The organism is Actinoallomurus sp. NPDC050550, from assembly GCF_040655075.1.
In the GTDB taxonomy this organism is placed as follows: Bacteria; Actinomycetota; Actinomycetes; order Streptosporangiales; family Streptosporangiaceae; genus Actinoallomurus.
On record NZ_JBFAJC010000004.1, the window covers coordinates 1 to 57,671 of the forward strand.

53 protein-coding genes and 1 pseudogene (1 of these 54 running past the window's edge) are annotated in these 57,671 nt (G+C 69.6%); 35 read left to right on the forward strand and 19 right to left on the reverse strand.

Features of this window, described 5'->3' with window-relative positions; genetic code table 11:
* Positions 1-209: 209 nt before the first annotated feature.
* The 14 genes from AB0I04_RS06430 to AB0I04_RS06495 all read left to right on the forward strand — a co-directional run bounded on the left by AB0I04_RS06430 (position 210) and on the right by AB0I04_RS06495 (position 13,034).
* A complete protein-coding gene (locus AB0I04_RS06430) occupies positions 210-1,097 on the forward strand; it encodes a 4-(cytidine 5'-diphospho)-2-C-methyl-D-erythritol kinase (protein ID WP_360880027.1) in 888 nt (295 codons plus the stop codon).
* 279 nt (positions 1,098-1,376) lie between these two features.
* Positions 1,377-1,820 (forward strand): hypothetical protein, encoded by a 444-nt coding sequence (locus AB0I04_RS06435; protein WP_360880030.1) that lies wholly within the window; start codon positions 1,377-1,379, stop codon positions 1,818-1,820.
* An 859-nt stretch (positions 1,821-2,679) separates the two neighbouring features.
* Complete coding sequence (locus AB0I04_RS06440; RefSeq protein ID WP_360880033.1) at positions 2,680-3,147, forward strand: hypothetical protein; 468 nt, start codon at positions 2,680-2,682, stop codon at positions 3,145-3,147.
* On the forward strand, positions 3,144-4,433 hold the full coding sequence (locus tag AB0I04_RS06445; protein ID WP_360880035.1) for a S8 family serine peptidase: 1,290 nt from the start codon (positions 3,144-3,146) through the stop codon (positions 4,431-4,433). Before AB0I04_RS06440 ends, AB0I04_RS06445 begins: the two co-directional genes overlap by 4 nt.
* A complete protein-coding gene (locus tag AB0I04_RS06450) occupies positions 4,423-5,127 on the forward strand; it encodes a YbaB/EbfC family nucleoid-associated protein (protein ID WP_360880038.1) in 705 nt (234 codons plus the stop codon). Before AB0I04_RS06445 ends, AB0I04_RS06450 begins: the two co-directional genes overlap by 11 nt.
* 4 nt (positions 5,128-5,131) lie before the next feature.
* Entirely contained in the window at positions 5,132-5,503 is a 372-nt protein-coding gene (locus AB0I04_RS06455) for a hypothetical protein (RefSeq protein WP_360880041.1), read from the forward strand.
* 7 nt (positions 5,504-5,510) lie between these two features.
* Positions 5,511-6,203 (forward strand): WXG100 family type VII secretion target, encoded by a 693-nt coding sequence (locus tag AB0I04_RS06460; RefSeq protein ID WP_360880044.1) that lies wholly within the window; start codon positions 5,511-5,513, stop codon positions 6,201-6,203.
* A 14-nt stretch (positions 6,204-6,217) separates the two neighbouring features.
* Positions 6,218-6,655: a hypothetical protein gene (locus AB0I04_RS06465; RefSeq protein ID WP_360880047.1), complete on the forward strand. Its 438-nt coding sequence runs from the start codon at positions 6,218-6,220 to the stop codon at positions 6,653-6,655.
* Between the two features lie 37 nt (positions 6,656-6,692).
* A complete protein-coding gene (locus AB0I04_RS06470; RefSeq protein ID WP_360880050.1) occupies positions 6,693-7,424 on the forward strand; it encodes an ATP-binding protein in 732 nt (243 codons plus the stop codon).
* A 264-nt stretch (positions 7,425-7,688) separates the two neighbouring features.
* The gene (locus AB0I04_RS06475) at positions 7,689-8,147 is read left to right on the forward strand and encodes a GNAT family N-acetyltransferase (RefSeq protein ID WP_360881026.1); all 459 of its coding nucleotides are present in this window, start codon (positions 7,689-7,691) and stop codon (positions 8,145-8,147) included.
* A 134-nt stretch (positions 8,148-8,281) separates the two neighbouring features.
* Positions 8,282-10,015: an ABC-F family ATP-binding cassette domain-containing protein gene (locus AB0I04_RS06480; RefSeq protein ID WP_360880053.1), complete on the forward strand. Its 1,734-nt coding sequence runs from the start codon at positions 8,282-8,284 to the stop codon at positions 10,013-10,015.
* 83 nt (positions 10,016-10,098) lie between these two features.
* Positions 10,099-11,211, forward strand: a complete 1,113-nt coding sequence (locus AB0I04_RS06485) for an amidase (RefSeq protein WP_360880056.1) — start codon at positions 10,099-10,101, stop codon at positions 11,209-11,211.
* A gap of 174 nt (positions 11,212-11,385) precedes the next feature.
* Complete coding sequence (locus tag AB0I04_RS06490; RefSeq protein WP_360880059.1) at positions 11,386-12,507, forward strand: amidase; 1,122 nt, start codon at positions 11,386-11,388, stop codon at positions 12,505-12,507.
* Entirely contained in the window at positions 12,504-13,034 is a 531-nt protein-coding gene (locus AB0I04_RS06495; RefSeq protein WP_360880062.1) for a DUF488 domain-containing protein, read from the forward strand. The genes AB0I04_RS06490 and AB0I04_RS06495 overlap by 4 nt, the downstream gene beginning before the upstream one ends.
* A 22-nt stretch (positions 13,035-13,056) precedes the next feature.
* On the opposite strand, the gene AB0I04_RS06500 is transcribed toward AB0I04_RS06495, so the two are convergent.
* Complete coding sequence (locus AB0I04_RS06500; RefSeq protein WP_360880065.1) at positions 13,057-13,557, reverse strand: MarR family transcriptional regulator; 501 nt, start codon at positions 13,555-13,557, stop codon at positions 13,057-13,059.
* 114 nt (positions 13,558-13,671) lie between these two features.
* Between AB0I04_RS06500 and AB0I04_RS06505 the strand changes: the two genes are divergently transcribed.
* Positions 13,672-14,046, forward strand: a complete 375-nt coding sequence (locus AB0I04_RS06505) for a VOC family protein (protein ID WP_360880068.1) — start codon at positions 13,672-13,674, stop codon at positions 14,044-14,046.
* Between the two features lie 368 nt (positions 14,047-14,414).
* On the opposite strand, the pseudogene AB0I04_RS06510 reads toward AB0I04_RS06505, so the two are convergent.
* Positions 14,415-14,486 (reverse strand): annotated as a pseudogene (locus tag AB0I04_RS06510) (MarR family transcriptional regulator); the annotation flags it as partial.
* 78 nt (positions 14,487-14,564) lie between these two features.
* Between AB0I04_RS06510 and AB0I04_RS06515 the strand changes: the two are divergent.
* Positions 14,565-15,386: a trans-aconitate 2-methyltransferase gene (locus AB0I04_RS06515; RefSeq protein ID WP_360880071.1), complete on the forward strand. Its 822-nt coding sequence runs from the start codon at positions 14,565-14,567 to the stop codon at positions 15,384-15,386.
* A gap of 138 nt (positions 15,387-15,524) precedes the next feature.
* On the opposite strand, the gene AB0I04_RS06520 is transcribed toward AB0I04_RS06515, so the two are convergent.
* From AB0I04_RS06520 to AB0I04_RS06530, 3 genes are all read right to left on the reverse strand, one after another.
* Positions 15,525-15,833 (reverse strand): hypothetical protein, encoded by a 309-nt coding sequence (locus AB0I04_RS06520; protein ID WP_360880074.1) that lies wholly within the window; start codon positions 15,831-15,833, stop codon positions 15,525-15,527.
* 159 nt (positions 15,834-15,992) lie between these two features.
* A complete protein-coding gene (locus tag AB0I04_RS06525) occupies positions 15,993-16,715 on the reverse strand; it encodes a TetR/AcrR family transcriptional regulator (protein ID WP_360880077.1) in 723 nt (240 codons plus the stop codon).
* A gap of 148 nt (positions 16,716-16,863) precedes the next feature.
* Positions 16,864-17,805 carry a fatty acid desaturase gene (locus AB0I04_RS06530; RefSeq protein ID WP_360880080.1) on the reverse strand — a complete coding sequence of 314 codons (942 nt, stop codon included), beginning with the start codon at positions 17,803-17,805 and terminating at the stop codon, positions 16,864-16,866.
* 656 nt (positions 17,806-18,461) lie between these two features.
* Here AB0I04_RS06530 and glmU point away from each other — a divergent pair.
* From glmU to cysN, 8 genes are all read left to right on the forward strand, one after another.
* Positions 18,462-19,910, forward strand: a complete 1,449-nt coding sequence (gene glmU, locus AB0I04_RS06535; RefSeq protein WP_360880083.1) for a bifunctional UDP-N-acetylglucosamine diphosphorylase/glucosamine-1-phosphate N-acetyltransferase GlmU — start codon at positions 18,462-18,464, stop codon at positions 19,908-19,910.
* 13 nt (positions 19,911-19,923) lie between these two features.
* The gene (locus AB0I04_RS06540) at positions 19,924-20,904 is read left to right on the forward strand and encodes a ribose-phosphate diphosphokinase (RefSeq protein ID WP_360880086.1); all 981 of its coding nucleotides are present in this window, start codon (positions 19,924-19,926) and stop codon (positions 20,902-20,904) included.
* Between the two features lie 182 nt (positions 20,905-21,086).
* A complete protein-coding gene (locus AB0I04_RS06545; RefSeq protein WP_360880089.1) occupies positions 21,087-21,719 on the forward strand; it encodes a 50S ribosomal protein L25/general stress protein Ctc in 633 nt (210 codons plus the stop codon).
* A 294-nt stretch (positions 21,720-22,013) separates the two neighbouring features.
* Positions 22,014-22,595: an aminoacyl-tRNA hydrolase gene (gene pth, locus AB0I04_RS06550; protein ID WP_360881028.1), complete on the forward strand. Its 582-nt coding sequence runs from the start codon at positions 22,014-22,016 to the stop codon at positions 22,593-22,595.
* A gap of 263 nt (positions 22,596-22,858) precedes the next feature.
* On the forward strand, positions 22,859-24,337 hold the full coding sequence (locus AB0I04_RS06555; RefSeq protein ID WP_360880092.1) for a sugar transferase: 1,479 nt from the start codon (positions 22,859-22,861) through the stop codon (positions 24,335-24,337).
* 20 nt (positions 24,338-24,357) lie between these two features.
* Positions 24,358-25,128: a 3'(2'),5'-bisphosphate nucleotidase CysQ gene (locus AB0I04_RS06560; protein ID WP_360880095.1), complete on the forward strand. Its 771-nt coding sequence runs from the start codon at positions 24,358-24,360 to the stop codon at positions 25,126-25,128.
* A gap of 23 nt (positions 25,129-25,151) precedes the next feature.
* Entirely contained in the window at positions 25,152-26,081 is a 930-nt protein-coding gene (gene cysD, locus AB0I04_RS06565; protein ID WP_360880098.1) for a sulfate adenylyltransferase subunit CysD, read from the forward strand.
* Positions 26,082-27,350 carry a sulfate adenylyltransferase subunit CysN gene (gene cysN, locus AB0I04_RS06570; protein ID WP_360880101.1) on the forward strand — a complete coding sequence of 423 codons (1,269 nt, stop codon included), beginning with the start codon at positions 26,082-26,084 and terminating at the stop codon, positions 27,348-27,350.
* A gap of 144 nt (positions 27,351-27,494) precedes the next feature.
* Here the strand turns inward: cysN and AB0I04_RS06575 are convergent, their stop codons facing one another.
* Positions 27,495-27,959 carry a PPOX class F420-dependent oxidoreductase gene (locus AB0I04_RS06575; RefSeq protein ID WP_360880104.1) on the reverse strand — a complete coding sequence of 155 codons (465 nt, stop codon included), beginning with the start codon at positions 27,957-27,959 and terminating at the stop codon, positions 27,495-27,497.
* Between the two features lie 62 nt (positions 27,960-28,021).
* Between AB0I04_RS06575 and AB0I04_RS06580 the strand changes: the two genes are divergently transcribed.
* The gene (locus tag AB0I04_RS06580) at positions 28,022-28,918 is read left to right on the forward strand and encodes a glycosyltransferase family A protein (protein WP_360880107.1); all 897 of its coding nucleotides are present in this window, start codon (positions 28,022-28,024) and stop codon (positions 28,916-28,918) included.
* 170 nt (positions 28,919-29,088) lie between these two features.
* Here AB0I04_RS06580 and AB0I04_RS06585 read toward each other — a convergent pair whose 3' ends face one another.
* Positions 29,089-31,008, reverse strand: a complete 1,920-nt coding sequence (locus AB0I04_RS06585) for a Wzz/FepE/Etk N-terminal domain-containing protein (RefSeq protein ID WP_360880110.1) — start codon at positions 31,006-31,008, stop codon at positions 29,089-29,091.
* Between the two features lie 238 nt (positions 31,009-31,246).
* Complete coding sequence (locus AB0I04_RS06590) at positions 31,247-32,320, reverse strand: hypothetical protein (RefSeq protein ID WP_360880113.1); 1,074 nt, start codon at positions 32,318-32,320, stop codon at positions 31,247-31,249.
* Between the two features lie 178 nt (positions 32,321-32,498).
* Between AB0I04_RS06590 and AB0I04_RS06595 the strand changes: the two genes are divergently transcribed.
* The 5 genes from AB0I04_RS06595 (at position 32,499) to AB0I04_RS06615 (ending at position 40,004) form a co-directional block, all read left to right on the forward strand.
* Positions 32,499-33,935, forward strand: coding sequence for an O-antigen ligase family protein (locus AB0I04_RS06595; protein WP_360880116.1), 1,437 nt, complete (start codon positions 32,499-32,501; stop codon positions 33,933-33,935).
* Positions 33,936-34,025: 90 nt separating this feature from the next.
* Complete coding sequence (locus tag AB0I04_RS06600) at positions 34,026-35,627, forward strand: polysaccharide biosynthesis C-terminal domain-containing protein (RefSeq protein WP_360880119.1); 1,602 nt, start codon at positions 34,026-34,028, stop codon at positions 35,625-35,627.
* A gap of 1 nt (position 35,628) precedes the next feature.
* Positions 35,629-36,528 carry a sulfotransferase domain-containing protein gene (locus tag AB0I04_RS06605; protein WP_360880122.1) on the forward strand — a complete coding sequence of 300 codons (900 nt, stop codon included), beginning with the start codon at positions 35,629-35,631 and terminating at the stop codon, positions 36,526-36,528.
* A gap of 216 nt (positions 36,529-36,744) precedes the next feature.
* Complete coding sequence (locus AB0I04_RS06610; RefSeq protein WP_360880125.1) at positions 36,745-38,799, forward strand: fibrinogen-like YCDxxxxGGGW domain-containing protein; 2,055 nt, start codon at positions 36,745-36,747, stop codon at positions 38,797-38,799.
* A gap of 113 nt (positions 38,800-38,912) precedes the next feature.
* Positions 38,913-40,004, forward strand: coding sequence for a hypothetical protein (locus tag AB0I04_RS06615; protein WP_360880128.1), 1,092 nt, complete (start codon positions 38,913-38,915; stop codon positions 40,002-40,004).
* Between the two features lie 39 nt (positions 40,005-40,043).
* On the opposite strand, the gene AB0I04_RS06620 is transcribed toward AB0I04_RS06615, so the two are convergent.
* Genes AB0I04_RS06620 through AB0I04_RS06630 form a run of 3 tightly spaced genes read right to left on the reverse strand, consistent with a single transcriptional unit; the run spans position 40,044 to position 42,402 of the window.
* Complete coding sequence (locus tag AB0I04_RS06620) at positions 40,044-40,604, reverse strand: glycosyltransferase (RefSeq protein WP_360880131.1); 561 nt, start codon at positions 40,602-40,604, stop codon at positions 40,044-40,046.
* The gene (gene pssD / locus AB0I04_RS06625) at positions 40,601-41,050 is read right to left on the reverse strand and encodes a PssD/Cps14F family polysaccharide biosynthesis glycosyltransferase (RefSeq protein ID WP_360880135.1); all 450 of its coding nucleotides are present in this window, start codon (positions 41,048-41,050) and stop codon (positions 40,601-40,603) included. The genes AB0I04_RS06620 and pssD overlap by 4 nt, the downstream gene beginning before the upstream one ends.
* Positions 41,047-42,402 carry a hypothetical protein gene (locus tag AB0I04_RS06630; RefSeq protein WP_360880138.1) on the reverse strand — a complete coding sequence of 452 codons (1,356 nt, stop codon included), beginning with the start codon at positions 42,400-42,402 and terminating at the stop codon, positions 41,047-41,049. Before AB0I04_RS06630 ends, pssD begins: the two co-directional genes overlap by 4 nt.
* Positions 42,403-42,577: 175 nt before the next feature.
* Here AB0I04_RS06630 and AB0I04_RS06635 point away from each other — a divergent pair, with 175 nt between their 5' ends.
* Entirely contained in the window at positions 42,578-43,441 is an 864-nt protein-coding gene (locus AB0I04_RS06635; protein ID WP_360880141.1) for a beta-1,6-N-acetylglucosaminyltransferase, read from the forward strand.
* 10 nt (positions 43,442-43,451) lie between these two features.
* On the opposite strand, the gene AB0I04_RS06640 is transcribed toward AB0I04_RS06635, so the two are convergent.
* The 8 genes from AB0I04_RS06640 to AB0I04_RS06675 all read right to left on the reverse strand — a co-directional run bounded on the left by AB0I04_RS06640 (position 43,452) and on the right by AB0I04_RS06675 (position 51,283).
* Entirely contained in the window at positions 43,452-43,775 is a 324-nt protein-coding gene (locus AB0I04_RS06640; protein WP_360880144.1) for a hypothetical protein, read from the reverse strand.
* 141 nt (positions 43,776-43,916) lie between these two features.
* Positions 43,917-44,528, reverse strand: coding sequence for a hypothetical protein (locus AB0I04_RS06645; protein ID WP_360880147.1), 612 nt, complete (start codon positions 44,526-44,528; stop codon positions 43,917-43,919).
* A gap of 114 nt (positions 44,529-44,642) precedes the next feature.
* A complete protein-coding gene (locus AB0I04_RS06650; protein WP_360880150.1) occupies positions 44,643-45,281 on the reverse strand; it encodes a hypothetical protein in 639 nt (212 codons plus the stop codon).
* Positions 45,282-45,401: 120 nt separating this feature from the next.
* A complete protein-coding gene (locus AB0I04_RS06655) occupies positions 45,402-46,079 on the reverse strand; it encodes a response regulator transcription factor (RefSeq protein WP_360880153.1) in 678 nt (225 codons plus the stop codon).
* Between the two features lie 170 nt (positions 46,080-46,249).
* On the reverse strand, positions 46,250-47,650 hold the full coding sequence (locus AB0I04_RS06660; RefSeq protein WP_360880156.1) for a histidine kinase: 1,401 nt from the start codon (positions 47,648-47,650) through the stop codon (positions 46,250-46,252).
* 188 nt (positions 47,651-47,838) lie between these two features.
* Positions 47,839-48,861 (reverse strand): sulfite exporter TauE/SafE family protein, encoded by a 1,023-nt coding sequence (locus tag AB0I04_RS06665; protein WP_360880159.1) that lies wholly within the window; start codon positions 48,859-48,861, stop codon positions 47,839-47,841.
* A gap of 105 nt (positions 48,862-48,966) precedes the next feature.
* The gene (gene cysC / locus AB0I04_RS06670; protein WP_360880162.1) at positions 48,967-50,514 is read right to left on the reverse strand and encodes an adenylyl-sulfate kinase; all 1,548 of its coding nucleotides are present in this window, start codon (positions 50,512-50,514) and stop codon (positions 48,967-48,969) included.
* A gap of 61 nt (positions 50,515-50,575) precedes the next feature.
* Positions 50,576-51,283: a methyltransferase domain-containing protein gene (locus AB0I04_RS06675; RefSeq protein WP_360880165.1), complete on the reverse strand. Its 708-nt coding sequence runs from the start codon at positions 51,281-51,283 to the stop codon at positions 50,576-50,578.
* A 363-nt stretch (positions 51,284-51,646) separates the two neighbouring features.
* On the opposite strand from AB0I04_RS06675, the gene mfd reads away from it, so the two are divergent.
* From mfd to AB0I04_RS06695, 4 genes are all read left to right on the forward strand, one after another.
* Positions 51,647-55,231 carry a transcription-repair coupling factor gene (gene mfd, locus AB0I04_RS06680; protein ID WP_360880168.1) on the forward strand — a complete coding sequence of 1,195 codons (3,585 nt, stop codon included), beginning with the start codon at positions 51,647-51,649 and terminating at the stop codon, positions 55,229-55,231.
* Between the two features lie 80 nt (positions 55,232-55,311).
* Positions 55,312-55,995 carry a hypothetical protein gene (locus AB0I04_RS06685; RefSeq protein WP_360880171.1) on the forward strand — a complete coding sequence of 228 codons (684 nt, stop codon included), beginning with the start codon at positions 55,312-55,314 and terminating at the stop codon, positions 55,993-55,995.
* Positions 55,983-56,912 (forward strand): MazG family protein, encoded by a 930-nt coding sequence (locus AB0I04_RS06690; protein WP_360880174.1) that lies wholly within the window; start codon positions 55,983-55,985, stop codon positions 56,910-56,912. Before AB0I04_RS06685 ends, AB0I04_RS06690 begins: the two co-directional genes overlap by 13 nt.
* A gap of 93 nt (positions 56,913-57,005) precedes the next feature.
* Positions 57,006-57,671, forward strand: partial view of a transglycosylase domain-containing protein gene (locus AB0I04_RS06695; protein WP_360880177.1) — the start only. The gene runs 1,548 nt beyond the window's last position; the window shows 666 of its 2,214 coding nt (coding positions 1-666); the start codon lies at positions 57,006-57,008; the stop codon falls past the right edge of the window.

Consider the following 57,671-nt stretch of genomic DNA (forward strand, 5'->3'; position numbering starts at 1 on the left):
CATGGCCGCTTGCTCGGGGTCGGGGTATGCCCGGCACTTATATGCCGTCCTCACGTAGCGCAACTTACCGAACACGCAAAGTGTTGTAAAAGGCGTCCGGGCGTACCGCCGCATTTCGGCCTCGGACGGTCCCGGCTCCGCCGGGACGCTCCTGACAGATTTCGGATTCTTCCCCGGCCTGAAGGCCGAGGTGTCGTTTGGAGGTTTTGGTGACCGTACGCGTGCCTGCCAAAGTGAACCTGCAGCTGAGCGTCGGCCCCGTCCGCGACGACGGCTACCACGACCTTGTCAACGTCTTCCACGCCGTCTCACTGTTCGACGAGGTGACCGCCTCCCCGGCCGACGCGCTCAGTGTCACGGTCGAGGGACCGGCGGGCGTGCCCACCGGCCCCGACAACCTCGCGGCCCGCGCCGCGACCCTGCTGGCCGAGCACCTCGGCCGGCGGCCGGACGTCGCCCTGCACATCCGCAAGGACATCCCGGTCGCCGGAGGCATGGCCGGCGGCAGCGCCGACGCGGCGGCGGCCCTCCTGGCCTGCGACGTGCTGTGGGAGGCCCGGCTGGACCGCGAGACGCTCCTCGAACTCGCCGCCCGGCTCGGCAGCGACGTCCCGTTCGCGCTGCTCGGCGGCACCGCCGTCGGTCTCGGCAGGGGAGAGCGGCTCACGCCTGTCGAGGTGGTTGGGGAGTTCCATTGGGTGTTCGGGTACGCGGATGGTGGCCTGTCCACGCCCGCGGTGTACGCCGAATGCGACCGGCTGCGCGCGGCGGGGGAGCAGGACAGCGTGTGGCCGCGGGTATCGGATGATCTGATGGCCGCCCTGAAGACCGGCGACGCCGAGGCACTCGGCCGTTCCCTGCACAACGACCTCCAACCGGCGGCGCTGAGCCTGCGCCCGTCGTTGGGTCAGGCGCTGGCGGCCGGCCACGACGCGGGCGCCCTGGGCTCCCTCGTGTCGGGCTCCGGCCCCACGTGCGCCTTCCTTGCCGCCTCGCTGGATCACTCGGCAGAACTGGCCGCAGCCCTGAACGAGTCGGGCCTGTTCGCCGCCGTACGCCCGGCCGTCGGCCCGGTCCCCGGCGTCGCTTTGGTGTGAACCGGCGTATCGGCGGGGACACAATCCGCGAAACGGTCAGGATCCGGCCGGCATGGTCACGGCTCGGCAACGCACACGGCAAGTAGCCTGGACGTCACCTGTCAGAATCCGTAAAGTCTAGGACGTTTTTGGGATCTGACGGGGTGTGCAGGGGCTGGCGAGATGACGCATCATTACGAGCGTCGGCGTTCCTGCTGAGACAGTGCGGTGCACGGGGGTGCTCGCACGAGGAGGCGATGGCTGTTGCCACCGGTGAACGCGAATTCCGTACCGCTCCCGATGTACAACAATTGGCCGGGCATCGACGACCGGGGCAAGCTGAGGGCGAACACCGGTCAGATCAGGGTGGCCGCCAAGCGACTCGAGGCTCACCTTGAAGATCTGCTGGCGGCGACTGAGAAGCTGAACCGCCCCGAGCCGGTGGCGTTCGGCCAGTGGGACGCCGCATCGTCGTTCCAACCGAGCGTCCAGGCCGGCCACCAGTCCCTCGCCGACCAGCACAGCCGCGTCCTGCACGCCCTGATGAGCACGATCAAGAAGCTGCATCGTGCGGCGAACGTCTACGACGCGAACGAGGTAGACCTCGAGCGGCGGATCGCCGCCGTGGACAAGCGCCTGAACGTCCAGCCCGCGGCCGACCTGGGCGGCCACGACCCCTCCTCGGCGCCGTCCAAGCAGGAGCCGACGGTGCCCAATTCGTTGAACCCGGACGGGAGAAACTGACATGGCCGACTCCTACTCGTCGCCCATGCGCGCCGGCGCTCCTTCTGGAACACCTGGTAGATACAACGATCCAGCAGACATCGACAAGCTTCTGAAGCAGACAGCTCCCGGCCACGTCACCCAGGCCGGAAAGGACTACCAGACGTTCGCTTCGGCGTACGGGAAGTTCGCCGGCGACATGGTCACTGTCCGCGACATCCTTCACGAAGCCTGGGGAGGAGAAGACGCCGGCGCTGCACAGTCGGCGCTGCGGGAGGTCTGGGCTTCCTCGGCGGCACTCCATCAGGCGGCCAATGAATTCGGAACGGCGCTCGAGGAGCACGGTCAGAACCTCGCCTGGTACAAGACGTCCAAGCCGCCTTCCAAGAGTTTGGCCGAAGCCCAGAGCTGGATGGGCGGAGCGAACGAGCGCATCTCTCAGGCGTGGATGGCGATGCCCTCGGAGGTCAGCACCAGCCTCCCGCCCGGAGATGCTCGCGACGGCTATTCTCCGGACGCTGGGGCCGACCCCACAGGTGGAGGCCCCATGGGTGGTGGCCCTGCAGGTGGAGGCCCTGCCACGGGCGGAGCCTCGGGTAGCGGTGGACACGTGCCGGGACTCGGTGGTGGCGGAACTGTTTCCCCTGGACACGTCCCAGGCGGAGGTAACCATTTGCCGGGGACCGGTGGTTCGAATACGGATCTCGCGGGCTGGACTCCGACGCCATCCAGCCCAGGAATCGGAGGATCCAGCGGTGGAGCGGGTCCTCTCCTGAATGACCCGGGCATTCCGGGAGTAGGTGGCGGCCCTGGGCTCGGATCGCCTACGCCAGGCATGAGTGGTGCAATGCCACCAGGTGGTGTTGGGAGCATCAACCCATTGAGTAGCCGCTGGGGCGCAGGCGGCGCTGCGGCGGCTGCGGCTCAAGAGGCAGAGGCGAGCGCTGCCAGCCGAGCCGGGATGATGGGTCCTGCGGTCGGTGCGGGAGCCGATCGCGGTGAGCGCGAACGCAAACGCGCGACATGGCTTGTAGAAGACGAGGATGTGTGGAACGACGGCATCGATGCAGGTCCCCAACTCATCGGTGACGGAGCCACCAAAAACGATTCCTCAAGCGAGAGTGACGCGTCGGCCGAAGATGTTCAGCTCGATCTATCCAGTGATAGCGATGATCTTGCCGATCTTCTCAAGGAGCTTGATCTCGAAGACGGCGTCGGAGATCCGCAAGAGGAGATTTCTAGGCTCCGCGCAAAGATCGAGCGATTGGAGCAACAGGCGAGCTTCGAACAGAGCGGAACGGGGATCCGTATTCAGCAACCCCGCTGGCCTTTCGAGGACGATGCGTGAAGATTGTTTGGCGTTTCGCTGCAGGCATCATCGCCGTCGCTTCGGCGGTGATGCCGGCTGCGACGGCTAGCGCGCTACCTCAACCACGCCAGGAAGAGTGGTGGTTTTCCGCGTGGGGTATTCAGAGTGACGTGTGGCCGACGACGACTGGCGTCGGTGTCACCGTCGCCGTTCTCGATTCCGGTGTGAATGCTAAGCTCCCAGAGTTGGTCGGATCGGTTCTCGCGGGTAGTGACACAACAGGGCGCAAAACTGATGGCCGCCAAGACCTCGATGAAAAGGATTATGGGCACGGCACTGCCATGGCGGCGCTCATCGCTGCCCACGGCGGAGGGGCCACTAATTTTGTGGGTATTGCACCAGGGGCCAAAATACTGCCTGTCCACGTCACGCTACGGGTCGGCGACCAGATAAACCAGTACGAAGATTATGCGAACGGCATCAGATACAGCGTAGATCACGGCGCTAAAGTAATCAGCATTTCTCAGGGGGCAAATTCGGCAACTCTACCCAACCACTGTGATCCAGATCTTCAGAATGCCGTTTCCTATGCGGTCCAACGCGATGTCATCGTCGTTGCAGCTGCCGGCAACAGTGGAGCTGGCTCAAACTGGCCGGAGCTTCCTGCTTCGTGTGCAGGAGTCCTGGCTGTAGGGGCGATCGACAAGACCTTGCAGCCGTGGGGCGGCACGCAGAGACAGTCTTATGTCGCTGTAGCTGCTCCAGGAGTTGGGGGAACGGTCGGGAAGGATGGGCGATACTTCGCTAAAAGCTGGGGGACAAGTATTGCCACGGCGCTGACATCGGGCGCCATCGCTCTCATACGATCGCGTAACCCAGAGATGCCGGCACGGACCGTGGTTCAGCGACTAATCGCAACGGCCCGCCCGTTGGGATCTCCAAAATGGAACGACCGAACGGGATACGGTGCCATTCAGATCACCGCCGCGATGAACCCTAATCGCTATCCTGTTCCATCCAACGCACCAAACCCTGTGTACGAGGGGTTCGAGAAGTGGCCAGTATCCCACTCTGTGGGGGCGAAAACTGCCCCTCCGACACCAGGTTCTTCAGTGTCCCAGGCGCCGCGCAAATCGACTCATACGAGCAGACGTATTGTCGCTATTTTCATCGCTATAGCGGCGATCGCTGCGGCGGGGCTTCTGATCGGTGCAATCCTATGGCGGCGCCGGGCCAACGCCAGCAAGATCGCCTCCGCCGCTGAGATGCAGGCACACGCTAGATCATATAATGCGCGATCCGGGGGCCATGCGAATGAAGGATGACGCTGGAGCCTGGGGCCAAGTACGGGCGGAACTCAAAGAAGCCATATCTCAGTGCGAGCAGTTCGAGGTGGCGGCTCGTAGGAAACGGGTCGTTCAAACGGACCGGCAGGGGATTGTGACGGTGACCGCCAATGGATTCGGCGATATCGTCGATCTCGCAATCTCTGATCAGGCTCTGCGGCATCCGCAACGGCTCGGCGCTCAGATCACCGAAGCGGTCGTCAGGGCGCGGCGTGCGGGCCAGATCGTTGGCGAACGTCTCCGCGAGTTGAAGTTCGACGCCGCTCCTTCCGCCAATAGCCTGAAGACGGTGATTAGTGAGATTCCCGACGCGGTCAATTACGACCAGATCGATTATTCTGGGGCAGCGGACACCAAGAACGCCATCGCGGAGTGTGGGGAATTTCTTCAGCGCCTCTCCGGTGATGTCGGCGCGTTTGAGCGAAGGTTCTTGCGTTGTGAGATCGGAGCGGCTGTCGGGCATGTGGAGAGCAACGTGACCGAAAGCCGCCTCAGGATCAGCATTAGGCCGGAAGCGCCTAGAGAAGTTGGCTTGGAGAGGCTCTCGCAACAGACGATGACGGCGATCAATAGAGTCGCCAAGCAGTCAAGTGGAGTCCGGGTCGGTACAATTAAGAAAGCTCTTGTCGAGTCGCCCGTACGAAAATTCGGGCGCGCAATCGGAGAAGAGTAAAACTATGGCGGACGGTTACAAGGTTGAGAAGCGGCGGCTTGAACGCCATGCCGCTTGGCTCGACGGGCAGCGCGAAGAATGGGACAAGAGAATACCCGGCGATCTGCATGGACTTTTCACGACTGGAGGCGAATTTACGGCCGCAGGGGATAATTTTGTGGCGGAGCTTGAGGGGCTGCGCGAAAAGTACGCAAATGATATAGTGCCCGGCGTGTGTAGCCTTATGGCTGAGGTGGTGGCGGCACTCCGTTCCGTGAAAAAGAACTACGGCGATGCGGAGGAGGCGTCAACTGTGGCACACCAAGGCGAAAGGCTGCCTCAGCATCAAACGCCGGGAAACGATCTCGGTCAAATTCTAAACCAAGGCACTCGGTGATCTTTTTATGGCTGACAGCTTTCCGCCGCCGGTTACGGCAGCCATTTCGGCAGCATACAAGGTCAACGCCGGCCTAGGCGCCCAAGTGAAGTTTGCGGCGCAACAATCCTGGGGCGATCCTCAAGCGATCAAAGCGCTCGCTCGATCTTGGACCGCGCTTGCTACACACGTCGATAATACGGGCAAAGACCTTCAGAGGGAAATTCGATCACTGGGCCAAGACTGGGAGGGCGGCGCCGCCGACGCATACAAGAACTGGATGCAGACGTTGAACGACGAGTCGATTCAAGTGCTGTCCGGCCAGTTCAAACAGATATCGTCGATTTTGGACGGTGCCGCTGGTGATGTCAGTGCAATGAACGAAGAGTTCACCAAACTCTGCACCTGGTTCGTTGCCACGGTCCTCGCCGCGATAGCGGCCTCAAGGACCGGGACGGTAGGTGCACTCGCTGCCGTAGGCGCCAGCATCAAGTTTGCCGATAGGCTAATAGAGTTCCAGAACTCCTACCTAGAAAAGCTCAATCCACGCACGCAGGCTCTACGGCAAATATCCACTGGAATTCAAAACGGCAGCATCGGTCGACGCGTTCAACATTCTCCTGATCTTGAGCATCCCTTCCCGTATTTCACTCGAGAATTCGCGGACCCCTACCAGTGGAATGTTTTGGGGGATTGGCGAAACTGGAAGATGCATAATTAGGTGCATGGGGTCCGATGATACACAACGACGCGGTCGACATCACTCTAAGAAATACATGGCGATGGTCGCCGCTTGTAATTGTCGCCGGGATATGGGCGGTCGTGCTCGTCATGTTGGGCGGTGTCGATCGTGATTTCCTTGAGTTCACTGGAATTCTCCTTGTTGGAATTGCCTACATCGCAATGGTCCAGTTGAGGTTCAGGGTGATTCTCACCGGCGAGGGGATCGCCGTGCGTGCGTTGCGTCGCAGGTTCATTCCGCGGCAAGAGATCGCCGCGATCGAGGTTCGCCGCTGGTTCGGCGGGCGTCGGCTGACCGTGGTCCGTGCGGACGGAACCACCGAACGACTCCCGGTGCCGTGGCCCGAGGATTCGCGCTGGAACGAGATGCTCGAAGAGGCTCAGCAGTGGGTGGCGGGCTCTCGACGCAATGATGCGTCACGGACCTCCTAGCTCACACGGCTCCGGTGTTCTCGCGTTATGGGGCTTGATGTCCGGTTGTGAGGCCGAGGGTGGTGAGGCAGCGGCGGGCGTTTTGGAGATGTCGCCGGTTGGCTTGGGCGATGTTGGTCCAGAGTTTCAGGATGCCGATGGCGAGGTTTCGCAGGGCGGTCATGACGGCGGGGCCAGTGCCGGTGCGGATCTGGGAGGCGTCTTCGCGGTAGGTGACGTCGCGTATGTGGTGGAGGGCTTCGATCTGCCATTGGCGGCGGATCCAGGCGGCGAGTTTGTCGGGCCGGGCCTGGTGGGCGGCGAGGCTGGTGACGGCGTAGACGGTGGTGGTCGAGGATTTGCCGCCGTGGCGGGGCCGGGTCTTGCGGGTGATGGCGATGGCCTGGGCGGCGTGGTAGAACAGCAGCCCTTCGGCCAGCGTGACGACCTTGAGACAGCGGCCTTCGGTCCGGCCGTGTCCGGGCGGGTGGACACCGACCTCGCCGAAGACGCCATCCTCGTCACCAGCGAACTGGTCACCAACGCGATCGCCCACGGCGCCGCACCGGTCACCCTTACCGTCACCGAACGGACCGAGCCCGAGCGGACCGTCATCCTCGACGTCGCCGACGCCTCACCCGACCTACCCGTCCAAGACCTCCCCGGCGAGGTCGGCCACTTCGGGCTATGGATCGCCGAAGAACTCGCCCGCGTCACCATCCACCCCACCACGACCGGCAAGACCGTACGCGCCGAATTCATCCTCTTCGACCAACCGGCCACCCGGTGATCGGTCCTGGGCCCGTACACACAACTCTCACCTCTGGCTCGCGTTTCCGCAGATGAACGAAGATCGTGCAGCCAGTTTGTGTGCGAACGGGTCTGGTATCGGCGGCAGGGCGCGTCACGCCCGGCGCCGGCCAGGGCACCGCAAGGGCAGACTGCGGGCAGGAATCGGGACGCGGAGGTGAGGCCGATGGGCGACGGGGCTTCGATCGGGACGGTGACGATCACTGTCTGCCGGGAGCAGGATGTCGAGCTACTCGAGCGGTACATGCCCTCGCCGGGGCGGAATCGGTTCCACGCACGGCGGTTCGCGCGTCAGGAGCAGGGTTTGAGCACGTACCTGGTGGCCTGGTTGGACGAACGGCCGGTGGGTTCGGGGGCGATTTTGTGGGACGGGTGCGGGGCGGTCGAGGTCCGGCGGCGCTATGCGGACTGCCCGGAGCTCGGTGGGCTCGGTGTGTGGCCGCCGGAGCTGCGGTCGAGAGGGATCGGGACGGCGTTGATACGCGCGGCTGAGGCACGCGTTCGCGAACGCGGTCACCGCATGATCGGGCTCGGGGTGAACGACGACAACCACGCCGCGGCCGCGTTGTACCTGCGGCTGGGGTATCAGGAGACCGGCTGCCAGTACCTCGACCGGTACGACTACGTCGGGACGGACGGCGTCATCCGTCAGGCCGCCGATCCCACTCGCTTCCTGGTGAAGCCGCTGGATGAGACATCGTGATGAGCTGGCACCCTCGCCGCTGACCGTGACGACGCGTCGATCACACCCGCGTTCTCATCACGTACGCGAGCGGCGGGCGCGCGCTTCGTCCGCGGGGCGGTCAGGGGGCGTATGCCACTACCCTTGGTGGCGTCGTGAATCTGATCAATGTTGAAGGCCTGAGCAAGGCGTACGGGCCGTCCCCTCTGCTCGACGATGTCTCCCTCGGCGTGTTCGCCGGCGACCGGATCGGCGTCGTCGGCCGCAACGGCGACGGGAAGAGCACACTCGTCTCCTTGCTGGCCGGCCGCATCGAGCCCGACAGCGGGCGGGTGACACATGCACGGGGCGTGCGGCTGGGGTTCCTGACCCAGCGCGATGAGTTCCCCGACGGTGCGACCGTTCGCTCGGTGGTGTTCGGCGATCAGGCCGAGCACGAGTGGGCGAGCGACGCTCGTGCGCGCGACATCCTCGCCGGGTTGCTGCCAGGGGTCTCGCTGGACGCCCCGATGGCCGGCATGTCCGGTGGGGAACGCCGGCGGGTGGCGCTGGCCCGGCTGCTCGTCCCCGAGACCGACCTGCTGGTCCTGGACGAGCCCACCAACCATCTCGACATCGAGGCGATCGCCTGGCTCGCCGGGCACCTGAAGGATCGCACGCTGATCGTCGTCACCCACGACCGGTGGTTCCTGGACGCGGTGACCGAGCGTACGTGGGAGGTGGCCGACGGGCAGGTGCACCGGTACGAGGGCGGCTACTCCGCGTACGTCCTGGCCAAGGCCGAGCGGGCCCGCATCGCCGCGTCGACCGAGGAGAAGCGGCAGAACCTCCTCCGCAAGGAGCTGGCGTGGCTTCGCCGGGGGCCGCAGGCCCGTACGTCGAAGCCGAAGTTCCGTGTCGATGCGGCGAACGCGCTGATCGCGAACGAGCCGCCGGCGCGGGACACCGTGGAGCTCGTGCGGTTCGCGACGGCGCGGCTCGGCAAGACCGTGTACGACGTCGAGGACGTGACCGTGCGCGTCGGCGATCGCGCGATCTTCGAGCACCTGACGTGGCAGCTCGGACCAGGAGACCGGGTCGGGATCGTCGGCGTCAACGGCAGCGGGAAGACAACGCTGCTGCGGCTGCTGGAGGGTACGGTCGCGCCGGCCGCCGGGCGGGTCATCCGGGGGAAGACCGTGCAGCTCGCGCACCTGTCGCAGGAGCTGGGCGAGCTCGACCCGGGCCGTCGCGTCCTGGAGACGGTCGAGGAGATCAAGCGGCGGATCACGCTGGGGAAGAAGGAGTTCTCCGCCGGTCAGATGCTGGAGCGCTTCGGGTTCCGCGGCGACGCGCAGTGGACCCCGGTGGGCGACCTGTCCGGTGGGGAGCGGCGGCGCCTGCAGCTGCTGCGGCTGCTCATGGCCGAGCCGAACGTCCTCCTGCTGGACGAGCCCACCAACGACCTGGACATCGAGACGCTGACCGAGCTGGAGGACCTGCTCGACGGATGGCCGGGGTCGCTGATGCTGGTCAGCCACGACCGGTACTTCCTGGAGCGGGTCAGCGACCATGTCCTCGCGCTGCTGGGCGACGGCCGGCTGTCGCTGCTGCCCGGCGGGGTCGACGAGTACCTCGACCGGCGCCACCGTTCGACGCCGGAACCCGCGCCCGTACGGGCCGCCGAGCCGAAGCCGGCCAAGAACTCCTGGCAAGCGAAGAAGGAGCTCGACCGGCTCGAACGCCGGATCGAGAAGCTCGGTGCCCGCGAGGCGGAGCTGCACGAGCTGATGGCCACCCACGCCACCGACCACGAGAAACTGCTCGAACTCGACGCGGAGCTGAAGAGCGTACGCGCCGAGCGCGAGGAGATCGAGGAGCAGTGGCTCGTCCTCGCCGACGAGGTGTAGGGGGTGTCCGGGGTGGACGCTCCCTAGGCCGGGACCGTACGAGGGTTGTTCATCACCGGCCGATGCCGCGATGATCCTTTTTCATGTCGACATGGATCACGCGCTTCAACGGTATGGGTGACGGGCCGCGGCTGGCGGTCAAGGACGCCATCGACATCGAGGGATCGCCGACGACCGCGGGCAGCCGCGCCGTCGCCGACCGCGCCGAGTCGGCGGCGGCCGACGCCAGGGTCGTGGCGACGGCGCGCGCCCAGGGCGCGCGGATCGTCGGCAAGGCGAACCTCACCGAGTTCTGCCTTGGCGCGGACGGCGTGAACCCGTGGTTCGGAACCCCGGTCAACCCTCTCGACCCGGCGCGTGTCCCCGGCGGATCGTCCAGTGGCTCGGCCGTGGCCGTCGCCACCGGAGAGGCGGACGTCGCGTTCGGCACGGACACCGCCGGGTCGGTGCGGATCCCGGCCGCCTGCTGTGGCATCGCGTCGCTCAAGACGACGCACGGCCGAGTGCCCCTCGACGGCGTGTATCCGCTCTCGCCCTCCCTCGACACGGTCGGCCCGATGGCCAGGGACGTCGCAGGGGTGGCCCTGGGCATGGGGCTGATCGAGCCCGGCTTCGCCCCGGCACCGTACGACCCGGGCATGACCGTCGGCCGGCTGCGAATCCCCGGGGTGGCCGAACCGGCGATCGACGCGGCGGTGGACGCGGCGCTGCGCCAGGTGTTCACGGTGGTGGACGAGACCTGTGCGCACTTCGCGGACGCCGTCCTGGCCAATGGCGTGTTCGTCGGTGAGGAGGCCTATCGCCAGAACGGTCACCTTCTGGACGACGCGAGCCGGCTCAGCGAACGGATGTACCGGCGGCTGAGCGGTCTGCGTACCGACGCGGAGGGCAAGCGGGGGTGGGCCGAGGCGACCCGGACGGCGATTCGGGCGGAGCTCGACGTCCTGTTCGAGCGACACGCGGTCCTCGCGTTGCCGGTCCTGCCGACCGTGGCGCCGCCGCCTCCGGCCGGAGACGACGATCTCCTGTTGTGCGTGCTGACCGCACCGTTCAACGTCGCCGGGCTGCCGGTGTTCGCGCTCCCGGTGCCACTGCCCGGGTCCCATCTACCGGCCGCCGTGCAGCTCGTCGGACCGGCGGGGGGCGAGGAATTGCTGTGCGGTGCGGCCGCCGCTCTGGAAGCCGCGCTCGGCTGACCGTTCGCCCGGCTGCTCGACTGCCCGACTGCCCGGCCCAGGATCTGCCCGGCCGAGGACGCGCTGGTGGTCGCTCGGCTGAGAGGGCCGTGGGGCGGGAGGACTGTCGGTTCGGTGGCGGGAAGGGCAAGATGATTCCGTGACCTTGGTAATGGCGAGCACACGAGGCCGACCATGACGACGTGGCTGCTCCGGATGGAGGCACCCGGAGACGGTCCCCGGCTCGCCGTCAAGGACGCGATCGACGTCGCGGGGCTGCCGACGACCGCGGCCTGCCCCGTCATCGGGGACCGGGCGGAACCGGCCGAGGCGGACGCTCCCTGCGTCGCCGCCGCGCGGGCGCAGGGCGCCCGGATCGTCGGCAAGACGAACCTCACCGAGCTGTGCCGGGCCATCGACGGCATCAACCCCTGGACGGGCACTCCGGTGAACCCGCTCGATCCGCGACGGGTACCGGGCGGTTCGTCCAGCGGCTCGGCGGTGGCCGTCGCGACCGGCGAGGCCGATGTCGCGCTCGGCACCGACACGGCCGGATCCGTACGGGTCCCGGCGGCCTGCTGCGGAGTCGCCGGCTTGAAGACGACGCACGGCCGGGTTTCTCTGGAGGGAGTGTTCTCGCTCGCATCGTCACTCGACACGGTCGGGCCCCTCGGCCGTGACGTCGCGGCGATCGCGCTGGGCATGGGGCTGATCGAGCCGGGCTTCACACCGAAGCCGTACGAGGCCGGAGTCGTCGTCGGGCGGCTGCGTCCGGACGGCGTCGCGGTCGATCCGGCGATCGACGCCGCCGTCGACGCGGCGCTGCGCGCGGCGGACCTGGCGTTCGCCGACGAGCCCATGGACGCCTGGGCCGGTGCCCTGTCGGCCGGCAACACGCTGATCCTCGGCGAAGGCCATCGTGCGCACCGAGGCCTGCTGGCCTACCCGGACCGTATGAGCGTCCGCATCCGGCGGCGCATCGAACGCGGCGAACGGATCACCGACGGGATGCTCGACGAGGCGTACACCACCCGGGCGGCGACGCGAGACCTCTTCGACAAGCTCCTCGAACGTTTCGCGGTGCTCGCCCTGCCGACGATCTCGCAGCGACCACCCCTGATCGGCGCCGAGCGCGAGGTGGACCTGACCGAGCTCACGCTGCCGTTCAGCCTGTCCGGTCACCCCGCGCTGGTGCTTCCCGTGCCGGTGGCCGGGGATGGTGAGCTGCCGGCTTCGCTGCAGCTCGTCGGGCCGATGGGCGGTGAGGAACGGCTGCTGGCCGTCGGCGTGGCCATCGAGGCGGCCCTGCGCCGATGACGGTGCTCACGTTCGGGCACGGCACCGCGTCGCAGGACCGGATCGCCGAGCTCCTGACGGCCGCGGGCGTCGCGTTGCTCGTCGACGTGCGTACGGCGCCCGGGAGCCGGCGCAATCCGCACGTGGCGCGGCACGAGCTGGAGCGATGGCTGCCGGAGCACGGGATCGACTACCGGTGGGACAAGCGTCTCGGCGGCTTCCGGCGGCCGCCCGCCGACTCTCCCGACGTCTTCTGGCGGGAGGAGATGTTCCGTGGGTACGCCGCCCACATGCGCGGCGCGGAGTTCGGCGCGGCGATCGACGACCTGCTGCGGGAGGACCGGCGGCAGGCCGTGATGTGCAGCGAGAGCGTCTGGTGGCGCTGCCATCGGCGGTTGATCGCCGACTACCTCGTGCTGGTCAGGGGCGTACCGGTCGATCACCTCATGCACGACGGGCGGCTCGTCCCGCACACTCCAGCACCGGGCGCCCGGATCCGCGACGACGGGCTCCTCGTCTACGACGGCGGCCAGGAGCCGCTCATCTGAGCCGCTCCGGCGACGCCTCGGGTCAGGCGGCCGGGTCGGTGTCGAAGGGGACCAGGAGCGAGCGCAGCAGGCTCGCGAGCGTGCGACGGTCATCGGGGCTGAGGGAGCCGAGGAGCTCGCGCTCGCGGTCAACGAGGTCGGCGAACGCGGCGTCGACCCGCGTGCGGCCGGCGTCCGTCAGCCGGACGAGGACGCCGCGCTTGTCCTGCGGGTCGGGGCTCCGGCGGACGAGGCCTGCGGACTCCAGGCGGTCGATCCGGTTGGTCATCGTGCCGGAAGTGACCAGGGTGGCGCGCAGCAGCCGGCCGGGACTCAGTTCATACGGTGGACCGGCGCGCCGTAGTGCGGTCAGCACGTCGAACTCCCACGACTCCATGCCGTGCGTGGCGAAGACCGCCCGGCGGGCGCGGTCGAGGTGCCGGGCGAGCCGGGAGACCCGGCTGAGGACGTGCAGCGGCTCGACGTCGAGGTCCGGGCGCTCCGCACGCCAGGCCTCGACGAGCCGGTCCACCTCGTCCTCCACAACCGATCACCTTACCTGTCTTGACGTCGAGATATCCACGCCGGATCATCCGTCTTGACGTCAAGAGATCAGTATCCCGGTCCTCCTTGGGCCACGGGTGGGAAGGAGACGGCCTTGAGCCTCCTGGTTGGATTTCACCACGTGCAGCTTGCCGCGCCTCCGGGCACGGAGGGGCGGATGCGGGACTTCTACGCCGGCACGCTCGGGCTCGCCGAGGTGTGCAAACCGGTGGAGCTGGCCGCCAGGGGCGGAGCGTGGTTCCGCGCTCCGGGCATCGAGATCCACATCGGCTCCGAGACGGGCTTCCGGCCCGCGAGGAAAGCCCATCCTGGGATCCTCGTGCGCGACCTGGAGGCGCTGGCCGCCCGGCTTCGGGCCGCCGGTCATTGCGTCGTCCGTGACGGCCTGCTGCCCGGATATCGGCGCTTCTATGTGGACGATCCCGTCGGCAACCGCCTGGAGTTTCTAGAGCCCGTCGAAGCGGTCTGAGCTCGTCCGCCCCACGCCGGCCCGCCGGCGGCTCGTCCTTCGGTCTCGCGTCGATGTCACGGGCCCCCGCCTCCCGGTCGGCCGGCATCTCCCGGTCGGCGAGTACGTCGAGCAGGATGCCCAGGATCCCGCGGAGCTCCTCGACGTGGTCGGCCTTGTGGGCCGCGTTCTCGAAACCGGCCGACTGGGCGTCGGGCGCCGCCTCGGCGTCCTCCAGGGCCTCGGGCGCCGGCTCGGCGTCCTCCAGGGCCTCGGGCGCCGCCTCAGCGTCCTCCAGGGCCTCGGGCGCCGGCTCGGCGTCCTCCAGGGCCTCGGTGAGCCGCATCATAGGCGTCGCCCTGGGTGTCCGGCCGTGTCGTGCGCTCCAGGGAGACCCGGCTGAAGACGTGCGGGGGCTCGACGTCGAGGTCTGGGCGCTCCGCGTGCCGGGCCTCGACCAGCCGGTCTACCTCGTCCTCCGTGACCGATCACTTATCTGTCTTGACATCAAGATATTCGTGAGGGGATCATGTGTCTTGATGTCAAGAGATATATGGAATCCCGAGCGTTACCGAACGTATGCCGCCGAGCGCGCCCGGCCCTTCTCCGAACTGCTGGCCCGCGTCGACGTCGACGACCCCCGCCACGTCGTCGACCTCGGCTGCGGACCGGGCGAGCGCACCGCGGACCTGGCCGCCCGATGGCCCGGTGCCCGCGTCGAAGGCGTCGACAGCTCCGCCCGGATGATCGCCGAGGCGCGTGGGGCGGCACTCGGCGCCCGGGTGCGCTTCTCGATCGGCGATCTCGCGATGTGGAAGCCCGACGGCTTGGTCGACGTGATCTTCTCCCACGCGGCCCTCCAATGGGTGCCCGGCCACCAGAGCCTGCTGCCCCGATGGGTCGACGCTCTCGCCTCGGGCGGCCGGCTCGCCTTCGGGATGCCCGGCAATTTCGACGCGCCGAGCCACGTCATCCTCCGTGAACTGTGCGCCGCACCGCGCTGGCGGGACCGGCTCGCCGCGACGGTCCGGCACGACGTCGTCTCCACGCTCACCGAGTACGCCGGGCTGCTGGCCGGTCTCGGCTGCGAGGTGGACGCCTGGGAGACCACCTACCTGCAGATCCTGCCCGGTCCCGACCCTGTGCTCGAGTGGATGAGCGGCACCGCGCTGCGGCCCGTGTTCGATGCGCTGCCGGACGACACCGAGCGGGAGGAGTTCCGCGCCGAACTCGCGGTTCGGCTGCGCGCGGCATACCCGCGCCGCTCGTGCGGCACGGTCTTCCCCTTCCGACGGATCTTCGTCGTCGCCCGACGGCCGTCGCCACCACCGAACGCCGAGGCGAAGGGGAGCGAATGGTGATTCCTCGAGCCTGAAGAGGCGGTCTGACTCAGGGTGCGTCCGGTGGATCTTCGTCCGGCTGCGCCATGAACAAGATCCACCGGACATGCCCTGGGCGCGTGAACCGGGGCGCCCGGTCCTCCGGGCGCCGCACCGGTGTCACGGGCCGCGCGCCTCGCGGTCGGCGAGCATCTCCCAGTCGGCGAGGACGTCGAGCAGGATGCCGAGGATCCGCCGCAGCTCCTCCACATGGTCTGCCTTGCGCACCGCGTCTTCGAAGCCGGCCGGCTGGGTGTCGAGCGCCAACACGGCGTCCTCCAGGCCTTCGGTGAGCCGCATCGCGCAGATGTCGCCCTGCGCGTCGGCCACGCCGCGCGCTCGCCGGACCGCCGCCGCGCGCCCGATCTTCCCGCCGGCGCGCCCTCGCCCGGCGCGGCCTCGATCGGAACCACCGGATCGATATCGCACTGCCCACCTCCTGGATCCCGCCGACGGCGGATCACCGCCGCGAGGGCACGGATCCGCGGACGGGCGCGAGCCCGTCATCGTCGCTTGGTCGGGTACGACCATAGGGACCGGGTGTGACAGAACGGCTACATGAAGTGAGGGGGCCGAGGTGGCGCCCGATCAGAGTGATCCGGGCTCCACGACGTTGCGGCGGGCGGCCCGGGCGTGCTCCTTCGCCTCCTTGGCCGCCTCCTTGGCCTCCTTGGCCGCTTCCTTGGCCCGGGCCTTCAGGTCCTTCTGGCGGGCCTTGTGGTCCGTCGTCAGGTACGGCTTCGGCTCGAGGCCGGACAGCCCGTTCCACGCGAGGTTCACCAGGTGGGCGGCGACCTCCTCGCGCTTGGGCTTGCGCACGTCCAGCCAGTAGGTGCCGGTCATGGCGACCATCCCGATGAGCGCCTGGGCGTACAGCGGGGCCGCCTTGGGGTCGAAGCCCTTTTCCTTGAACTCGTCCCCGAGGATGTGCTCGACCTGGTTGGCGATGTCGCTGAGCAGGCTGGCGAACGTCCCCGTGGCCGAGGCGGCGTGCGAGTCGCGGACGAGGATGCGGAAGCCCTCGCTGCTGTCCTCGATGTACTCGAGGAGGGCGAGCGCCGCGCGTTCGATCTTCTGCCGGGGGTGTCCGCCGACCAGGGCCTTGGTGATCAGGTCGAGTAGTCGCGCCATCTCGCGGTCGACGACGACCGCGTAGAGCCCTTCCTTCCCGCCGAAGTGCTCGTAGACCACCGGCTTGGACACTCCCGCCACGCTGGCGATCTCCTCTATGGAGGTGCCGTCGAATCCGCGTTCGGCGAAGAGTGTCCTGCCGATGTCGAGCAGTTGCTCCCGTCGTTCTTTTCCGGTCATACGCTTCCGGCGCGACCGTGGGGGTTCGCTCACGTCCTCAATTGTTGCGGTAGCGGCCGAATCGTTGGCTACGCTCACTGCCTGCTCTTCCCTGGCGGCCCTGGACTCCCGACCGCAGGCGGCGCCGTGTGAGACTGATTAGTTTCGCTTACGATATCCGCTTTGCGGCGAGCCGTTCGGCGTTCGGCCAACGAACGTCGGATACCCAGCCGAGCTTTTCGAAGATCCAGATGGTCCGGGCGCTGATGTCGATCTGGCCTTTCAGCACACCGTGCCGGGCACAGGTCGGGTCCGCGTGGTGCAGGTTGTGCCAGGACTCGCCGAAGGACGGGATCGCGAGCCACCAGACGTTACGAGCCTTGTCCCGTGAGTCGAACGCCTCGTCACCCATTACGTGGCAGATCGAGTTGATGGACCAGGTGACGTGGTGCAGCAGGGCGACGCGGACCAGCGAGCCCCAGAAGAAGGCGGTCAGCGCGCCCCACCAGGACATGGTGATCAGCCCGCCGAGGAGCGCCGGGATCAGCATCGAGACGGCGACGAGGCCGGGGAACACTCTGCTGATGCGGCGGATGTCCTTGTCGGCCACCAGGTCGGGGCAGAACTTCGCCGGGGAGGTGCGGCCGGCGTCGAACAACCAGCCCATGTGCGCCCAGACCAGGCCCTTGCTGAGCGCCTTCCAGTCGCCACCGAAGCGCCACGGCGAGTGCGGGTCGCCCTCCTTGTCGGAGTACTTGTGGTGACGGCGGTGCGTGGCCACCCAGTCGATCACGCTCATCTCGATCGAGAGGCTGCCGGCGAGGGCCAGCACGATGCGCAAGGCGCGCTTGGCCTTGAACGACTTGTGGGTGAAGAGGCGGTGGTAACCGACCGTCACTCCCATGCCCGTGATCGTGTACATGACGGCGGTGATCGCCACATCGCTCCAGCCGAGACCCCAGCCCCAGGCGAACGGCACGGCCGCCACGACGGCGAGGAGCGGAACGACGATGAAGACGGCCAGCAGGACGCGTTCGAAAATGCCCTTGGGCTTCGCTTCGAGGTCGGGTCGGACCTGCGATCGGGGTGGCGCGGACGGGGCTACGGTCATGCGGCTTCCTCCTGCCCATCGGGAAACTTACGGCTACGCAACCGTAACCTACGGCGGCGTAAGTTAGGTAGATACCCGACAGTATTCCCGCAAACATGTCGCACGAGTCACACGACGCTTGCCGGTCGGCAAGCCGCCGTTGAGCCCCTCATGGCGACGTCCATGACGTGGGGGATTGGCCCGGATTGTCCGGGTGTGAGCGCGGCGACTCTTCGTGATCGAAACCGATGCGCCGTCCGACGGGGCAGCCGCTATCGTTAGGGATGCCCGGCGGCAGGAATGCCGCCACGGCGATCCGGCGTGGTGAAATCGGCATCACGGAGGGTTTTGGTCCCTTTATTTCTGGTTCGAGCCCAGACGCCGGAGCTCACTCCCCAGCCCGTACCATCGCGCTGACCTGGGGTTCGTCTGCCCGCCGCCCGGACCGGGGCGCGCGGGCCGCCGACGCGGGCGGTATCCTTCGGGTGTCGGGCGGGTAACGGCCCTGCGACCCCGCCTTCTCGCAGGCCGGCACCTCACCGGAGGTCTCCCCAGGCGTCCGTGGCCCGACTCGAACCTGTCAGCGACGCCGAGGAGCCTCCTCCAGTGAGCGGAGTGAGCCACCGGGCGATGCCATGTCACAGCAGTACCACCGAGCCGTCCGGTGAGGTGGTCGCGTGACCATGAGTCGCCCCGCAGCCGTCATCGTCCTCGCCGCGGGCGAGGGCACCCGGATGAAGTCCCGTACCATCCCGAAGGTCCTGCACGAACTGGGCGGACGCAGCCTGGTCGGGCACGTCCTCGCCGCCGCCCGCGACCTGCGGCCCGAACGCGTCGTGGTCGTCGTCGGGCACGGCCGGGACAAGGTCGTCGAGCATCTCGCGGAGATCGCCCCCGACGCGGTCGCCGTGACCCAGGAACAGCAGAACGGCACCGGTCATGCGGTGCGGGTCGTCCTCGAGGCGGTCGGCGCGCTGACCGGCACGGTCGTCGTCACCAACGGCGACCACCCGCTGCTGCGCGGTGAGACCCTGACCGAGCTCGTACGGGCCCACGAGACCGATGGCAACGCCGTCACGGTGCTGAGCACCGACATCCCCGACCCGACGGGGTACGGCCGGATCGTCCGGGGGCCCGGCGGCGAGGTCGCCGCGATCGTGGAGCACAAGGACGCGGGCCCCGACCAGCGGGCCATCAGCGAGATCAACGTCGGCATGTACGCCTTCGACGGAAAGCTTCTGGCGGACGCGCTGGGCCGGGTCACCACCGACAACGCCAGCGGCGAGGAGTACCTCACCGACGTCGTCGGGATCCTGCGCGGGGACGGCCACCGGGCCGGCGCGTACAAGGCGGCCGACTGGATCGAGACCCAGGGCGTCAACGACCGGGTCCAGCTCGCCCAGGCGCGACGCCAGCTGAACGACCGGATCCTCGAGGCGCACATGCGCGCCGGCGTGACGATCGTCGATCCGATGTCCACGTGGATCGACGTCCAGGCGACGCTCGAGCCCGACGTGATCATCGAGCCGGGCACCCAGCTGCGCGGCGCCACCCACGTCTCGGCGGGCGCGCGTATCGGCCCGAACACCACGATCACCGACACCTCGATCGGGGAGGACGCCGTGGTGGTCAACGCCGTGTGCCTCTCCGCCGAGATCGGCCCGGAGGTGAGCGTCGGTCCCTTCGCCTACCTGCGGCCGGGCACCAGGCTGGCTCGCAAGGCCAAGATCGGCACGTACGTCGAGACCAAGAACGCCGTGGTCGGCGAGGGCAGCAAGGTCCCGCACCTGACCTACGTCGGCGACGCGGAGATCGGCGAGGGCTCCAACATCGGCGCCGCCTGCGTCTTCGTGAACTACGACGGCGTCACCAAGAGCCGCAGCGTCGTCGGCGACCACGTCAAGGTCGGCAGCGACAACATGATCGTCGCTCCGGTCACGATCGGCGACGGCGCGTACACCGCGGCCGGTTCCGTGATCACGGACGACGTGCCGCCGGGCGCGATGGCGGTCGCCCGGGGACGCCAGCGCAACGTCGAGGGGTGGGTCGAGCGCAAGCGCGCCGGCACCCCTTCGGCCGAAGCGGCACGCCGCGCCCGCGAGCAGGACGGCCAGGACAGCGAGTAAGGGGACGGTACGGGTGACAGGGATGAAGGCGACGGGCGAGAAGAAGCTGATGCTCTTCTCCGGCCGGGCATACCCCGAACTGGCCGAAGAAGTGGCAGAGGCCCTCAGCGTGGAGCCGACGCCCACGTCGGCGTACGACTTCGCCAACGGTGAGACGTTCGTGCGGTTCAACGAGTCGGTGCGCGGTTCTGACGCGTTCGTGCTGCAGAGCCACACCGCCCCGATCAATCAGTGGATCATGGAGCAGCTGATCATGGTCGACGCCCTCAAACGGGCGTCGGCCAAACGGATCACGGTGGTCGCGCCGTTCTTCGGCTACGCGCGGCAGGACAAGAAGCACCGTGGCCGCGAGCCGATCTCCGCGCGCCTGATGGCGGACCTGTTCAAGACCGCCGGCGCGGACCGGCTCATGGCCGTCGACCTGCACACCGCGCAGATCCAGGGCTTCTTCGACGGCCCGGTGGACCACCTGTTCGCCCTGCCGATCCTCACGAGCTACATCAAGTCCAAGCTCGACACCGCGCAGGTGACGGTGGTCGCCCCGGACGCCGGGCGGGTGCGCGTCGCGGAGCGCTGGAGCGACGAGCTCGGCGGCTGCCCGATGGCGATCATTCACAAGCGGCGCGACCCGGAGGTCGCGAACGAGGTGAAGGTCTTCGACGTCGTCGGTGAGGTCGCCGGCCGCACGTGCGTCGTCGTCGACGACATGATCGACACCGGCGGCACGATCGTGAAGGCGGCCGACGCGCTGTTCGAGGAGGGCGCCGAGCGCGTCGTGGTGGCCGCCACGCACGGCGTGCTGTCCGGGCCCGCCGTCGACCGGCTGAAGAACTCCCGGATCTCCGAGGTCGTACTCACCAACACGCTGCCGATCCCGGACAACAAGCGGTTCGACAAGCTGACCGTGCTGTCGATCGCGCCGCTGCTGGCCCGGGCGATCAGTGAGGTGTTCAGCGACGGCTCTGTGACCAGTCTCTTCGGCGGGCACAGCTGAGAATCCGACCCTCGGCACGAACTGGAACGCCGATCGGCTAAACTTGGGAGACCGTGTGCGTCCGACGCTGCGTTGATGGGCTCGCCCACCTTGAGCCCGGCCGCGAGGAGCACCGACGATCTTCGACGCCACGCGCGCCGACTTTGTACTGACAAGCTTCATTTCAGCGAGGAGTTTTCGCCGTGTCCGAGGTACGCATTGCCGCCGAGCCCCGCACCGAATTCGGTAAGGGCCCCGCCCGGCGCGCTCGCAGGGCCGGCAAGGTGCCCGCCGTTCTGTACGGCCACGGCACCGACCCGAAGCACATCACGCTGCCCGGCCACGAGCTGATGCTCGCCCTCAAGACCCCCAACGTGCTGCTGCGCGTCGAGGGCCTCGGGGACGGCGTCGAGCTCGCGCTTCCGAAGGACGTCCAGCGCGACCCGCTCAAGGGCTTCCTCGAGCACGTCGACCTGCTCGTCGTGAAGCGCGGTGAGAAGGTCACCGTTGAGGTTCCCATCCAGGTGACCGGCGAGATCGCGCCGGGCGGCATGCTCGACCAGCAGCTCGTGCAGATCGCCCTCGAGGCCGAGGCGACCCACCTCCCCGGTGCGGTCGAGGTCGACGTCGAGGGCCTGGAGATCGGCACTCAGGTCCTCGCCAAGGACCTCAAGCTGCCGGCGGGCGCGACCCTCGGCGCCGACGAGGAGGCCCTGGTGCTGCACGTCGTGGCGGCGCCGACGGCCGAGCAGATCGAGGCGGCGACCACCGGCGAGGCTGAGGCGCCCGCGGCCGAGGCCGCCCTCGCCGAGCCCGCCGAGGGCGGCGAAGAGTAACAGCGCCGTCCAGGCGCCGGATGGTCCAGGCGCCCGACGTGCTCGGGTGCCGGATGTCCGTCCGCCGGGCGCGCTCGGGCGGCGGGCGTCCGCCCACGGTGCGGTGTGCCCGCTGGGATGATGGGACGGCTTCGCGGTCGCTCCTGACGGCCCGTGGCGCGCAGTCGTTCACTAGTGTGTGAGCGCCCCTGCCCGGGGCGCCCAGAGCCCGTGTGGAATGGGTGTCGGACAGGCCCGGCGGCCCATTGCGCGCGGGCTTTGACGTATGTCGGAGGATGCTCGGTGAGCGCGACCATGAGCGGTGCGAACGAGCCCTGGCTCGTCGTCGGGCTCGGCAACCCCGGACCGCAGTACGCCGGTAACCGGCACAACGTCGGCTTCATGGTCCTCGATGTGCTGGCGGCGCGGATGAGCGGGCGGTTCAAGGCGCACAAGGCGCGCGCCGAGGTCGTCGAGGGCCGTCTCGCGGGCGTCCGGGTGGTGCTCGCGAAGCCCCGGTCGTACATGAATGAGTCCGGGGGCCCCGTCAAGGCGCTGCACGACTTCTACAAGGTTCCGCTCGAGCGCGTCGTCGTCGTCCACGACGAACTCGACATCCCGTACGGCACGCTGCGGCTGAAGCGCGGTGGTGGCGACAACGGCCACAATGGACTGCGCTCGATCACCAAGGCGCTCGGCGGCCCTGACTATCTCCGGGTGAGGTTCGGCATCGGCCGCCCGCCGGGGCGCATGGACGCCGCGGCTTTCGTGTTGCGTGACTTCTCCGCGACCGAGCGCAAGGAACTCGACCTGAACGCCGAACGCGCCGCCGACGCCACGGAAGCGTTGTTCACCGACGGTCTGGAACGCGCGCAGAACGTCTATCACACCGCATAGAAGGTCTTTCGCACCGCTGCGTAGTCGAGTGCCGCGCAAAGCGTGGTTTCCATCACTCTGTGCACTCTGGGTCTCTATCGTGCCGGGTGTAGGCATCCGGAATACAGCGCCGTTCAGTCTCCCGATGGCTGAAAGGTCGCAATTCGGTACTGACCGTCACTGATAGGACGCGGAGGGCGGTAAACGGCGAAACGTGTGAACCTCTGGGGTTCACGACGCGTCCTGATCCAGCAGAGTCCTGGGGTATTTCGGCGAGGGGTGAGATGGCGGTCGTCGGAAAGGCGTGGCCGGAGGCCCAGTCCGCCCACAACGGTCGTTCGCAGGCCGAATCCTGGGCGTCCGGGTACGCACGGCAGGCGTTCTGCGTCGACTTCTTCGCGGCCCTGCTCGCCGGCCTGATCGCGTTCGTCGCCCGATTCCGCTATCCCACGTTCGGTGACCCCTGGAGCACGCCCTACATCGGGCTGAGCCTCGTCCTGCCCTTCCTGTGGACGGGCGTGCTCAACATGGGACGCGCGTACGAGCAGCGGCTGTTCGGCGTCGGCTCCGAGGAGTTCCGCCGGGTCATCCAGGCCGGATTCTCGCTGACCGCGACGGTCGCGATCGCCGCGTACGCCACCAAGATCGACGTCGCCCGCGGATACGTCATCGTGGCGCTGCCGCTCTCGACGATGCTCGCGCTGGCCGGGCGCTACCAGCTGCGCAAGCGGCTGCACCACCGGCGGAAGGCGGGCGAGTGCATGCGCCGCGTCGTGGCCGCCGGCCACCGGGCGGCAGTGGCCGACCTGGTCAAGCAGCTGCGCCGCGAGACCCACCACGGCATGGAGATCGTCGCCGCCTGTCTCCCCCCGATGCTCACCTCCGGCGACGACGCCGTCCACGAGATCGAGGGCGTCCGGGTCGCCGGAGACTTCGCCGGGATCGCCGGCGTCGTCGAGACCGCGCAGGCGGACACCGTCGCCGTCCTGGCCTGTCCGGAACTGGACGGCGTGGTCCTGCGCCGCCTCGCCTGGCAACTCGAGAAGGACGACGTCGACCTCGTCGTCGCGCCCGCGCTCATGGAGGTCGCCGGCCCGCGTACCTCCATCCGCCCGGTCGCCGGGCTGCCGCTCCTGCACGTCGAACACCCCGAGCTGACCGGCGTCCGCCGGCTGGCCAAGAGCGCGTTCGACCGCACCGTCGCCTGTGCGGCGCTGATCGTCCTGTGGCCACTGCTGGCCGCCATCGCGATCGCCATCCGGCTGGAGAGCCACGGCCCCGCGTTCTTCCGCCAGACCAGGGTCGGCCGGGGCGGCCGCGAGTTCACCGTGCTGAAGTTCCGCACGATGGTCGTCGACGCCGAGCGGCGCAAGGCCGAGCTGGTAAAGCTCAACGACCAAGACGGGGTCCTGTTCAAGATCAAGAATGATCCGCGGATCACCCGGATCGGGGCCTGGCTGCGTCGCTACTCCCTCGACGAGCTGCCGCAACTGTTCAACGTGATCTGGGGCGACATGTCGCTGGTCGGCCCCCGCCCGCCGCTCCCCGAAGAGGTCGCCCAGTACGGTGACGACGTACGCCGCCGCCTCGTCGTACGACCGGGCATGACCGGTCTGTGGCAGGTGAGCGGCCGGTCGGATCTGACGTGGGAGGAATCCGTACGCCTCGATCTGCGTTATGTCGAGAACTGGTCTTTGACACTCGACCTGCAGATCCTGTGGAAGACCTGGGCCGCCGTGTTGCACGGTTCCGGAGCCTACTGACGTGTAGTAGAGAGAAGTACGTGACCCACGACGACCACGCCCTCGCACGGGACCTGGCCACCGAGGCGGGAGCGCTCCTGCTTCGCCTACGCGCCGAGTCCGGCTTCGCCGACATCAAGACCCTCCGCGACACCGGTGACCGGGAGTCGCACATCTACCTGACGGAGGCGCTCGCCCGGCAGCGCCCCGGTGACGCGATCCTCAGCGAGGAGGGCAAGGACGACCTCCACCGCCTCGACGCCGACCGCCTGTGGATCATCGATCCGCTCGACGGCACCCGTGAGTACGGCGAGGAGGGACGGGCCGACTGGGCCGTCCACGTCGCCCTCTGGGAGCGGGGGGCGGACGGGACCGGGCGGCTCACCGCCGGCGCCGTCGCACTGCCCGCCCAGGGACGGACCCTCTCCACCGCGGAGCCGACGCCATCGCGCCCGCTGAGCGATCCGTCACATATCCGGCTAACCGTCAGCCGCAGCCGCCCGCCGGCGTTCCTCGACCGGCTGCTCGAGGCACTCGACGCGGACGTGGAATTGGTCACCATCGGATCGGCCGGTGCGAAGGTCGCCGCGATGATCCTCGGCGACGTCGAAGCCTATGTACACGCGGGCGGCCAGTACGAATGGGACTCCGCCGCGCCGGTCGCGGTCGCCCGGGCCGCAGGCGCCCATACTTCCCGTATCGACGGATCATCGTTGATCTATAACAATAAGGACACCCTCCTCCCGGATATCCTGGTCTGCCACCCGGACCTGGCGCCGACGCTGCTCGCCGGTATCCGGGCGGTCTCGTAAGCGAACCCCGGGAGCGGCTCCACATGCAGCGCACAACCGCTGACACCCGTGACTACCGGACGTCCCAGCTGGGCGTCCTGGAGTCCGAATCGATCCACATCATCCGGGAGGTCGCGGCCGAGTTCGAACGGCCCGTCCTGCTCTTCTCCGGCGGCAAGGACAGCATCGTCATGCTGCGCCTCGCCGAGAAGGCATTCTGGCCGGCGCCGGTCCCCTTCCCGATCATGCACGTCGACACGGGACACAACTTCCCGGAGGTCATCGAGTACCGGGACCGCCGCGTCGCCGAGCTCGGCGTCCGCCTGGTGATCGCCTCCGTCCAGGAGTCCATCGACAAGGGGCGCGTCGTCGAGGAGACCGGCCGGCGGGCCAGCCGGAACCGTCTGCAGACCACCACGCTGCTCGACGCCATCGAAGAGCACCGCTTCGACGCGGCCTTCGGCGGCGCCCGCCGCGACGAGGAGAAGGCCCGCGCCAAGGAGCGCGTCGTCTCCTTCCGCGACGACTTCGGCCAGTGGGACCCCAAGAACCAGCGGCCCGAGCTGTGGAACCTTTACAACACCCGGATCCGCCAGGGCGAGCACGTCCGGGTGTTCCCGCTGTCGAACTGGACCGAGCTGGACATCTGGGACTACGTCCAGACAGAGGGCCTGGAGATCCCCTCCATCTATTTCGCGCACACTCGCACGGTCTTCGAACGCGACGGCATGCTGCTCGCCGACAGCCCGTACTCCAACCGGGGCGACGACGAGCCGCCCTACGAGGCGATGGTCCGCTACCGCACGGTCGGCGACATGAGCTGCACGGGCGCCGTCGAGTCGACGGCGGGCACCCTGGGCGAGGTCATGACCGAGATCGCGGCCACGCGGATCACCGAGCGCGGCCAGACCCGCGCCGACGACCGCACCAGCGAGGCCGCCATGGAGGACCGCAAGCGGGAGGGCTACTTCTAAATGAGCATGGACATTCTGCGGCTGGCCACCGCCGGCTCGGTCGACGACGGTAAGTCCACCCTCATCGGACGCCTGCTCTTCGACTCCAAGTCGATCTTCGAGGACCAGCTCGAGGCCGTCGAGCGCACCAGCCGGGACCGGGGCGAGGACTACACCAACCTCGCCCTGCTGACCGACGGCCTGCGCGCGGAGCGCGAGCAGGGCATCACGATCGACGTCGCCTACCGCTACTTCGCCACGCCCCGGCGGAAGTTCATCATCGCCGACACCCCCGGGCACATCCAGTACACCCGGAACATGGTGACGGGCGCCTCGACCGCCGACCTGGCGATCGTCCTGATCGACGCGCGCAAGGGCATCCTCGAACAGTCGCGCCGGCACGCGTTCCTGACCACACTGCTGCGGGTGCCGCACCTCGTGCTGGCGGTCAACAAGATGGACCTTGTCGACTACGACCAGGCGACGTTCGAGCGGATCAAGGACGAGTTCACGTCGTTCGCGGCCAAGCTGTCCGTCAGTGACCTGACGTTCATCCCGATCTCGGCTCTGCACGGCGACAACGTCGTGGAGCGGTCGGCGAACATGCAGTGGTACGACGGTCCGTCGCTGCTGCATCACCTGGAGAACGTCCACATCGCCTCCGACCGCAACCTCATCGACGTGCGGTTCCCCGTGCAGTACGTCATCCGCCCGCACAAGTCCACCGATCCGGAGCTGCACGACTACCGCGGCTACGCGGGCCAGGTCTCGGGCGGCGTGCTCAAGCCGGGCGACGAGGTCATGCACCTGCCGTCCGGGCTGACCACGCGGATCAAGCGCATCGACACCGCCGACGGGCCGGTCGACGAGGCGTTCCCGCCGATGTCGGTGACGCTCCTGCTGGAGGACGACATCGACATCTCCCGGGGCGACATGATCTGCCGGCCGCACAACCGGCCGCAGGTCACCCAGGACGTCGACGCGATGGTCTGCTGGATGTCCGACGAGCGACCGCTCGTGCCGCGCGGCAAGCTGATCATCAAGCACACCACCCGTACGGCCAAGGTGATGGTCAAGGATCTGCACTACCGGCTCGACGTCAACACGCTGCACCGCCACGAGGACGCCGAGCGGCTGGTGCTGAACGAGATCGGCCGGATCAGCCTGCGCGTCACCCAGCCGTTGTTCGCCGACGACTACGCCCGCAACCGCGCCACCGGCGGGTTCATCCTCATCGACGAGGCCACCAACGCCACGGTCGCCGCCGGCATGATCATGGAGAACCGCTAGGGGCCTGTCTCGAAGTCCCGCTGTCCTACGGACGGGGACTTCGAGACAGGGCCCAGCACGCAGCGGGCCCGGCTCCTCGGGGAGCCGGGCCCGTACGCTCTTGGGCGAGCCGACCGGGAATCCGCCGTCGGCGATCAGCTCGCCTCAGGCGTTGTGACCTGGCGGGAATCCGCCGGTCGCGATCGGTCCCCACTCCTCGATGTGGATGCGGATGAGCGACTTGTCCTGCCGCCGCATCGCCTCCCGGTACTCCTCCCAGTCGGGGTGCTCACCGGCGATGCAGCGGTAGTACTCGACGAGCCCCTCCAGTGCCTCGGGCATGTCCAGCACCTCGGCACGCCCGTCGACCTGGACGTACGGGCCGTCCCAGTCGTCGGACAGCACACAGATCGACACCCGCTCGTCCCGACGCAGGTTCCGCGCCTTGACCCGCTCGGGATAGGTGGAGATCACGATGCGTCCCTCGCCGTCGACGCCGCAGGTGACGGGGGACATCTGGGGACGGCCGCTCGACCGTACGGTCGCCAGCAGCCCGTGATGGCGCGGGCGCAGGAAGTCCAGCAGGGCGTCCCGGCCGACACGCTCGGCGGTCGCGATTCTCGGAGCCACAGAAATCGCCTTTCCAGGTGGAACGGTTACTGCGCGACAGATTAGATCTGTACCCTTTCCGGGTGCTGCCCTCCGTCGGAGTGGTGATCCCCACTCACAACCGTCCCGAGTTGCTGCGCCGCGCGGTGGAGTCGGTGCTCGCCCAGGAGTACGGCGGACCGGTTCGCGTCGTCGTCGTGTACGACCGGGCGACGCCCGACCGGAGCCTGGCGGGGGACCGGGTCGAGGTGCTCGCCAACGCCCGTACGCCCGGGCTCCCCGGCAGCCGCAACACCGGCGTCCTCGCGCTCGACACCGACCTCGTGGCCTCCTGCGACGACGATGACGTGTGGCTGCCCGGCAAGCTCGCGGCCCAGGTCGCCGCCCTTCAGGCCGAGCCCGACGCGGTGCTCTGCAGCTGCGGCATCCTGGTCGACTTCGACGGCCGGGAGATGCCCCGGCTCGCCGGCACCGATCACGTCCGCTTCGACGACCTCGTCGGCGACCGGGTGATGAGCGTGCACTCCTCGACGTACGTGGCGCGGCGCGAGGCGCTGATCGACATCGGCATGGTCGACGAGACGATCCCCGGCGGCCAGGGCGAGGACTGGGACCTCGCGTTGCGGGCCGCCCGGCGGCATCCGATCGTCAACGTCGACCGTCCCTACGTCCGCGTGCTGTTCGGCCAGACCTCGTATTACGCGCAGGCGTGGGAGACGAAGGTCGAGGCCCTGCGGTGGTTCCTCGACCGGTATCCCGAGATCGGCCGCTCCCCGGCCGCCGCCGGGCGCGTGTACGGGCAGATCGCGTTCGGCTGTGCCACTATCGGCCGGCGCCGGGAGGCGGTCCGCTGGGCCGGACGGGCGGTGCGCGCCAACTGGAAGGAGCGCCGGGTGCCGTTCGCGCTCGCCGTCGCCTCCGGCGTGGTCTCGGGCAAGCGCGTCCTGCTGACCCTGCACGCCCGCGGCCGGGGCATCTGACCGACCGCCGCACGGGATCGCCGCCCGCGTACCCGCACGGCCCCGAGACCGGGACCCGTCCGCTCCCTGTGGGGCGTGTCGCCGTACCCAGGTGTGTCGCGACCGCCGGCCGAGCCGGCGGCGCATCGTACGGCGCCTGCGCCCGCGTCACCCGGCAGGGGTACGGGCGATCAGGTCCAGGTGACCTTGGGGTGCGCCGCGGTCTCGTCCGCGCTGTTGTCGGCCGGCGCCTGGCGCGTCGAGTCGGCGGGCCGGGGGGCTTCGGCGCGGTGGCCGCCGTCGGTGCGCCGGGCGGTCTCCGCCGGCCGGGCCGTCTCGGCGGACCGCGACCGGGCGCCGGAGCGTCCCGCGGACCGGCCCGACGCTGCGGACAGGTCCTGGCCGGTCGGAAGCGCGGTCTCGTTGGTCCGGACGGAGTCCTCGGTGGACGCGGGCGGGAGCGGCTCGGGGCGGTGGCGCCGGCCCCTCCGCGGCGGGCCGTCCTCGTCGGACACGGCCACCATGTCCATGACCGTCGGCGGCTCCTCGATGGCCTGGTACTTGCTCGGCGCCGCCGGTGGAGCGGACGGCCGCTCGCGCAACGGCGGCGCGGTCCGCGCCGGCAGCGATGGCCGCGGCGGCGCGGTCGGCATCTTGTCGTCCTGGGCGGGGAGGACGACCGCGCCCATCACCGCGGCGCCCATCCGGTCGATGCGGCGCACGCCGTCGCGGACCTGGGCGTAGCGCGCGAGGGGGATCTCGACCACCATGAGCGCGGCGTCGGCGAGGTCCGCGAGCGCCTGGGCGTCGGCGCCCAGCTCGGTGGACGGGGCCTCGATGACCGTGAACCGGTACTTCTCACGCAGCGACCCGATCAGCTTGGACATCTGGTCCCGCTGCAGCAGCTCGGCGGCCAGTTCGCCGTTCGCGCCGATCGTGATGGCGCTGAGGGTCGGTGCGCCGTGGTTCTTGCGGATCACCTCGCGGGCCTCGGCCCAGCCGAGCAGCACCTCCGACAGCCCCGGGCCCTCCGGGAGACCGAGGAGCTCGCCGGCCACCGAGGAGTTCAGGTCCGCGCAGATCAGCAGCACATCGGAGCCGGTGCGCGCGAGCGCGGCGGCGAGGTTGGCGGCGACGATACTGCCGCCGCGGCCCGGGGCCGCCCCGGTGACCAGGAGCACGTGGTTGCCGTGGCCGAGCGTGGCGGTGAGGACGTGGGACAGCTCGTGGAAGCTCTGGCCGGTCCGGCTGCGCGCCGGCAGCAACCCGAGCCCCTCGCGGCCGCGCTTGGCCGGGACGTCGACGAGGACCGGCAGGTCGAGGATCCGCTCGATGTCCTGCGCCGTACGTACCCGCTTGTCCGTGCGGTCCAGCAGGATGGCCAGGACCACGCCCAGCAGCAGGCCGCCCACCAGGCCGCTGGGCAGGTACTTCATCAGAGTGGGGTCCGAGGGGGCTGACGGCAGCCGGGCGTCGGTGATGATCTGGCCCGGGCTGACGTTGGCAGCCTGCACGCGAAGGTCGGACGCCTTGTTGTTCAGGACCTGCATCTGGGCGACGACCAGGTTCTTCTGGACCTTGTCGGCCATCGTCCGAAGCTGCTTGGAAAGGGAGTTGATCTGCCGTTCCAGCGCGGACATCTGGCTCATGAGGATGTTGGTGGCGCTGTCGCGCCGGTCGTCCAGGTAGGCCTGCGCGAACGCGTGCGCGCGGCTGCGGGCGCCGTCCGCGGTCGCCGCCTCGACCGTGATGTACAGGACCGTGGAGTTGTTCGGGACGTTCACCGACACCGACGCGCTCAACTCGCCCGGGGTGGCCTTCGTGCCGAGACTCCTGGCCACCCGCTCGGCCACGGAGTAGGACCGCACGCGCTGCGCTTCGGTCTGCAGGTTGATGTCCTGCTGGCGACCGGACTGGCTGCCGCTGTCCAGCGTGGTGGGGGTGACGTTGACGACCGTGTAGGCGGAGTAGGTCTTGGGCATGACGACGACGAGCATCGCCGCCAGCGCGACGCCGAGCGCGGCGGCCGCGGCAACGACCCACCAGCGGCGTTTGAGCATTGCGAGATACTCAGCGAGCTCGCGTGAGCCCCCCGTGGCCGTGGCGTCCATCTGGCTGCGTGACCCCTTCGCCGAAGGTCTATGAGACCGCCATAAGATACCTTGCCGAACATCACGGAAACCTCTGCTCGTAAGTGCTCGTTCCGTGTCCGGAATGATTGTTCAGGTAATCGACGTCGGCGATCGTCGATCTGGGGCAATTCGCGGCGCGGTCTCGCTGATCGAAATCTGTTTTGTATAGGTACGTGGTGTAATCGCCTCGTTCCGAGGCGTGTCAGTTCTCGCGGTACTAAGAACGCCGGCGTACGTGGAAGACGATGAGTCCGAATCCGATGAGCGCCGCCACCCCACCGATGACCAACGCGATCATCGTGACGTTCTGCCCGCCGCCGGTGGTGTCGGCGCCCTGCCCGGCCGGAGTGGTGGGGCGCGCGGAATCGGCCGAACCGGGCAGCGGCACGCGCCAGATCGGCTGCCCCGCACCCTCGGAGTTGACCAGCAACGCGTGGCCGTCGGGCGTGAAGGTCACGCCCTCGCCCTGCTTCTGCCGCGGCAGCAAGATCTCCACCGGGTCCTCGGCCAGAGACTTCGCGAGGTCGCCGCCGTTGATCCACCAGACGTACGCGGTGTCGTCGTTGCGGATGACCACACGGTCGCCGGTGGGGGAGAAGGCGCCGCCCGACGCCCCGGTGATCGGGACGTTCGGGACGACGGCGCGCAGGAGGTTGACGCCCTGCGGGTTCAGGCTCGCCGGCGCGGCCCACAGCGCGGCGCGCTGCTGGGCGTTCTCGGTCTTGTTCACCACGAACACGTGGCCGGTGCCCGGCTGGACCAGCAGCGTCTCGGCGTTGCGCCCGGTGACGCCGTCGGCGTACCGCAGGCGGTAGGTCTCCAGGCCGGTCGCCGTGACCTGACCGGTCGAGTCCGGCGACGGCTCGGCGAACCTGTACACCTGGTAGTCGCGTCGGTCGGACTTGTGGTCCTTCTGCCGGCTGAGCAGCGCGTCCCCGATGTCGCCCATGAAGATGAACCGCTTGCCGTTGCGGAGCCGGACCGCGTTCATGTCCTCCCAGTCCTGGTTGGAACCGGTGGGCAGGTGGACCGTGAACTGCACCTTGCCCTTGGCGCCGAGCCCGAACACGTCCGTGGTGCGGCCCGAGTCCTCGTGGGAGTACAGGACGCGGCCGTTCTCGCTCGTCGCCAGCCCGCTCGCCTGGGTGATGCGCGGGTCGGTCACGGTCTCGACGACCTGGGCGTCGATGGGCCCCGGTGTCGCCCCGACCCGGGCGGTGGCGGCGGTCGGCCAGAAGGCGCAGAGCGCGGCCAGGACCGCAGAAGGCACGCGATAAAGGCGCATGGGCATGCTGATCCCCGGATCTCCCCACTAAGTCTCTGAGAAGGTAAGGCTCGGGGCTGCCCCCGGTAAACTCCTGCCGCCTGCGAGTCTAGGGAGCTGTCGGTGTCGAACGGATACGAAGGGGCGGTTCCGCTGATCACGCACGTCGCCGGGGCGTCTCCCGGCCGGCGGGTCTGATCCTCTCGTGGTCGCCTTCAGCACCCTGAGGCCGGTGTCCCGGCACGGCTCCGACACGCCCTCCTCGCCCGAGAACCCCTCGTGGGGGCAGGATCTGCCCACCTGGCCGCTCCTCGTCTTCTTCGCCGGCTACCCGGTGCTGTGGGTCCTGGGCCTCGGCGGCTTCGCCGCCAGCCTGGCCGCCCTGCCGATGCTCGGCATCCTCCTGCTGCGGCGCGGCATCCGCGTGCCCCCGAGCTTCGGGCTGTGGCTGCTCTTCCTCCTCTGGATGACGTTCTCGGCCACCCAGCTCGACACTGCCGGACGCATGATCGGATTCGTCTTCCGGTACATGAATTACGCGGCGGCCACACTCTTCTTCCTCTACGTCTACAACTCCGCGCGCCGCACGCTGCCGCTCACCCGGCTCGTCGGCCTCATGGTCCTGTTCTGGATCTGGGTCGTGGCCGGCGGCTACCTCGGCGTCGTGCTGCCGAACGGCTCGATCAGCACGCCCATGCAGAGCCTGCTGCCCGGGTCGATCGTGGGCAACGACTATGTGAGCCAGCTGGTCCACCCGAAGTTCGCCGAGGTCCAGCGGCCATGGGGAGCGCCGAAGGCGTACAACCGGCCGAGTGCCCCCTTCGCATACACCAACACCTGGGGCAGCCACTTCGCGCTGCTGGTGCCGTTCGCGATCCTCTACATGCGGACGGCGGCGGTCCAGTGGCGCCGCAACGCCGTCACGGTCCTGCTGATCGCCTCGCTGGTGCCCGCCTTCAGCACCCTGAACCGCGGCATGTTCCTCGCGGTCGGCGTCGGCGTCGTGTACGCGGCCGTCCGGTTCGGCTTCCGCGGCCAGGTGAAGTGGCTGGCGGCGGTGCTGGTCCTGCTGGGGATCGGCCTGGCGACGGCCTCCGCCCTCGGGGTGGGGCAGAGCGTCGGCAGCCGCACCCAGTACAGCTCGACGAACGCCGGGCGGACGACGATCTACCGGGAGGCGTTCGAGCGCACTCTGCAGTCGCCGTTCATCGGGTACGGCGCGCCGCGTCCCTCCCTCACCCTCAACATCTCGGTCGGCACGCAGGGCCAGGTCTGGAACATCATGTTCTCGTTCGGCTTCGTGGCGCTGATCCTGTTCTGCGCCTGGCTGTGGTCGCTGCCACTGCGCACGCGGGCCGCGCCGGGCGCGCTGATCTGGCTGCACGTCGTCACCGTCATGGCCGCATTCATGATCTTTTATTACGGGCTGGACGGCTCCCAGCTCGTGGTCATCTTCGTCGCCGCGGCGCTCGTGCTCCGGGAGAGGGCGGCCGGCCCGGATCCCGCACCCGGCCGGTCGCCCGCGACCGGCCTCGCCCGGTCCGGGCCCGCGCCGGGCCGGCCGGAGTCCCGTGACCTGTCCGGCTGGATCCGGTACACGCCGGGGCCGACCTGGAGCCAGGGCGAGGAGGAGGACGAGTGACCGCGCAGGTAGAGGGGCGGAGCCGGGGCAGGGCGGAGGACGAGTGACCGCGCAGGTAGAGGGGCGGAGCCGGGGCTGGGAGGACGACGAGTGACCGCGCAGGCCGAGGCGGCCGAGCACGCCGACGGTGCCCGGCGCTCGCACTTCCGCGAGTTCGCGCGCGGCGGGATCATCGGGCTGGTCGGCTCGGGTGTCGCGGCCCTCGGCGGCTTCCTCCTGACCGTCGTCGTCGCCCGGGCGCTCGGTCCCGCGCAGACCGGTGTGTTCTTCACGGTGGTCGCCCTCTTCATGATCCTCACTGAGGTCACCGAACTGGGCGCCGATACCGGCCTGGTGCGCAGCACCGCGCGGCTGCGCGCGCTCGGCCGGCCCGGCGACCTGCGCCGGGTGGTCGTCGCCGCGCTCGTGCCCGTCCTGGCCGTGGGTGCCGTCACCGGGCTGGCGGTTTTCGCGCTCGCGCCCTGGCTGGCCGGGCTCCTCGTCGACGCCGCGCACCACGACGACGCCGTGTTCCTGCTGCGGGTCTGCGGGCCCGTCCTGTCCGTGTCGGCCGCCCGCAACGTCGCACTGTCGGGCACCCGCGGCCTGGGCGACCTCACCGCGTTCACCGTTCAGGCGAACGTCATCACGCCGCTCAGCCGGCCGGTGCTGGTCATCGCCGTCGCCGCCCTCGGCTACGGCGCGGGCGCGGTCATGGTCGCCTGGTCCCTGCCGATCGGGCTGACCTTCGTGGCGGCGGTGGTGATCCTCTGGCGGCTGGTCCGGCGGGCCGAGGCGGAGCCGCCGGCCGCCTCGGCGGAGCCCGCTCCGCCGGGCCCCGAGGATCCCTCGGCCGTACGGGAGTTCTGGGCCTTCTCGGGCCTGCGCGGCGTCGCGGCCATGCTCGAGATCGTCGTCGTGTGGCTCGGCGTGCCGCTGGTCAGCGCGATGGTGTCCAGCCACGACGCCGGCATCTACGCCACCGCCGGCCGGTTCATCACCACGGGGACCCTCGTGCTGGCGGCCACGCGGCTCGCCGTGGCGCCGCAGATCGCCGGTCTGCTCGCCCGGGGGGAGACCCGGCAGGCCGAGGACCTCAACGCGGTCGCCACCGGCTGGGTCGTCGCCGCCTCCTGGCCGCTCTACCTCGCCCTGGCGGTCTTCGGGCCCTTCGTGCTCACGCTTTTCGGCCAGGACTTCCGCGGCGGCGCCGCGGCGATGGCGATCCTCGCCTGCGCGATGGCGCTGGTGCTCGCGACGGGCAACGTGCAGACCGTCCTGCTCATGGGCGGTAAGAGCTCGTGGAACCTCCTCGACAAGGCCGTCGTCGTGGTCGTGATGGTGGTGCTCCACCTGCTGCTGGTGCCGCCGTTCGGAATCGTCGGTGCCGCCGTCGCGTGGGGCCTGTCGATGCTCGTGGACAACGGGTTGGCCGTCGTGCAGGTGCGCTACCTCATGGGCCTGCGGCTCCGTACGAGGACGCTCGCCCCCGTCGGGGCCTGGGCGCTGGTCTGGTTCGGCGGCCTCGGCGTCGCACTGCGGGTGCTCTTCGGGACCGGCCTGCCCGTGTTCGCGGCGTACGTCGTCCTGGCCGGCTGCGGGTACGGGGCCGTGCTGTGGCGGCTGCGGCACGTGCTGCACGCCGATGTGATGGTCGGGGCCCTACGGTCGCGCGGACGCGGCGGACGGGCCGACGAGAACGAGGAGGGCTGACGTGCCGACGGGGTTCGTCGCGCGGGCCAAGGATCGCTCGCCACGCTGGATGAAGGACACGGCCAACGCGATGACGCGAGCGTACGCCGTGCGGACCGCCGACCAGCGCCACCTGCCGGACTTCCTCATCATCGGCACCAAGCGCGGCGGCACCACGTCACTGTGGAACTACCTCATCCAGCACCCGCTGGTCATGCCGATGTATCCGGCCTCGCGCGGGGTGAAGAGCCCCGGCTACTACTACGTCAACTACGGCAAGGGCGACGCCTGGTACCGCTCGCACTTCGCCACCGAGCGGGAGCTCGACCGGATCGAGGAACACCTGGGCACCCGCCCCATCACCGGGGAGGCCTGCCCGTACTACATGTACTACCCACCCGTCCCCGAGCGGGTGCACGCCCGCACTCCGGACGTGAAGATCATCGTGACGTTGCGCGACCCGGTGAAGCGCGCCTACTCGCACTACTGGGAGCGGGTCGGCGACGGCGTCGAGGACCTGAGCTTCGAGGAGGCCCTGGCCGCCGAGCCGGAGCGGCTGCGCGGCGAGCGCGAGAAGATGGCCGCCGACCCGATGTACTACAGCCGGGCGCACGACTTCTACACCTACCGTGACCGCGGGATCTACCGGCCGCAGCTGGAGAACTGGTTCTCGGTCTTTCCCCGCGAGCAGTTCCTCATCATGCCGGCGGAGGATCTCTACGGGAACGAGCAGGCGGCCGTCGACCGGGTGACCGAATTCCTCGGACTTCCTGCACATCCGCTGAAGATCGCCGAACGGCACAACCACCTGCCGGCGCCTCCCATGAATCCGGACACCAAGGAAGAGCTCACGGAGTTCTACCGCCCGCACAACCGGGCGCTCTATGATCTCCTCGGCGAGGAGTATTCCTGGCCCGCGTGACGCGGGCCGAGACGACGTACGTCCGCCGCTTCCGGTTTACCGGCCCGACAAAATTTCTTCGGCTAATTACCGGTAATAGCGGAATGGTTACACTCGTTGACAGCGCGTGCGTCTTGCACTAATTTTGCGACGTTCCTGCGCCAGCTCACTCTGTGCTGCAGAATTACTTATCCCCCGAGCCCCCCTGCTCGCCGCACATACACCGCGGGAGAGTCCATGGCATTTCGTCTGCCACCGCGCAAGGCGTCCCTGGCCGTCGGCGCGGCCGCGCTGGTAGCGGCCGCCGGCGTCGTATTCGTCCCCGAGTTCGCCAGCGCGGGCGCGCCGGACGGCAAGTCCTCCAGCGCCGCCGCGCTGTCCTGCTGGGCGATCAAGCAGGACTACCCGAAGAGCGCCACCGGCCTGTACTGGCTGAAGACACCTCGGATGACCAGCGCCCAGCAGTTCTACTGCGACATGACCACCGACGGCGGAGGCTGGGTCCTCGTCGGCCGTGGTCGGGAGAGCTGGAACTTCCACTACGCCGGGCAGAGCAGCGCGTCGAACGTGCGCAACACCCCCACCGGCACCGCCGCCTTCGCGCCCGCCGCCGTCCCCGGCGACACCATCAACGGGCTGTTCAACGGCGGCCCGATCGACGAGGTCCGGCTACACCGCGCGAAGAACACCACCGGCACCTCCTGGCAGGACCTCCTGCTGAAGTACAAGAACCTGGCGGACTGGTCCTGGACCTTCGACGGCGGGCTGCCGCTGGAGTCCGCCTTCTTCGACGGCACGGACTACAGCGGCGGATACACCGACGAGACCGGCAGTACCAGCTCGCTGCGCCCGTACAACTACCTGTCCACCGTCAAGGACACGAACAACGCGTGGAAGAAGGGCTTCGCGTACGGCAGCCTCGACGGCGGGTCGACCAGCGCGAGCAGCTACCTGTACCGGGCCTCTTCCAAGGGCCAGGCCATCCCCTTCACCCAGGTCTTCATCCGGCCGAAGATCACGGCCGCGACCGGCGGGCCGGCCCCGGCCACGCCGAAGCTGCTCAGCGGCAAGACCTCGTCCAGCTCCTGGGGCGTCACGGGCGTCGTCGGCGGCGGCACCGGTGAAGAGAACATCGAGGTGCACGCCCTCGGCGTCGTCGGCAGCACGCTCTACGTCGGCGGCAAGTTCCAGTACGTCCAGAAGGGCGCCAGCCCGGCCGCCGGCCAGAAGGTCGAACAGTCCTACCTCGCGGCCTTCGACACCAGCACCGGCGAGTGGAAGTCCGACTTCCGGCCCAAGCTCAACGGCATGGTCTGGGCGATCAAGGGGGCCGGCGACAAGCTGTTCGTCTCCGGCGACTTCACCAGCGTGAACGGCGTCGCCAACACCGGCGGCGTCGCCGCCCTCGACCTCAAGACCGGCGCCCCCGTGTCCACGTGGAAGGCCAGCCTGATCCGCGGCGGCGGCACCGCGCGTGGCCGCGCCATGGACATCCAGGACGGCTGGCTCTACATCGGTGGCACGTTCGACCACATCAAGGGCGGCACGACCATCGCCAAGTCGCCGTTCTGGGTCGGCGGCGCGGCACGCGTCAAGGTGACGGACGGCACCCCGGACACCACCTGGAACCCGTTCTTCGACGCGGGCGTGTACTCCCTCGACGCCAGCTCGAAGGGCGACCGCGTCTACTTCGGCGGCCGCATGAAGCACATGGGCAAGCAGAAGGACGTCGCGATCAACGACTTCGCGATCGTCAGCACGGCGGCGCCCGGCGGCCACATCTCCGGGCTCGGCGACACGAAGTGGATCCCCAGCATCTCCGACCCGACCAAGCCCTACCGCAACACGATCCTCGAGGTCGGGGACCGCGTCTGGATGGGCGGGTCAGAGCACGACCTGCAGGTCTACGACCGGGACTTCAACAACAAGATCGGCGGGAACCTCGCCCGCTCGGGCGGTGACTTCCAGTCGTCCGTCGAGATCAACGGGGTCCTGTACGCCGGGTCGCACGGCTTCGACTTCGACTACACCGACGGCTGGACGTACCCGGACCCGAAGGTCGGCGGCTACTCCAACGTGCACCGCCTCAACATGGTCGGTGCCTGGAACGCCCAGACCGGCAAGTACCTGCCCAACTGGAACCCCATCTTCGCGTCGCGGGCCGGAAACGGCGTCTGGGCGCTCGTGAAGGACAACAATGGGTGCATGTGGGCCGGAGGCGACCTGAAGAGCGGCTCCTGGACCGGCTCCGCCTACCAGTGGCTCGGCGGATTCGGCCGATTCTGCCCCTGACCCGACCATTCGGGCCGGGCTCGGTCGCTTCCGCGTCGTGATCAGGGAATCACCCGCCGGGTGATTCCCTGATCACGCTTAGGGGGACGGCCGGAACGGGAGGTCTTGGACGTATGAGTATCGCCAGAGGACGTGGGCGAGGCGTCGCGCTGTCGGCGGTGGCGCTGATCGGGGCGGGCGCCGTCCTGTCCGCCTGCGGCTCCGCGAGCGGCAACGACAAGGGCGGATCGAAGTCACACCGGGGAGCCCTCACCCTCGCGGAGGGCAGGGCCGGGGTCAACGGCGGATCCTGTGGAGCCGACGCCAAGCTGATGCCGAAGTGCGGGGCGTACTGGGGCATCTACTCGGTCCAGGGCGCGTCGCTCACCTCGGCCGTCACCGACATCGAGGGGAAGGCCGGCCGGCGTTTCGACATCGTCCTGCGCTTCCACGACTTCTCGAACAAGCCGGGACCGGGCGTCTTCCCTGACGACTCCGAACAAGAGCTCGGCCGCTCCCGGCTGCTGTTCTTCGCCTGGGAGAGCAAGCTCTACGGGAAGCAGCAGAGCTACAAGTGGCGCGACATCGCCGCGGGCACCTATGACCGGTCCGTCATCCAGCCCGTCGCCAAGCGGGTGAAGGCGTACGGGCGGAAGGTCTTCATGTCCTTCGACCCGGAGATGGACCGGCACATGACCAAGGGCGAGCTCAAGGGCAACGAGGCGGAGTACGTCGCCGCGGCCCGGCACGTCCACGAGGTCTTCGCCAAGGCCGGTGTCACGAACGTCGTCTGGGTCTGGGTCGTGACCGGGGCGCTCAGCGGGGACAACCCCCAGCGGATCCTCCACTCCTACCCGGGCGACGCGTACGCCGACTGGGTGGGCTGGGACCCGTACAACTTCTACAAGTGCCACGGCGGGCAGTGGCGGACGTTCGACGAGAAGATCGGGCAGACGTACCGGTTCTTCGAGAAGAACGGGCTCGGCAAGAAGCCGTTCATCCTGCCCGAGTACGGCACCCAGTTCGACCCGGCCGATCCGAAGCGTTCGCTTCAGTGGTACCGCGAGATCCCCGGCGTGCTGAAGCGGAAGTACCCCAACATCGCCGGCCTGGTCCGCTTCGACGCGGGACCCGGCTGCAACCTGAAGGTCGACAACGGCCCGGGCATGCTGAACTCCTACGCCGAGACCGGCCGCGACCCGTACCTCAACACGTCCGCTCAGTAGCGGCTCGGTGGCCCGCGGCTCACCGAGACCTCAGCTCGGCTAGCGGGATTCGGCGGGCCGGTAGCGCCGGTGACGCCGGCCCCGGGGTGCGGCGACGAGCTCGTCCACCAGACGGCCGAACCGCGCGACGGCGGGCGCGGTCTCGTCGGCCGCGTCGGACACGGCGTACGCCCCGGGTTCGGCGAGAGCGCGGTCCAGGTGGGCGTGCAGCTCCTCGGCGGTCTCGGCGAGGGCGACCTTGCCGAACGCCGCGACGTGCCGGGAGAACCGCACCTGGTGGTCGTCGACGACCTCGTCCAGCCGCGCGATCCGCGGCACCACGATCGGCAGGCTGCCCGCCTGCCGGCTCTCCGTGATCGAGCCGGGGCCGCCCTGGCAGACGACGACGGCCGCCTCCCGGAACAGCGCCTGCATGTCGGCGTGCGGCAGGAACGCGTGGCACTCCGCGCCCACCGGGGGATCGGCCGGGCCGTGCTGCACGACGCAGCGGGCGTGACCGTTCGCGGCGAGCCACTGCTCCATCCAGCCCATCAACCGGTCGAACCGGTGATGGTCGGTGCCCACCGTCACGAACACCAGCGGCTTGTCCGCCCCGTTCACAGCAACTGCCCCACGACGGTCCCCTTCGGATAGCGCGCCCGCTGCTCCTCCCACTGCAGGAGGAACAGGTCGGCGATCGGATAGCAGAGGCGGCCGGTGAGCGTACCCGAGTCGATGCGGTCGTACACCTCGAGGTAGACGGTGCGCCGGCGCAGGAGACGGCCCAGGACGAAGAACGGCACGGCGACGCCCGCCCCGGAGCTTACGATCACGTCGGGCTTGTAGCGCGGGAGCAACCGGACGGCGAGCCACAGGTTCCGCAGCAGGTTGGGGATGTTCCGGGTCGTCGGATGGTAGGCCCAGGTGACCTGCTCGTCGGCGAGGAGGGAACAGGCGTCGGCCTTCTCGAACGTCACCCACATCCGCTCATGCTCGGACCACCAGGGACTGAGGCGGTACAGCTGGGTCAGGTGTCCGCCGGTCGAGCACACCAGGAGGACTCTCACCGCTCCTCCAGGACCTCGAGCATGGCGGGGTGGAGAGCGGGGTTCCAGCCGCCGCCCAGCCGCTTGAGGTGGTACGTCCGCATGAACATCTCCAGCAGATAGAGCCGTGCGAGCAGCCGGCGATGGTCGGGAGGGACCGTGGCGAGCTCGTCGGCGGCGGCGGTCCGTACGGCGGCGACCGCCTCGGCCAGCGGCCGGCCGCGCAGCACCAACGCGACCTGGAACCTCCAGTGCAGGAGGTCGAAGCCGACCGGGGCCTCCTCGGCGCTGTGCTCCCAGTCGAAGACGTAGAGGTCCCCGGCGTGGCGGCCCATGTTCCACGGCACCCAGTCGCCGTGCCAGCGGGCGACGAGCAGGGGAGTGCCGCCGTGCTCGCGTTCGAGCTCGTCGCAGTGGGCGCCGATCAGCGCCGCGAGCCGTGGCTCCTCGGCGTCGGCCGCCAGCACGGCCGCCTCCGCCCGCAGCGCCCGCCAGAATCCCGCGTCGGCCAGCTTCGTCGTACGGGCCGCGAAGGGGCCTGGGAGGCCGGTCGGGGTTGGTTGGCTGGGAGGGACCGGGAGGTTGGTCGGGGTTGGTTGGTCGGGAGGGACCGGGAGGTCGGTCGGGGTTGGTTGGTCGGGAGGGACCGGGAGGTCGGTCGGGGTTGGTTGGTCGGGCGAGACACCGTCGTACGGCACGGGAGGCGGCCCGTCCTCCGCCCGGTAGCGGCGGATCCGGAGCGGCAGCGGCGCCGTGACGGTGAGGTCGTAGTCGCGCCAGGAACCGTGATGCAGCAGCCGCGGCACCCGGACGTGGCCGGGCGTCTCGGTGACGGCGGCGATGGCGGCCGCCTCGCGCCGCGTCATCTCCCGGGTGGCGGGGTTCCAGCCGACCTTGGCGTAGCCGACGGGCGCGCCGTCGGCGCCGAAGAGCTGAAGGGTCGGCTTCAGGTTGGGGTCGGGCGGCCGGACGCCCACGCCCAGCGCGAGCCGCGGCACGCCGAGCACCCGCTGGAGGTGCGCGCTCAGGAGGTAGTCGCCCAGCTCGTCGGAGGGAAGCTCCTCCGGCACGCACACGAGCAGCCGGTGCCGCAGCAGGAGCGGTCCGAGCCCCGTACGGAAGCCGGTGCCCAGGACGGTCCGCGGAACGCGGAGGCGGGCCCAGCGCAGACCGTTGTAGTGAGTGAGGCTCCCGGCCGCGACGGCGCGGCCATCGAGCGGCACGAGGAACCGCGGCCGCTCCGGAGAGGGGACCACGGCGTACCGCTCGACCACGCGGTGGCCGACCGGGACGTCACCCGACGTGACACGGACCGGCCACCCGGAGGACTCCGGCTCGGGCAGCCACAGCCGTTCGACAAGTGCGCGGAGCACAGCTTCCCCTGATGCGCTTGATCAACCCGGAAGTGCCCAGTGGCCTACTTCAACTTTCCCGGCACTTTACCGTAATCGTAGTTTCATCAGCGGCCTCATCACCGCAATTCCGGAACGGCAGTACCCTCGGTCACGGAACGGCGGCGGAACTCACAGTGAAGGGTGCGGGATGGGCATGGGCGGCGGACCGCTGGTCGTGATCGTGCTGTCCCACCGGCACCCGGGGCAGGTCGCCCGCCTGGTCGACCGGATCCGCACCGGCACCGACACGGTCGCGGTCGTCCACCACGACCCGAGCGGCGAGCCGCTGACGCTCCGTCCCTCCTCCGACGTCGCCCTCATCCCCGACGCCCGGCCCTGCCGTTGGGGGCGGCTCTCCCTCGTCGAGGCGCAGTGGCGCTCGCTGCGCTGGGTGGCGGACAACATCCCGGAGTTCTCCTGGACGCTGCTCGTCTCCGGTCAGGACCATCCGATCCGGTCCATGACCGCGATTGAGAAGGAGCTTGCCGCCTCGCCGTACGACGCGTACCTGCGGCACTTCGCCGTGACGTCCGATCCGGCGGAGGACACCGACCCATGGCAGGCGGTGACCCGCAGACGCTACCTGCGCAAGCGACGCCTGCCCCGCACCCACCGATCGGTGCCGCTGCCGTTCGCGCGGCGTCATCCCTACCGGGACGGCGTCGGACTGTACGTCGGCGACATGTGGTTCAACCTGTCCGCGGCGGCCGTGCACGGCATGCTCGCCGACCCCCTGGCCGACCGCCTGCTGGGCTACCTCCGGTACGCGCCGATCCCCGACGAGACGTTCATCTGCTCCATGGCGCTCAACGCGCGGCCGGCGCTGTCCGTCGCCGATGACAGCAAGCGGTTCATCCGCTGGGGCCCCGACGCCAGTCATCCCGACCTGATCACCGCGGACCACCTCGACGAGATCCGGGCCAGTGACGCCTTCTTCGCCCGCAAGGTGGACGCCTCCGCGCATCCCGAGATCCCGGACCTGCTCGACCAGCTCGCCGCCGAGCGCACGGCATCCTGACCCGTTCGTCTCAGCGCATGATGTTGACGGCCCGCTGGTGGATCCAGCAGTACCGCCGCTTCTTGCAGAAGGCGTGATTCGTGTTGGTCAGCGCGCGCACGTTGCCGTCCGAGACGTGTTGGATCCCCTTTAGCCAAGCGGGACTCCGGATGGTGATCGAGTTGGTGTTGTGGCTCCCGTTGCCGTTGTGGTTGTTGTCACCGGTCAGGGCCGTGATCGGCGCCTGCCGGGGCAGCACGCCGGCCCGCGCCTCGAGGCCGGGCGACGCGCCGAGGGCGGCGCTCAGCGCGAGGCCGGAGACGGCGACGAGGCGGCGGCCGGCGGTTCCTCTCATGTGGGCTTCCTTTCACGGGAGAGCCATCGCGGTGCCCGGTCGCGGCAGCCGGGGGAGATGCTCCACGCCCCCGGGCTCCGCTGCGTCTTTACCCGATGGCCGTCGGTGGACCATGGTGCACGCCGTTTTCGGTTCGGATGATTAACCCCGGTTTGCCGGACCGTCCGCTCGGACGATCCGGTGCTGGAGGAGTCCCGGGAAGAAGTTGGCCGGACATTCGAACGACCCCGCCGGGCCTCGCTCGTCGCCGGCAGCGGCCGGGCCGGCCGAGCCCCCGTCCATCAGCATGAGACCGTACGGGCCCATGTAGAGCAGGCGGCCGGGTGGCGTGCGCGTCTCAGGCACCGTGCGTGTCTCCGGCGTCGCGACGGGATCGCTTCCCGCCGGCGCCGCGGTCCTCTCCGGAGCGACCACCGTCACGTTCTGTTTCACGGTGCAGACCCGGACATTGCGGCAGAACGCGTTCTGCGTATCACTCACCCCACCGGCGTTCCGATTGTTCGTGTGCTGGTAGCCGTGATTGTGGATGGGACTTCTCACCGACAGGGCGGTGCTGTTGTGGTGGCCGTTTCCGTCATGCGTGTGGTCGGCGGGGAGACGTGCCCTCGCGGCAGTCGGTATCTCCGCGGCCCGCGCGGCGGACGGGAGCCAGGCGAGGGCGAAGACGCCCGCCGTCAAGGCGTAGGCGCCGACCTTCCGGCGGATCGCGGCCTTATCGGCGATCGATTCTCCGCGGGTGCCCTGTCGGATCATTCTCCCACCTTCGTGAGTCGGTGATTCCAGACGCGAACGGTCCGTTCGCCGGGCCTACCCGGGATCGATATCGCGATCACCTTCGGTTTGATCGGTGGCTGAATTATTACTCGTTCATTGTCGCCGGCTCACCGGCGAATCAGGCGAAAAGGAAGGCGCGGGTGCGGCGATCCGGAGCGGCTGGGGATGGCCCATCGCCATCCGGATACCGAGATACGCGAAGGGAATGAGCAGGGCGAGATCCGCGACATGGGCTATCGCGATCTCGCGAGGGATCCGGCTGAGCGGAAAGGTCACCGCGCTGACGGAGGTCAGAATCCCGATCGGCACGGGGACGGCCCGGATCCACGTGAGCACGACGCCGAGGACGAGAACGCTGAGGGGGAACGCCGAGCCGGCGAACCAGAACGCGACGAAGGCCGCCGCCGGATGCTCCTGAAGCAGGTGAACGGCCTGGGTGTGCGAGACGCCGAACAGCTCTTCCTGCATGCCCTGCACGCCGAACGACGCCCCGCCGACGCATCCGTACACGGCCACCGGAAGGGCGACCGCGGCATAGCGCGGGACCCGCGGCTCGATGAGGCGATAGACCGCGACCAGACCGACGATCCAACATATCGTCGCCGCGACGATGAGCGCTCCCGCCGTAATGCCCTGGTGCCGGTCGCTCCAGTAAAAGGTGGAAATACCCTGGATCGCCGGTGCCAGGATGAGACACGCGCCGGCGATCGTACGGGAAACAGGGGGCATCATTCATTCCTCCATGACGTGTTCGTATCCATTGCCATGGAGAGAACGGTAGAAAGAAACGCCGGGGAATCCATCCGCTCGGCGTCGCGACCCGATACCGCGGTCGCGGTAGAAGGGCTAGTTCTAGGGTGGTACGCCCGGGAGCCCGCCCGCCATTCCCGACCGGTAGGCGAACACCACGAGCTGGGCACGATCCCGTGCCCCCAGCTTCGCCATCGCCCGGTTGACGTGGGTCTTGGCGGTCGCCGGGCTCATCGCCAGCCGCACCCCGATCTCCTGGTTGGTCAGCCCCTCGGCCACGAGCGACACGACCTGGCGTTCCCGGTCGGTGAGGGCGGTCCACAGGTCCGGGTCGAACGCCGGCCCTCCCGCCCGTCCCACGAACGCCGCGATCAACCGGCGGGTGACCTGGGGCGCGAGGAGCGCGTCACCGGCGAACACGGTGCGCACCGCCTGCCGCAGAGTGTCCGGTTCGATGTCCTTGAGGAGGAACCCGCTGGCGCCCGCGTGCAGCGCGCTGAAGACGTACCGGTCCAGGTCGAAGGTCGTCAGGACGATCACCTTCACGTCCGGCGCGCGCTCGTCGGCCAGGATCCTTCGGGTCGCCGCCAGCCCGTCGGTGCCGGGCATCCGCACGTCCATGAGGACCACGTCGGGGCGGTGGGCATGGGTCAGCGCGACCGCCTCCTCGCCGTCGGCGGCCTCCGCGACGACCTCGATGTCGTCCGTTCGCTCCAGGAGGATGCGAAAGCCCGCCCGGACCAGCGTCTGGTCATCGGCCAGCAGCACCCGGATCGTCACGTCGTCTCCTCGTCCGGCAGCCGGGCGGACGCCTGGGCGGTCATGCCGTCTCCTCGTCGGACAGCGCGGCGGATCGGGACGGTCACCGTACCTCCTCGTCCGGCAGCGCGAGGCGGATCGGGGCGGTCACGGTATCTCCTCGTCCGGCAGCGCGAGGCGGATCGGGGCGGTCACGGTATCTCCTCGTCCGGTAGCCAGGCACGCACCTGGAAGCCGCCTCTTCCGTCGGGCCGCCGGTACGGACCGGCGGTGAATCGGCCGCCCAGACCGGCCGCTCGCTCGGCCATGCCGCTCAGGCCGTGGCCCGGCTCGGCGTGCCATTCGTGGTCTCGCCCGGCACGCCGGGTCGCGCGTTCGTCGGCGTCGGGCTTGGCGTGCCCGGTCGCGTGGTCTTCGCGGTTTGGCCGAGCGGGTTCGGTCACGCGGTCTTCGTGGCCCGGCTCGACGTGCCCGGCCGTGGCGTCGTCGTGGTCTCGCCGGGCGTGCCGGGTCGCGCGGTCTTCATGGCCTGGCCGGGCACGTCCGGCCGTGCGGTCGTCGTAATCGCTGCCGTCGTCGACCACTTCGAGCGCGAGGCCGCCGTCGTCGTACCGGACCAGGATCTCCACCAGGTCGGCGTCGGCATGGCGCAACGCGTTCGTGAGTGCCTCCTGCGCGATCCGGTAGACCGTGAACTCCACCAGACGCGACAGCGGGCGGCGCTCGCCCTCGACCCGCACCTCGATGCGCGGGCCGCCGGCGCTGACCGCCCGCGCCAGGTCCTCGAGCCGGTCGATGCCGGGGGCGGGGGGTTCCACGTCGCCCTCACCGGGCTCACGCAGGACCCCGACGGTCGCCCGCAGCTCGGCCAGCGCCTCACCGCCGGCGCGCCGTACCGCCTCGATCGCCTCTCTCGCCTGGGCGGGCGCCTCCGTCAGCAGTTCCGCGGCCACGCTCGCCTGCACGTTGATGACGGCGATGGTGTGGGCGGACACGTCGTGGAGTTCGCGGGCGATGCGGATCCGCTCCTCGGCGAGGCGCTGGGCGGCGACCTGGTCCCGGTGCGCGGCGAGGAGCGCCAGCCGCGCCTCGAACTCCGCCCGCCGGGCACGGCGGCTGCGCACGGCGTCGCCCAGCAGGAGCGCGGCGACGAACACCACCGTCGATCCGTCCAGCGCGGCGTCGAACAGGCCGACGCCGCTGTGCTTCGTCCGGGCCAGGGCATCGGACACGATCATCCAGGCCGCGAGGGAGAGGGCCGCCCAGCGGCGAGGGGCGGCGGCGGCCGAATAGAGGGCGACCCACACCGGGACGGCCGGCGCTCCGCCCGGATAGTCCGCCACGTGGTAGATCAACCAGAGCAGGGAGACGACGCCGATCGTGAGGGCCGGCCGGCGGCCGCGCAGGAGCAGGGCCAGCGCCATCGCCAGCCCAAGGCCGTACGCCACCGCGTCCGGGGCCCGGTCGCCCGTGTCCGGCGTCGCCGTGGCGATGCGATAGACGGTCGCCGCCCCGACGACCGCGCACAGGGCCGGCTCCCTCGCCCACGGCGGAACCGCCGTGATCCGATGGCGCGTCCGCGTCAGGTCCACGCCCCCACCGTACGGACGATCACCCCGAGCGCGGTGCGTCAGAACGCGCGTGAGCGGGTGGGGCGGCCCCACGATGGACCCCGTCCGCTTCGCCGCCGTCGTCGCTGAGATGCGTCAGGGCGGCGCGGATCCGTCCGCGCCGCCCTGGTTCGAGTGTCGCCTCGCGAGGCGTCTCTGACCGGATCCGGTCACCCAGACCTCAACCGGCCGGCGGACAGGTCAGCGGCTGAGGACGGACGTGCCGGTTCGCGGCCGTCTCGGACCGCCTGGGTGGACGCTGCGCCGTCGCGCGGGAACGGCAGCGGCCGCAGGCCGTTCCAGGCGCGCAGCAGCGACCAGACCGCGATACCGCCGACGACCGCGGCGACCAGCGCCCACGCCATCTCGGTGGTGCCGACGTTGAACATCTTCAGCGCCGACGCCAGCAGGACGAACGCCAGCACCCATCGGATGATGCCGCCCGGCGCCCGGGACGACGCCAGGGACCCGAGGAAGACGCCGGGGATCGAGCCGACCAGCAGCGCGAGGGTGACCTCCAGCTTGAAATCGCCGAACAGGATGTGGCCGAGGGCCGCTGCCCAGACCAGGGGCACGGCCTGGAGGAGGTCGGTGCCGACGAGACGGTTCGCGTTGAGCTTGGGATAGAGCGCGAGCAACGCCACGATGATCAGCGAGCCGGAGCCGACCGAGGTCATGCCGACCACGAGGCCGCCCACTGCTCCGACCAGCATGGTCGGGATCGGGCGTACGGAAATCGACGAGGGAGCCGCCTCGGTGGCCTCCTCGGACGACGGGCGACGCGCCGCGCGCCGGGGGCCACGGTCGGCCATCGTCAGGTAGCTGCGGATGGTCAGGCCGGCGGCGGCGATGAGCAGGGCCACCCCGAGCGCGATCTCGATGACGTTCTGCACGTTGTTGCCGCGGCCGAGGGCCCGGGCGAGGAGCACCCCGCAGAACGCGGTCGGCACGGAGCCCGCGCACAGCCAGGCGACGAGACGCAGGTTGACCGTGCCCTTGCGGAGGTGGACGAGGCTGCCTACCGGCTTCATCACGGCGGCGGCGACGAGGTCGCTGGAGACCGCGGTCAGGGGCGGAACGCCGAAGAAGACCGTGAGCATCGGCGTCATGAGGGCGCCGCCGCCCATGCCGGTCAGCCCGACGACGATCGCCACCAGGAACGACCCGAGCGCCATCTGGTAATCGAAGTGCATCCGTATGCCCTACCCGTTTAATCGGGAAAGTCGGACATTCAGAGTATGCGGTGACGGCAAGGGCACGCCAGGCAAGGGCCTTGTGTGCGCTCGGTGACTTGTTCCTTACTCTGAGCGCACCCAGCCGCCGGCGACCAGCAGGTCGAGCACCCGCTCCACCGCCGCGTCCGGGGTCAGCGCCGTGGTGTCCAGCGTGAGCTCGGCGTCATCCGGCACTTCGTACGGATCGGAGATCCCGGTGAACTCCGGGATGAGACCGGCCCGCGCCTTGGCGTACAGGCCTTTGCGATCGCGGCGCTCGCACTCTTCCAGGGGCGTCGCCACGTGCACGAGGACGAAGTCGCCCGTGGCGTTCACCATGCGGCGCACCTCCGCCCGGGTCGCGGCGTACGGGGCGATCGGCGCACAGATCGCGACCCCGCCGTGCCGGGTGATCTCGGCGGCGACGTACCCGATGCGGCGGATATTGAGATCGCGGTCGTCCCTGGAGAACGTCAGGCCGGCCGACAGCAGCCGGCGTACGACGTCGCCGTCGAGGAGGGTGACCGTGCGGCCGCCCCGCTCGACGAGGGCGTCCGCCAGCCCGCGCGCGATCGTCGACTTGCCCGAGCCGGACAGCCCGGTGAAGAACACGGTGATGCCCCGCCCGTGCCGCGGCGGGTGCGCGCGGCGCAGCTCCTCCGCCACCGCCGGCGGCGTGAACCACTCGGGGATCTTCTCGCCGCGATCCAGCACCGCGGCCAGCTCCGCCTCGGTCGGCTCGGGCCGGGCGTGGTCGGCCTCGATCTTCGAGAGCGGCCGCCACACCTCGACGCTCTCGTCGTACGCCCACGGCTCCGGCGTGACGAGCTCGATCGGCAGGTCCCCGATCGCCACCACGAGCGCGGCACCACCGGCGTGGGCGGTCTCCTCGGAGTCGGCCGTGAAGAAGTGCGTGGCGCCGTACGCGGCGGCGACGTGAGCGGCGAGGGCCAGATCGCGGCCCGGCCGCTCGATCAACGGAACCGGAACGACGAGCGAGTCGGCCGGCAGCTCGCGACGTACGGCCAGCACGGCACGGACCAGGGCGTCGTCGTGCCCCTCGCCGATCAACGGGAGCAGCAGCAGCCGCGCGTCGAGCTTCTCGACGAGCTGCCGCAACTGGCCCAGGTGCCGCCGGTGCAGCGGAGTGCGGGTCGCGATCGCCAGCGTCGTCGCTCCCGCCAGCTCGGCACGCACCTCGCGCGGAGACCGGCGCAACCGGCGGAACGGCCCGTGCTCCGGAGCGCCCAGCGCCTCGACCCGGCCGGCGGCCCGCCACGACGTCGTCGCCGACGTCCGGAGCGGATCACCCTCCGGGAACCCGGGCGGAGAGGCGGCGTCCTTCCACGTCTCCGTCACGTGGAGGATCGCCACCGGCGCCCCCTCCGGGTCGGCCAGGAGCAGCCGCTCCTCCTTGGCGAGTTCCTCCGGTATCGCGAGCGTGACCGGCACCGGCCAGGGCGTGCCGTCGGACAGCCGCCCGGCGGCGGCCACGGTCGCCGCGTCCACCGCCCCGAGGAAACCGGTCAGCGGATGGAACGCGCCGTTCAACAGCAGTTCGAGGTCGGCCAGCTCGGCCGGGCCGGGCGTGAGGCTCGGCATGTCGCGTAGGTCGCCGGCTTCCGTCGTCAACGCAGGCTCCGATCGTCTCTCGACCGATGACCATAGAACTCTACGCTCTGCCCGCGTCACCTCAGATGATGCGCGCGTAGCGATTCTCCGGCTTGCGGATCACCATCGTCGCCTCGCTGTACGCCGAGGTCACCCGATTCCGGGACAAGGCGGCCAGGGCCCGGCACAGCATGCTCACGGCCAGCCCCGACCTGGTCACCGTCGCGGCGGACGTGTGCTCTTCGGTGATGACCAGCCCGCGCATGAGGCAGTACGCCCGCATCCCGGACAGCGACGCGGCCCGTTCGTACACCGCCTGCGGCGGGGTCTCGCGCTGCCAGAGCACGGACCGCAGCCACCGCGGCGCGACCCGGTCCAGACGCCCGAACGCGGTGTCGCGGTCATGGAACCGCACGAGCAGCAGCCCGCCCGGTTTCAGTGCCGCGACGATCCGGTCGAGGACCAGCTCGGCGTGCGGGGTCCGCTCGATCAGGTACGAGGCGTGCACGACGTCGTACACGCGCGGCGGCATGGGCACCGTCCGCAGATCGCCCAGATGCCAGGCGTCGAGGTCACGGCGGACCCGGACGCGCGCGCGGACGCCCGGCAGGTCGACGTCGACCCCGGTGACGTGGCACTCGACGGCGCCCAGCTCGAGCGGAGCCGCCTTCCGGCCGCACCCGGCGTCGAGGACGTGCAGGCGCTCGAAGGGCCTCTCCTCGGCGTACTCGCGAACGCGTTCGTGGAAGAGGTCACCGTCGAAGGTCGGCGGCGTGCGCAGCTCGGTCACGCCCCGGAGCGTAGCTCTCTGCTCGCTCTCCGTGCGCACATTCGGCATTGTGCGTGTCGTGCTCGTGCTCGATGGCACTCGCTGCGCGAGCGCGGTTCGCGGGCGCCCCACGCGCCGTCTTCCCTCGCCGCTCCGGTCGCTTCGCTCCCGGCGCTCCTCAGTCCAGACGACGCGCGCCCGCTCACGCTCTGGTCGCTTCGCTCCCGGCGCTCCTCAGTCCAGATGGCGCGCGCCCGCTCACGGCGTCGCCGTGCCCGCTCGGCCGGGGCGCGGGCGGCTTGTGGTACACGCGGCGCGTAGGCTGGGGACCCCGGGGTGAGATCACTCTCCGGGCCTTCACGCTGCCTCACACTTGATGAGCCCATGACGCTTTCCGGACTGCTCGACGTCGCCGCCGCCGATCCCGCACTCGCCCGCGCCCTCAAGAGCGCCGACGCCCACCTGGACCTCGTCGCGCCGCCCGCGCTGCGCCCGGTCCTGGGCGCCGCGCTCGCCCGTGAGCGTGGGCGCACCGTCCTGATGGTCACCGCGACCGGCCGGGAGGCCGAGGACCTCACCGCGGCCCTGACGAGCCTGCTCGACCCCGCCGCCGTCGCGCAGTTCCCGGCGTGGGAGACGCTGCCGCACGAGCGCCTGTCGCCGCGTTCGGACACGGTCGGCCAGCGGCTCGCCGTGCTGCGGCGGCTCGCCCACGGCGACCCCGACGACCCGGCGGCCGGTCCGCTGCAGGTCGTCGTCGCCCCCGTCCGGGCCGTGCTGCAGCCCCTCGTGTCCGGGCTCGGCGACCTGGAGCCCGTGCGCCTGCGGGCCGGCGACGACGTCGAACTGGACGACGCCGTGCGCCGCCTCGTCGACGGCGGGTACCACCGCGTGGACCTGGTCGAGAAGCGCGGCGAGATCGCCGTCCGCGGCGGCATCCTCGACGTGTTCCCGCCCACCGAGGAGCATCCGCTGCGGGTGGAGTTCTGGGGCGACCAGGTCGAGGAGATCCGCTACTTCAAGGCGGCCGACCAGCGTTCGCTGGAGGTCGCGCAGGACGGGCTGTGGGCGCCGCCGTGCCGGGAGCTGCCGCTCGCCGAGTCCGTCCGTGAGCGCGCCCGTGACCTCGGCCGCCTGCACCCGGCGCTCGCCGAGATCCTCGAGCAGATCGCCGACGGCGCGGCCGTCGAGGGCATGGAGGCGTTCGCGCCGGCCCTCGCCGACCACATGGAGCTGCTCCTCGACGTGCTCCCGGCCGGTTCCTCCGTCGTCGTCTGCGACCCCGAGCGCATCCGCACCCGCGCCGCGGAGCTGGTCAGCACGAGCCAGGAGTTCCTGGAGGCCTCCTGGGTCAACGCGGCGGCGGGCGGAGAGGCGCCGATCGACCTGGGCGCGGCCGCGTACAAGACCCTCGACGAGGTCCGCGACCACACGGCCGAGCTCGGCCTCGCCTGGTGGACGATCACCCCGTTCGCGAGCGCGGAGTCGGCGGGCAACGGCCCGACCCGGCGCGAGTACTCCGCGGCCACGGGCGAGTTCACCGAGATCGCCGCCGACGACACCTCAGGCGAGGACGATGGCGGCGCGCTGCGCATCGGGGCCCGCGCGGCGGAGTCCTACCGGGGCGACACCCAGCGGGTGATGGCCGACGTCAAGGGCTGGATCCACGAAGAGTGGCGGGTCATCCTGGTCACCGAGGGCCACGGGCCGGCCGAGCGGCTGGCCGAGGTCGTCCGCGAGGAGGGCCTCGGCGCGAAGGTCGTCGACCTGGACGGGCCGCCGGAGCCCGCGATCGTAAACGTCTCCTGCGGGCTTCTCGAGCACGGCTTCGTCTGGGACGACGTGAAGCTCGCCGTGCTCACCGAGACCGACCTGTCCGGGCAGAAGTCCTCGACCAAGGACATGCGGCGGATGCCGTCGCGGAGGCGGGGCGGCGTCGACCCGCTGCAGCTCACCCCAGGTGACTACATCGTGCACGAACAGCACGGCGTCGGCCGGTACGTCGAGATGGCCAGCCGGACCGTGCAGGGCGCCACCCGCGAGTACCTCATCATCGAGTACGCCAAGGGCGACCGCCTGTTCGTGCCCACCGACCAGCTCGACGAGGTCACCCGCTACGTTGGCGGTGAGGCGCCCAGCCTGCACCGGCTCGGCGGCGCCGAATGGCAGAAGCAGAAGGGCCGGGCGCGCAAGGCCGTCCGCCAGATCGCGGGCGAGCTGATCCGGCTCTACTCCGCGCGGCAGGCGTCGCCAGGGCATCCGTTCCAGGTGGACACCCCGTGGCAGCGTGAGCTGGAGGACGCCTTCCCGTACATCGAGACGCCCGACCAGCTGGCCGCCATCGACGAGGTCAAGGGCGACATGGAGAAGGCGGTCCCGATGGACCGCCTCATCTGCGGCGACGTCGGCTACGGCAAGACCGAGATCGCCGTGCGCGCGGCGTTCAAGGCGGTGCAGGACGGCAAGCAGGTCGCCGTGCTGGTGCCGACGACGCTGCTGGTCCAGCAGCACCTGTCGACGTTCACCGAGCGGTTCGCCGCCTTCCCGGTCGTGATCAAGCCGATCAGCCGGTTCCAGACCGACAAGGAGGTCGCCGAGACGCTGCGGGGCGTGGCCGAGGGCACCGTGGACCTCGTCATCGGCACCCACCGGCTGCTGTCGCCCGAGACCCGCTTCAAAGACCTCGGTCTGATCATCATCGACGAGGAGCAGCGGTTCGGCGTCGAGCACAAGGAACGCATGAAGGAGATGCGCACCCAGGTCGACGTGCTGGCCATGTCGGCCACTCCGATCCCGCGCACCCTGGAGATGGGGCTCACCGGCATCCGGGAGATGTCGACGATCCTCACGCCGCCGGAGGAGCGGCACCCCGTCCTGACGTTCGTCGGACCGTACGACGACAAGCAGATCGCCGCGGCCATCCGGCGGGAGCTGCTCCGCGAGGGCCAGGTCTTCTTCGTGCACAACCGGGTGCGCTCGATCGACAAGGTCGCCAAGCACCTCACCGAGCTGGTCCCGGAGGCCCGGGTCGGCGTCGCGCACGGCCAGATGAACGAGCACCAGCTCGAGAAGATCATGGTCGACTTCTGGGAGAAGGAGTACGACGTCCTCGTCGCCACCACGATCGTGGAGAGCGGCCTCGACATCCCGAACGCCAACACCCTGATCGTGGACCGTGCCGACATGTACGGACTGTCGCAGCTGCACCAGCTGCGCGGACGCGTCGGCCGGGGCCGGGAACGCGCGTACGCCTATTTCCTCTACCCGCCCGAGGTGCCGCTGACCGAGACCGCCCACGAGCGGCTCGCGACGATCGCCCAGCACACCGAGATGGGCGCGGGCATGTTCGTGGCCATGAAGGACCTGGAGATCCGCGGGGCCGGCAACGTCCTCGGCGCCGAGCAGTCCGGGCACATCGCCGGGGTCGGCTTCGACCTGTACGTCCGCATGGTCGGCGAGGCCGTGCGCGAGCTGCGCGAGGAAGGCGTCCCCGAGACGCCCGAGGTCAAGGTGGAGCTGCCGGTCGACGCGCACATCCCGCACGAGTACGTTCCCGGCGAGCGGCTGCGGCTCGAGGCGTACCGCCGGATCGCGGCGATCCAGAACGACGACGAGATCGCCGCCGTCCGCGACGAGCTGGTGGACCGCTTCGGGCCCCTGCCCGTGCCGGTGCTGAACCTCCTGGAGGTCGCGCGGTTCCGTGCCCTCGCCCGCCGGGGCGGCCTGACGGACGTCACCCTCCAGGGCAACCACATCCGGTTCTCGCCGGTCAGCCTGCCCGAGTCGCGGACCGTGCGGCTGCAGCGCCTGTACCCGAAGAGCATCCTGAAGACGGCGACCAATACCCTGCTGGTGCCGGTGCCCAAGACCGCTCCGCTGGGCGGGCGCCCGCTGCGCGATCAGGAGCTGCTGAAATGGTGTACCGACCTGGTGGAGGCGCTGTTCCTCGCCGATCCCGTGGCCAGATGACGCGCCGGGGCGAAGAGATCCCCGGTGCCGGACGTACCCGCGACCTCCGGGCCGCGGACGACGAATGAGAAGGACGCTCTGTGTTCCGAAAGCCGTTCACCATCACTCTGAGCGCGGTGCTCGCCGGTGCCGCGCTGACCGCCTGCGGCCCCCTCAAGACCGGAGCGGCGGCCATTGTCGGCAACGACCGGATCACGGTCGCGAAGCTCAACAAGACGGTCAACGAGTGGTCCAAGGAACTGCCGAAGTACCCCGCCGCGCAGCAGATCGCCCAGCAGGCCCAGGCGCAGGGGCAGCAGGTGCCCTTCGACCCGTCGTCGCCGCAGCGCAGCGCCCTCTACCAGCTCGTCGACATGAGGGTCTGGGAGGAGGTCGCCCGTAACGACGGCGTGAGCGTCAGCGGCGGCCAGGTCGACGCGCTCATCGCGCGCAACGGCGGCATGCCGACGCTCGACGCCAACGTCGTCGCCCAGGGCCTGCCGATCAGGTACAGCCGCGACTACGCCAAGTCGGTGCTGCTCCGCACGGCGGTCATGCAGCGGTACGGCGTGACGACCGCGACCGACCAGCAGTCGCAGCAGCAGGCGCTGCAGCAGGTCGCCGGCAGCTACCAGCGGGCGGGGCGCCGCCTCAAGCTCGACGTGAACCCGCGCTACGGCTCCTTCGACTTCCAGCGCATGTCGCTCGGCCCGGTCTGCCCCACCCTGTCCAAGCCGGACTCCGGCACGCCCAGCACGAGCGGCGGGAACTCGTGCCAGGTCTGACCTTCCTCGCGTCCTCGCCGCGGGTCGCGCCGGGGCAGCTGACCTGGTCGGCCTGGGAGGCCCTGCGCTCGGCCGACCGGGTGCTCACCGGCACCGCCGAGCACCCGCAGCTGCCGTACGTCCGGCAGGCCGGCGTGGAGGTCGAGGTCACCGAGCCGGACGCCGCCGCCCTCGTCCGCGAGGCGTCGTCCGGGACGGTCGTGTGGCTGACCGACCCCGAGGGCGACGAGACGCTGATGCGCTCGGTCGGCTCGATCCTCGTCGGGCTGGACGAGCCGCCGCAGGTCGAGGTCGTCCAGGGCGCGTACGACCTGCCCGGTGCGCGGTTCCTCGACCTCGTCGCCGTCATGGAGACGCTGCGCCGCGAGTGTCCCTGGGACCGCAAGCAGACGCACGCCTCCCTCGCGCCGTACCTGCTGGAGGAGGCGTACGAGGTCGTCGACACGATCGAGGGCGGCGACCTGGAGGCGCTGCGCGAGGAGCTCGGCGACGTCCTGATGCAGGTGGCGTTCCACGCGGAGGTGTCACCGGACTTCACCGTGGACGACGTGGCCGAGGGCATCGTCGAGAAGCTCGTCCGCCGGCATCCCCACGTTTTCGGTGACGTCACGGTCGCGGACGCCGACGAGGTCAACGCCAACTGGGACAAGATCAAGTCGGCCGAGCGCGGCGAGGGCGCGTCGATCTTCCAGGGCGTTCCGATGGCGCAGCCCGCGCTCTCGCTCGCCGCCCAGCTGCAGCGGCGTGCCGCCAAGGCCGGGGTCCCGGAGGAGCTGTTCGCCGACGACGAGGCCGGCGCGGACCTGTTCGCGCTCGTCCGCCGCCTCCGCGAGGAGGGCCGCGACCCCGAAGCCGAGCTCCGCGCCGCCGCCCGGCGCTTCCACGACCGCGTCCAGCGGCGAGAAGACGCCGACTAGTCCTACTCGCGGACGGTTCGCGCCGTCCCGTACGCCGCCGTGACACGCTCCGCAGGTTTCCGGTCACCATGTGTATGGGGATGACCGCGAGTTGTGGGGGAGGATTCACGGGGGCGATCGGCGCGGATCTCGGATCTGCTGATCGCCGGGGTCGCTACGGGCGTGCTGTCGGCGGTTCTCGTGCTGCAGTTCGCGCTGCCCGCCGGGCTGGGCGTGAAGCAGGCCAGGCACACCTTCGAGACGCTGCCGCACGCGCTGATCTCCCCGGTGCTCCCGCAGCGGTCGGTCATCCTGGCCGCCGACGGGTCGAAGCTCGCGACGTTCTACTACGAGAACCGCGTCGAGGTGCCGCTCGCCAAGGTGGCGCCGATCATGCGCCAGACGATCATCGCCATCGAGGACAGCCGCTTCTACCACCACGGCGCGCTCGACGCGAAAGGCATCGTGCGGGCGCTGGTCGCCAACCTCAGCGCGGGCACCGTCATCCAGGGCGGTTCCACGCTCAGCCAGCAGTACGTCAAGAACGCCCTCGCCGAGACGGCGACCACCGCAACGGCACGCCGGGAGGCGCTCGAACCCACCGCGGTCCGCAAACTGCGCGAGCTGCGGCTCGCCGTCGCCCTGGAGAAGCACCTCACCAAGGACCAGATCCTCGAGCGGTATCTCAACATCGCCTACTTCGGCGACGGCGCGTACGGCGTGGAGGAGGCGGCGCGGCACTACTTCCGGGTGCACGCCGCCGACCTGACCCTCGTCCAG

Excerpts from the sequence above, each read along its gene's own strand:
- AB0I04_RS06450 (WP_360880038.1), top strand. The coding sequence starts at position 4,423 with ATGAAGGATGACGCTGGAGCCTGGGGCCAAGTACGGGCGGAACTCAAA.
- AB0I04_RS06640 (WP_360880144.1), bottom strand. The coding sequence starts at position 43,775 with ATGAGAGGAACCGCCGGCCGCCGCCTCGTCGCCGTCTCCGGCCTCGCG.
- AB0I04_RS06555 (WP_360880092.1), top strand. The coding sequence starts at position 22,859 with ATGGCGGTCGTCGGAAAGGCGTGGCCGGAGGCCCAGTCCGCCCACAAC.
- pth (WP_360881028.1), top strand. The coding sequence starts at position 22,014 with ATGAGCGGTGCGAACGAGCCCTGGCTCGTCGTCGGGCTCGGCAACCCC.
- AB0I04_RS06645 (WP_360880147.1), bottom strand. The coding sequence starts at position 44,528 with ATGATCCGACAGGGCACCCGCGGAGAATCGATCGCCGATAAGGCCGCG.
- cysN (WP_360880101.1), top strand. The coding sequence starts at position 26,082 with ATGAGCATGGACATTCTGCGGCTGGCCACCGCCGGCTCGGTCGACGAC.
- AB0I04_RS06590 (WP_360880113.1), bottom strand. The coding sequence starts at position 32,320 with ATGCCCATGCGCCTTTATCGCGTGCCTTCTGCGGTCCTGGCCGCGCTC.
- AB0I04_RS06610 (WP_360880125.1), top strand. The coding sequence starts at position 36,745 with ATGGCATTTCGTCTGCCACCGCGCAAGGCGTCCCTGGCCGTCGGCGCG.
- AB0I04_RS06650 (WP_360880150.1), bottom strand. The coding sequence starts at position 45,281 with ATGATGCCCCCTGTTTCCCGTACGATCGCCGGCGCGTGTCTCATCCTG.
- AB0I04_RS06490 (WP_360880059.1), top strand. The coding sequence starts at position 11,386 with ATGACGACGTGGCTGCTCCGGATGGAGGCACCCGGAGACGGTCCCCGG.
- AB0I04_RS06460 (WP_360880044.1), top strand. The coding sequence starts at position 5,511 with ATGGCTGACAGCTTTCCGCCGCCGGTTACGGCAGCCATTTCGGCAGCA.
- AB0I04_RS06485 (WP_360880056.1), top strand. The coding sequence starts at position 10,099 with ATGTCGACATGGATCACGCGCTTCAACGGTATGGGTGACGGGCCGCGG.
- AB0I04_RS06435 (WP_360880030.1), top strand. The coding sequence starts at position 1,377 with ATGTACAACAATTGGCCGGGCATCGACGACCGGGGCAAGCTGAGGGCG.
- AB0I04_RS06515 (WP_360880071.1), top strand. The coding sequence starts at position 14,565 with ATGTCAAGAGATATATGGAATCCCGAGCGTTACCGAACGTATGCCGCC.
- AB0I04_RS06465 (WP_360880047.1), top strand. The coding sequence starts at position 6,218 with ATGATACACAACGACGCGGTCGACATCACTCTAAGAAATACATGGCGA.
- cysD (WP_360880098.1), top strand. The coding sequence starts at position 25,152 with ATGCAGCGCACAACCGCTGACACCCGTGACTACCGGACGTCCCAGCTG.
- AB0I04_RS06585 (WP_360880110.1), bottom strand. The coding sequence starts at position 31,008 with ATGGACGCCACGGCCACGGGGGGCTCACGCGAGCTCGCTGAGTATCTC.
- AB0I04_RS06530 (WP_360880080.1), bottom strand. The coding sequence starts at position 17,805 with ATGACCGTAGCCCCGTCCGCGCCACCCCGATCGCAGGTCCGACCCGAC.
- AB0I04_RS06495 (WP_360880062.1), top strand. The coding sequence starts at position 12,504 with ATGACGGTGCTCACGTTCGGGCACGGCACCGCGTCGCAGGACCGGATC.
- AB0I04_RS06470 (WP_360880050.1), top strand. The coding sequence starts at position 6,693 with ATGTCCGGTTGTGAGGCCGAGGGTGGTGAGGCAGCGGCGGGCGTTTTG.
- AB0I04_RS06665 (WP_360880159.1), bottom strand. The coding sequence starts at position 48,861 with ATGCACTTCGATTACCAGATGGCGCTCGGGTCGTTCCTGGTGGCGATC.
- mfd (WP_360880168.1), top strand. The coding sequence starts at position 51,647 with ATGACGCTTTCCGGACTGCTCGACGTCGCCGCCGCCGATCCCGCACTC.
- AB0I04_RS06475 (WP_360881026.1), top strand. The coding sequence starts at position 7,689 with ATGCCCTCGCCGGGGCGGAATCGGTTCCACGCACGGCGGTTCGCGCGT.
- AB0I04_RS06635 (WP_360880141.1), top strand. The coding sequence starts at position 42,578 with ATGGGCGGCGGACCGCTGGTCGTGATCGTGCTGTCCCACCGGCACCCG.
- AB0I04_RS06525 (WP_360880077.1), bottom strand. The coding sequence starts at position 16,715 with ATGACCGGAAAAGAACGACGGGAGCAACTGCTCGACATCGGCAGGACA.
- AB0I04_RS06615 (WP_360880128.1), top strand. The coding sequence starts at position 38,913 with ATGAGTATCGCCAGAGGACGTGGGCGAGGCGTCGCGCTGTCGGCGGTG.
- AB0I04_RS06455 (WP_360880041.1), top strand. The coding sequence starts at position 5,132 with ATGGCGGACGGTTACAAGGTTGAGAAGCGGCGGCTTGAACGCCATGCC.